At 62.5% G+C, this 56,654-nt stretch carries 50 protein-coding genes and 1 other RNA gene (2 of these 51 cut by a window edge); 16 read left to right on the top strand and 35 right to left on the bottom strand.

Going from position 1 to position 56,654, the window contains the following annotated elements; genetic code table 11:
- The 8 genes from ACOJCM_RS02940 to rraA all read right to left on the bottom strand — a co-directional run.
- Positions 1-637 carry the start of a tripartite tricarboxylate transporter permease gene (locus ACOJCM_RS02940; RefSeq protein ID WP_445210572.1) on the bottom strand. It extends 890 nt beyond the left edge of the window, so only the first 637 of its 1,527 coding nucleotides appear in the window; its start codon is at positions 635-637; its stop codon lies beyond the left edge, outside the window.
- A gap of 21 nt (positions 638-658) precedes the next feature.
- Positions 659-1,192 (bottom strand): tripartite tricarboxylate transporter TctB family protein, encoded by a 534-nt coding sequence (locus tag ACOJCM_RS02935; protein ID WP_445210571.1) that lies wholly within the window; start codon positions 1,190-1,192, stop codon positions 659-661.
- A gap of 51 nt (positions 1,193-1,243) precedes the next feature.
- Positions 1,244-2,221 (bottom strand): Bug family tripartite tricarboxylate transporter substrate binding protein, encoded by a 978-nt coding sequence (locus ACOJCM_RS02930; protein WP_445210570.1) that lies wholly within the window; start codon positions 2,219-2,221, stop codon positions 1,244-1,246.
- Positions 2,222-2,306: 85 nt separating this feature from the next.
- A complete protein-coding gene (gene otnC / locus ACOJCM_RS02925) occupies positions 2,307-2,945 on the bottom strand; it encodes a 3-oxo-tetronate 4-phosphate decarboxylase (RefSeq protein ID WP_445210569.1) in 639 nt (212 codons plus the stop codon).
- Positions 2,938-4,209, bottom strand: a complete 1,272-nt coding sequence (gene otnK, locus ACOJCM_RS02920; RefSeq protein WP_445210568.1) for a 3-oxo-tetronate kinase — start codon at positions 4,207-4,209, stop codon at positions 2,938-2,940. The genes otnC and otnK overlap by 8 nt, the downstream gene beginning before the upstream one ends.
- A 48-nt stretch (positions 4,210-4,257) precedes the next feature.
- The gene (locus ACOJCM_RS02915; protein ID WP_445210567.1) at positions 4,258-5,334 is read right to left on the bottom strand and encodes an isocitrate/isopropylmalate dehydrogenase family protein; all 1,077 of its coding nucleotides are present in this window, start codon (positions 5,332-5,334) and stop codon (positions 4,258-4,260) included.
- A gap of 544 nt (positions 5,335-5,878) precedes the next feature.
- Entirely contained in the window at positions 5,879-6,541 is a 663-nt protein-coding gene (locus ACOJCM_RS02910; protein ID WP_445210566.1) for an aspartate/glutamate racemase family protein, read from the bottom strand.
- Positions 6,542-6,565: 24 nt separating this feature from the next.
- Positions 6,566-7,042, bottom strand: coding sequence for a ribonuclease E activity regulator RraA (gene rraA, locus ACOJCM_RS02905; RefSeq protein WP_445210565.1), 477 nt, complete (start codon positions 7,040-7,042; stop codon positions 6,566-6,568).
- 514 nt (positions 7,043-7,556) lie between these two features.
- On the opposite strand from rraA, the gene ACOJCM_RS02900 reads away from it, so the two are divergent.
- Positions 7,557-8,420: a pirin family protein gene (locus tag ACOJCM_RS02900; protein ID WP_445210564.1), complete on the top strand. Its 864-nt coding sequence runs from the start codon at positions 7,557-7,559 to the stop codon at positions 8,418-8,420.
- Positions 8,421-8,464: 44 nt separating this feature from the next.
- On the opposite strand, the gene ACOJCM_RS02895 is transcribed toward ACOJCM_RS02900, so the two are convergent.
- From ACOJCM_RS02895 to ACOJCM_RS02870, 6 genes are all read right to left on the bottom strand, one after another.
- On the bottom strand, positions 8,465-8,995 hold the full coding sequence (locus ACOJCM_RS02895; RefSeq protein ID WP_445210563.1) for a TRAP transporter small permease: 531 nt from the start codon (positions 8,993-8,995) through the stop codon (positions 8,465-8,467).
- A gap of 10 nt (positions 8,996-9,005) precedes the next feature.
- Entirely contained in the window at positions 9,006-10,052 is a 1,047-nt protein-coding gene (locus ACOJCM_RS02890) for a TRAP transporter substrate-binding protein (RefSeq protein WP_445210562.1), read from the bottom strand.
- A gap of 79 nt (positions 10,053-10,131) precedes the next feature.
- Entirely contained in the window at positions 10,132-11,421 is a 1,290-nt protein-coding gene (locus tag ACOJCM_RS02885) for a TRAP transporter large permease (RefSeq protein WP_445210561.1), read from the bottom strand.
- A 10-nt stretch (positions 11,422-11,431) separates the two neighbouring features.
- Positions 11,432-12,649, bottom strand: coding sequence for a CaiB/BaiF CoA transferase family protein (locus tag ACOJCM_RS02880; RefSeq protein WP_445210560.1), 1,218 nt, complete (start codon positions 12,647-12,649; stop codon positions 11,432-11,434).
- Between the two features lie 29 nt (positions 12,650-12,678).
- A complete protein-coding gene (locus tag ACOJCM_RS02875; RefSeq protein WP_445210559.1) occupies positions 12,679-13,389 on the bottom strand; it encodes a GntR family transcriptional regulator in 711 nt (236 codons plus the stop codon).
- A 271-nt stretch (positions 13,390-13,660) separates the two neighbouring features.
- Positions 13,661-14,785: a DcaP family trimeric outer membrane transporter gene (locus tag ACOJCM_RS02870; protein ID WP_445210558.1), complete on the bottom strand. Its 1,125-nt coding sequence runs from the start codon at positions 14,783-14,785 to the stop codon at positions 13,661-13,663.
- A gap of 965 nt (positions 14,786-15,750) precedes the next feature.
- Between ACOJCM_RS02870 and ACOJCM_RS02865 the strand changes: the two genes are divergently transcribed.
- The gene (locus ACOJCM_RS02865; RefSeq protein ID WP_445210557.1) at positions 15,751-17,550 is read left to right on the top strand and encodes a putative bifunctional diguanylate cyclase/phosphodiesterase; all 1,800 of its coding nucleotides are present in this window, start codon (positions 15,751-15,753) and stop codon (positions 17,548-17,550) included.
- A gap of 117 nt (positions 17,551-17,667) precedes the next feature.
- The gene (locus ACOJCM_RS02860) at positions 17,668-18,093 is read left to right on the top strand and encodes a DUF3617 domain-containing protein (protein WP_445210556.1); all 426 of its coding nucleotides are present in this window, start codon (positions 17,668-17,670) and stop codon (positions 18,091-18,093) included.
- 262 nt (positions 18,094-18,355) lie between these two features.
- Here ACOJCM_RS02860 and ACOJCM_RS02855 read toward each other — a convergent pair whose 3' ends face one another.
- Positions 18,356-18,598: a glycoside hydrolase family 15 protein gene (locus tag ACOJCM_RS02855; RefSeq protein ID WP_445210555.1), complete on the bottom strand. Its 243-nt coding sequence runs from the start codon at positions 18,596-18,598 to the stop codon at positions 18,356-18,358.
- A complete protein-coding gene (locus ACOJCM_RS02850; RefSeq protein WP_445210554.1) occupies positions 18,525-20,222 on the bottom strand; it encodes a glycoside hydrolase family 15 protein in 1,698 nt (565 codons plus the stop codon). Before ACOJCM_RS02850 ends, ACOJCM_RS02855 begins: the two co-directional genes overlap by 74 nt.
- 109 nt (positions 20,223-20,331) lie before the next feature.
- On the opposite strand from ACOJCM_RS02850, the gene ACOJCM_RS02845 reads away from it, so the two are divergent.
- Together ACOJCM_RS02845 and ACOJCM_RS02840 are read left to right on the top strand one after the other, a co-directional pair.
- Positions 20,332-22,128: a thiamine pyrophosphate-requiring protein gene (locus ACOJCM_RS02845; protein WP_445210553.1), complete on the top strand. Its 1,797-nt coding sequence runs from the start codon at positions 20,332-20,334 to the stop codon at positions 22,126-22,128.
- A 128-nt stretch (positions 22,129-22,256) separates the two neighbouring features.
- Entirely contained in the window at positions 22,257-23,294 is a 1,038-nt protein-coding gene (locus tag ACOJCM_RS02840; protein WP_445210552.1) for an SDR family oxidoreductase, read from the top strand.
- A 35-nt stretch (positions 23,295-23,329) separates the two neighbouring features.
- On the opposite strand, the gene ACOJCM_RS02835 is transcribed toward ACOJCM_RS02840, so the two are convergent.
- Both ACOJCM_RS02835 and ACOJCM_RS02830 read right to left on the bottom strand, forming a co-directional pair.
- Positions 23,330-26,452, bottom strand: coding sequence for an efflux RND transporter permease subunit (locus ACOJCM_RS02835; RefSeq protein WP_445210551.1), 3,123 nt, complete (start codon positions 26,450-26,452; stop codon positions 23,330-23,332).
- On the bottom strand, positions 26,452-27,576 hold the full coding sequence (locus ACOJCM_RS02830; RefSeq protein WP_445210550.1) for an efflux RND transporter periplasmic adaptor subunit: 1,125 nt from the start codon (positions 27,574-27,576) through the stop codon (positions 26,452-26,454). Before ACOJCM_RS02830 ends, ACOJCM_RS02835 begins: the two co-directional genes overlap by 1 nt.
- 275 nt (positions 27,577-27,851) lie before the next feature.
- On the opposite strand from ACOJCM_RS02830, the gene ACOJCM_RS02825 reads away from it, so the two are divergent.
- A complete protein-coding gene (locus ACOJCM_RS02825) occupies positions 27,852-29,066 on the top strand; it encodes an NAD(P)/FAD-dependent oxidoreductase (RefSeq protein WP_445210549.1) in 1,215 nt (404 codons plus the stop codon).
- A 10-nt stretch (positions 29,067-29,076) separates the two neighbouring features.
- On the opposite strand, the gene ACOJCM_RS02820 is transcribed toward ACOJCM_RS02825, so the two are convergent.
- On the bottom strand, positions 29,077-30,045 hold the full coding sequence (locus tag ACOJCM_RS02820; protein ID WP_445210548.1) for a YihY/virulence factor BrkB family protein: 969 nt from the start codon (positions 30,043-30,045) through the stop codon (positions 29,077-29,079).
- A 232-nt stretch (positions 30,046-30,277) separates the two neighbouring features.
- Between ACOJCM_RS02820 and ACOJCM_RS02815 the strand changes: the two genes are divergently transcribed.
- Positions 30,278-30,931, top strand: coding sequence for a hypothetical protein (locus ACOJCM_RS02815; protein WP_445210547.1), 654 nt, complete (start codon positions 30,278-30,280; stop codon positions 30,929-30,931).
- Positions 30,932-30,997: 66 nt separating this feature from the next.
- Here the strand turns inward: ACOJCM_RS02815 and ACOJCM_RS02810 are convergent, their stop codons facing one another.
- The 4 genes from ACOJCM_RS02810 to ACOJCM_RS02795 form a co-directional block, all read right to left on the bottom strand.
- Positions 30,998-31,312, bottom strand: a complete 315-nt coding sequence (locus tag ACOJCM_RS02810; protein WP_445210546.1) for a YqjK-like family protein — start codon at positions 31,310-31,312, stop codon at positions 30,998-31,000.
- Entirely contained in the window at positions 31,293-31,694 is a 402-nt protein-coding gene (locus tag ACOJCM_RS02805; RefSeq protein ID WP_445210545.1) for a phage holin family protein, read from the bottom strand. The genes ACOJCM_RS02810 and ACOJCM_RS02805 overlap by 20 nt, the downstream gene beginning before the upstream one ends.
- Complete coding sequence (locus ACOJCM_RS02800; protein WP_445210544.1) at positions 31,694-32,026, bottom strand: DUF883 family protein; 333 nt, start codon at positions 32,024-32,026, stop codon at positions 31,694-31,696. Before ACOJCM_RS02800 ends, ACOJCM_RS02805 begins: the two co-directional genes overlap by 1 nt.
- Before the next feature lie 84 nt (positions 32,027-32,110).
- Complete coding sequence (locus tag ACOJCM_RS02795) at positions 32,111-33,172, bottom strand: phospholipase A (protein WP_445210543.1); 1,062 nt, start codon at positions 33,170-33,172, stop codon at positions 32,111-32,113.
- A gap of 292 nt (positions 33,173-33,464) precedes the next feature.
- On the opposite strand from ACOJCM_RS02795, the gene mscK reads away from it, so the two are divergent.
- On the top strand, positions 33,465-36,818 hold the full coding sequence (gene mscK, locus ACOJCM_RS02790) for a mechanosensitive channel MscK (RefSeq protein ID WP_445210630.1): 3,354 nt from the start codon (positions 33,465-33,467) through the stop codon (positions 36,816-36,818).
- 10 nt (positions 36,819-36,828) lie between these two features.
- Here the strand turns inward: mscK and ACOJCM_RS02785 are convergent, their stop codons facing one another.
- Positions 36,829-37,593, bottom strand: a complete 765-nt coding sequence (locus ACOJCM_RS02785) for a TlyA family RNA methyltransferase (protein WP_445210542.1) — start codon at positions 37,591-37,593, stop codon at positions 36,829-36,831.
- 63 nt (positions 37,594-37,656) lie between these two features.
- Here ACOJCM_RS02785 and ACOJCM_RS02780 point away from each other — a divergent pair, with 63 nt between their 5' ends.
- The gene (locus tag ACOJCM_RS02780) at positions 37,657-38,703 is read left to right on the top strand and encodes an AbrB family transcriptional regulator (protein ID WP_445210541.1); all 1,047 of its coding nucleotides are present in this window, start codon (positions 37,657-37,659) and stop codon (positions 38,701-38,703) included.
- On the opposite strand, the gene ACOJCM_RS02775 is transcribed toward ACOJCM_RS02780, so the two are convergent.
- Together ACOJCM_RS02775 and ACOJCM_RS02770 are read right to left on the bottom strand one after the other, a co-directional pair.
- Positions 38,688-40,727: a hypothetical protein gene (locus ACOJCM_RS02775; protein ID WP_445210629.1), complete on the bottom strand. Its 2,040-nt coding sequence runs from the start codon at positions 40,725-40,727 to the stop codon at positions 38,688-38,690. The two genes, ACOJCM_RS02780 and ACOJCM_RS02775, sit on opposite strands and share 16 nt — an antisense overlap.
- Before the next feature lie 62 nt (positions 40,728-40,789).
- On the bottom strand, positions 40,790-42,013 hold the full coding sequence (locus ACOJCM_RS02770) for an ATP-grasp domain-containing protein (RefSeq protein ID WP_445210540.1): 1,224 nt from the start codon (positions 42,011-42,013) through the stop codon (positions 40,790-40,792).
- Between the two features lie 210 nt (positions 42,014-42,223).
- Between ACOJCM_RS02770 and ffs the strand changes: the two genes are divergently transcribed.
- Positions 42,224-42,320, top strand: an RNA gene (ffs, locus tag ACOJCM_RS02765) — signal recognition particle sRNA small type.
- Between the two features lie 223 nt (positions 42,321-42,543).
- Positions 42,544-42,849, top strand: a complete 306-nt coding sequence (locus ACOJCM_RS02760; RefSeq protein WP_445210539.1) for a hypothetical protein — start codon at positions 42,544-42,546, stop codon at positions 42,847-42,849.
- Between the two features lie 106 nt (positions 42,850-42,955).
- Here the strand turns inward: ACOJCM_RS02760 and ACOJCM_RS02755 are convergent, their stop codons facing one another.
- The 9 genes from ACOJCM_RS02755 to ACOJCM_RS02715 all read right to left on the bottom strand — a co-directional run bounded on the left by ACOJCM_RS02755 (position 42,956) and on the right by ACOJCM_RS02715 (position 51,321).
- Positions 42,956-43,711, bottom strand: coding sequence for an amino acid ABC transporter ATP-binding protein (locus tag ACOJCM_RS02755; protein WP_445210538.1), 756 nt, complete (start codon positions 43,709-43,711; stop codon positions 42,956-42,958).
- A gap of 36 nt (positions 43,712-43,747) precedes the next feature.
- Positions 43,748-44,401: an amino acid ABC transporter permease gene (locus ACOJCM_RS02750; RefSeq protein ID WP_445210537.1), complete on the bottom strand. Its 654-nt coding sequence runs from the start codon at positions 44,399-44,401 to the stop codon at positions 43,748-43,750.
- A gap of 33 nt (positions 44,402-44,434) precedes the next feature.
- Positions 44,435-45,091 carry an amino acid ABC transporter permease gene (locus ACOJCM_RS02745; protein ID WP_445210536.1) on the bottom strand — a complete coding sequence of 219 codons (657 nt, stop codon included), beginning with the start codon at positions 45,089-45,091 and terminating at the stop codon, positions 44,435-44,437.
- A gap of 76 nt (positions 45,092-45,167) precedes the next feature.
- A complete protein-coding gene (locus tag ACOJCM_RS02740; protein ID WP_445210535.1) occupies positions 45,168-45,971 on the bottom strand; it encodes a transporter substrate-binding domain-containing protein in 804 nt (267 codons plus the stop codon).
- Between the two features lie 139 nt (positions 45,972-46,110).
- Positions 46,111-47,301, bottom strand: coding sequence for an acetyl-CoA C-acyltransferase (locus ACOJCM_RS02735; RefSeq protein ID WP_445210534.1), 1,191 nt, complete (start codon positions 47,299-47,301; stop codon positions 46,111-46,113).
- Positions 47,298-48,581: an ArgE/DapE family deacylase gene (locus ACOJCM_RS02730; RefSeq protein ID WP_445210533.1), complete on the bottom strand. Its 1,284-nt coding sequence runs from the start codon at positions 48,579-48,581 to the stop codon at positions 47,298-47,300. The genes ACOJCM_RS02735 and ACOJCM_RS02730 overlap by 4 nt, the downstream gene beginning before the upstream one ends.
- Positions 48,581-49,234: a 3-oxoacid CoA-transferase subunit B gene (locus ACOJCM_RS02725; RefSeq protein ID WP_445210532.1), complete on the bottom strand. Its 654-nt coding sequence runs from the start codon at positions 49,232-49,234 to the stop codon at positions 48,581-48,583. Before ACOJCM_RS02725 ends, ACOJCM_RS02730 begins: the two co-directional genes overlap by 1 nt.
- A complete protein-coding gene (locus tag ACOJCM_RS02720; protein ID WP_445210531.1) occupies positions 49,224-49,925 on the bottom strand; it encodes a CoA transferase subunit A in 702 nt (233 codons plus the stop codon). Before ACOJCM_RS02720 ends, ACOJCM_RS02725 begins: the two co-directional genes overlap by 11 nt.
- A gap of 10 nt (positions 49,926-49,935) precedes the next feature.
- Positions 49,936-51,321, bottom strand: coding sequence for an aminotransferase family protein (locus tag ACOJCM_RS02715; protein ID WP_445210530.1), 1,386 nt, complete (start codon positions 51,319-51,321; stop codon positions 49,936-49,938).
- Positions 51,322-51,431: 110 nt separating this feature from the next.
- Between ACOJCM_RS02715 and ACOJCM_RS02710 the strand changes: the two genes are divergently transcribed.
- The 5 genes from ACOJCM_RS02710 to rnd all read left to right on the top strand — a co-directional run.
- Positions 51,432-52,373 (top strand): LysR family transcriptional regulator, encoded by a 942-nt coding sequence (locus ACOJCM_RS02710; protein WP_445210529.1) that lies wholly within the window; start codon positions 51,432-51,434, stop codon positions 52,371-52,373.
- Positions 52,374-52,683: 310 nt separating this feature from the next.
- Positions 52,684-54,726, top strand: a complete 2,043-nt coding sequence (dnaX, locus tag ACOJCM_RS02705) for a DNA polymerase III subunit gamma/tau (protein ID WP_445210528.1) — start codon at positions 52,684-52,686, stop codon at positions 54,724-54,726.
- 38 nt (positions 54,727-54,764) lie between these two features.
- On the top strand, positions 54,765-55,091 hold the full coding sequence (locus ACOJCM_RS02700; protein WP_167118942.1) for a YbaB/EbfC family nucleoid-associated protein: 327 nt from the start codon (positions 54,765-54,767) through the stop codon (positions 55,089-55,091).
- Positions 55,092-55,144: 53 nt separating this feature from the next.
- Entirely contained in the window at positions 55,145-55,750 is a 606-nt protein-coding gene (recR, locus tag ACOJCM_RS02695; RefSeq protein WP_445210527.1) for a recombination mediator RecR, read from the top strand.
- Between the two features lie 33 nt (positions 55,751-55,783).
- On the top strand, positions 55,784-56,654 hold the 5' portion of the coding sequence (gene rnd / locus ACOJCM_RS02690) for a ribonuclease D (RefSeq protein ID WP_445210526.1). Its footprint extends 260 nt past the window's final position; 871 of the gene's 1,131 nt are visible here — the first part of the coding sequence; it begins with the start codon at positions 55,784-55,786; its stop codon lies off the right edge, out of view.

Genomic DNA, 56,654 nt, shown 5'->3' with positions numbered 1-56,654 from the left:
TGGCAACGGGAACAAAGTAGATGCCACCGATCAGTTCCGGGGAGCCGAAGGTAAAGCGCTGCGATCCGCTGATCACGTCGACACCGACCATGCCCACCGCGAAGCCGATCAGTGCCGAGATGATGCCATTGATCTTGTTTTCCCCCATGACGGTAGCCAGCAGCAGCAGGCCGAAGAGGATGATCAGAAAGAACTCGGATGGACCGAAGGAGGCTGCCAGCTTGGCAAGTGACGGGATCAGCGCGCAGATGAGGATGACGCCGGTGGTTCCACCCACAAAAGAGGCGATCGCCTGCATTACCAGGGCGGGCCCGGCGCGTCCCTGCTTGGCCAGCGGGTAGCCATCCAGCGTCGACGCCACAGTGGCGGATTCGCCTGGCGTGTTGATCAGTATCGAGGTGATGGTTCCTCCATACATGGCCCCGTAGTAGATACCCGCCAGCATGATGATAGCCGTTGTCGGGTCGAGTCCGAAGGTCAAGGGGAGCAGGATGGCGATGCCGGCGGCTGGTCCAAAGCCGGGAAACAGGCCGACGATCATTCCCACGAAGGCCCCGATCAACAAAAACAACAGGTTAAGGGGGGTTACGGCAACCGAGAGGCCCATGCCCAGGTTGCTGAATATATCTGCTATCATGTCAAAATTCTCCAACACAACCTAGTACGGGAAGATGCCGTCAGGGAGCCCCGCGCGAAGCCACACTTCGAAGAGAAGGTAGGTGCCCAATGGGAACAGCACGCTGTATATCGCATTGAACCTTGTCTTCCCGGGGTTGAACTTCCACAGCAAGATAAACATGAAGACAACCATCGAAAGTACAGCGCCAAGCGGCCTGAGCAAGGCAATAAATAGCGCAATGAAAGCTAACGCCCAGACCACATCCCTGGCATACGTCGTTCCCGCTTCATCAGCCTTGGTGTCTGCGTCTTTTACTTCGTCCTCTTCACTCTTGATGCTGGATGCTTGTTTTTCCAACAAGGAATGGTGCGTCTCCCTGGCAGCTGATTGGCGCTCCCTGAAGTCCTTATAGGTGTTGATGGCGGTGAAGGTGACCAGTCCGATACCCACAATTGCCGGAAAAAAACCTGGTCCAGGGCGGCCCGTAGAGGTGAACAGTGATAGCGTGTTGAGTCCATAGGCTAGGAAGAGTATGGAGAAGAAAAGCAGCGAAAGTGAGAACCAGATTCGCATGGGTATGCCTCAGGTATGATGGGGCAAGGGCGTGACCCCTTGCCCATATGTTTATTCAGCAGCCCCGATGTCCTTCAGGGTTTTCTCGAATTGCCCGCTGGTATCTTCAAGGTAGTCGGCGAACTCGTCACCCCAGATGGTGTTGCCGGAAAGGCCATTCTTCTCCAGATAGTCTATCCACTCCTGAGTCTCGACGACGTCCTTGAGGGTTTCGATCCACCACTCCTGTGTCTCCGCATCTACCCCGGCGGGAAGCACCACGCCGCGAGGCAGGGAGAAGGAGAAGTCATAACCCTCTTCCTTGAAAGTGGGCACGTCGGGGTAGATGTCACTCCGCTTGCCTTCGGAATAGGCGAGAGCCTTGAACTCACCCGCTTCAATCTGGCCCGACACCTCGGAGGGGTTCGAGATGATCGCATCGACACTCCCGGAGGTCAGCGACGTGATGACCTGGCCACCATCCGGCGAGGGAACGTATTCGAACTTGATGTCGGCCGACTCCATCAGCAGCCCGGCGACTACTCGGTCGGGACCTGCCGCGCCAATGCCCCCAACTGTCAACCTTTCGGATTTCGCAGCCTCGACGAAGTCATCGATGCTGTCATGGTCGGAATCCTCAGGCACCACGAGGAACATCGCATCGTTCGCCAGCAGTCCAACGGGGGTAAAGTCGGCGTAGTTCCAGTCTGTGTCCGAGACCAGGGGCGTTGCGATGAAGTTGCCACTCGTCGAGGTGACATGGTAGTTGTTGCCTTCATCGTTCTTGACGTGGCTCCAGCCCACGGCACCGCTTCCCCCTTCGCGGTTCTCGACGACGATGTCCTGGTCACCGTATAGGTCGTGTTTGTTGAGGATTTCGACCACGGTGCGCGACATCAGGTCATTGCCACCACCGGGACCGAAGGCGATGGTCCACTTGAGGGTATCCTGCGGGTAGTCGATGTCATCATGTTTATCGGCTACCGCCTGACTCGCGAAGGCCAGGGCAGCGATGGTGGCGACGGGTGTGATCAGCTTGGGCTTGTTCATGAGCTTGCTTCCTTTGTCATTATGACTTGGTCGTGTTCTGGCTCGTGTGCTCTGTCAATGATCTGTTTCGCTGAAGACCTCCTGTTTATGCTCGTATCGGAAATTTGTCTCTGAGATCAGCCAGCTGATCCGCAGAGAGGGTTCTGTATTGGTGGTGGTATACCGACAGGAAGAGCTTGGCAGTGGCCTCGAGCTCCTCGGTGGCATCCACGGCGGCACTCAAGGAACTGCCTGCGACGATAGGGCCATGATGGGCCAGCAGCATGGCGTGATGCTTGCCCGAGAACCGCTTCACTGCCTCCGCGAGCGCCTTGTCTCCAGGCGCGAAGTAAGGCACGAGTGGCAGCTTGCCGACGCGCATGGCGTAATAGGCTGTCAGGGGGGGGATCAGGTCTTCCTCATCCAGCCCTTTCAGCAGGGAAAGGGCAACGGAGCATGTCGAGTGCAAGTGCACGATGGCGTTGCTGGAAGCCCGTTGCTGATAGATTGCCAGATGCAGCGGGGCCTCCTTCGAGGGAGGGTCCCCGGAGATCAGGTTTCCTTCTCTGTCCAGCTTCGATATCTGCTCCGGTTCCAGCCTGCCCATGGACGAGCCGGTGGGGGTCACGAGCCAGCCATCACTGAGCTTGACGCTGATGTTCCCGGTGCTGCCATGGGTCAAGCCGCGATCGAAGAGGGACTTGGCGATAGCAGCTATCTCATGTCGTGCCTGGCGTTCATTCATGGCTAGACTCGATGACTTGAGTGAAGAAGCGCTCGTCCCCGAAGTTTCCCGATTTCAAGGCAAGCGACAGCGGCGGGCCGAAAGTCGATACCGTCCACGGCACCCCGGGGGCAACCTCGGGGCCGATCCTCAACGCCTTGACTTCCAGTGCCTGCAAGACGGCCCCCGAGGTCTCGCCACCGGCGATCACGTACTTATCGATGCCATGCTCATGAACCGCCCTGGCAATACGCGCCAGGGCCGACTCGACGAGCGTCCCGGCGGCCTCCGTGCCGAGGACGGCCTGAACTTGCTTTACGGCACCGGGATCCGCGCTCGCATAGATCAGCACGGATTGCCTGGGCAGATGGTCGAGTGCCCAGGCGATGGCGTCGTTGACCTGGGCATCGCCTTCCGCCAATGAGAGGGGGTCGAGCCGGTAGCCAGGCCGGCTCTCGAGCCAGTGTGCGACCTGCTTGTTGGTCATGGCCGAGCAGCTGCCCGCGAGGATCAGGGTATTGCCTTGGCTCAGAGCGATCCTGCTCGCATCATCGGGGGCCTGGAGCTTGCCCTGCTTGATGAAGTTCAGCGGCAAGCCGCGTGCGATGCCCGACCCCCCGGTGATGAGCCTCAAGTTCGCCGCCGCCTCACCGATGAGGTACAAGTGCTTGGCCGTGGTCGCATCCACGATGGCGTAGCCATCGACATTCCCGGAGAGTGACGTGAACCGTTCTCTCAGGCGGCTGGCTCCTTGGTCGACCATCTCCTGATGGCAGAGATAGACCTCGCGTGCCGTCTGCCTTCCTAGCACCCGCACCAGGTTGGCATCCCGCATCGGGGTGAGTGGATGATCTCGCATGCTGGAGTCGCTGAGCAGTGCGTCGCCGACGAACAGGTGCCCCTTGTAGACGGTTCGCTCGTTCTCGGGGAAAGCCGGACAGGCTATGGTGAACCGGATGTCGAGCGCGTCCATCAGGGCATCCGCGACGGGGCCGATATTGCCTCTGTCGGTGGAGTCGAAAGTGGAGCAGTACTTGTAGAAGAATTGCTCGCAGCCTGCCTCACGCAGGAAACTCAGTGCTTGCAATGACTCCTCGATGGCCCGAGCGCGATCACACGTCCTTGTCTTGAGGGCCACGACTACCGCATCCGCATCGGTATCGATCGGATCAGAGGGAACTCCCAGGCACTGGATAGTGCGCATCCCACCCTGGACCAAGGTGCTCGCCAGGTCGGTCCCTCCGGTGAAGTCATCGGCGATACAGCCCAATAGAGGCTTTTTCATTGCATTCTCCGTTCCACTGTCGGCGCTCCAGGAGTCACTCGCCCCGGTTTAGCGTTTTGCCTCCAACCGTTTCGCCACCTCTTCGGCGAAGCCCTGGCAACCCATGTCGCCCCCAAGATCTGCCGTGCGCGTTTGGGGATTCTCCAGCACCGCGTCAACGGCTCGGGTCATGGCCGCAGCGGCTTCGATCAGCTTGTCCTCCTCACGCTTCTCGCCGAGCCAGTGGATGAGCATGGCGACGGAGAGGATCATCGAGGTCGGGTTGGCCTTGTCCTTACCCTGGAGGTCGGGGGCCGAGCCATGTTGTGCCTGGGCGCAACAGGCGACGTCGCTTGCCATCATCGATCCCGCCAGACCGAGACTGCCGCTCAATTCGCTGGCCAGGTCGCTGATGATGTCCCCGTAGAAGTTGGTAGCCACGATCACGTCGAATTGCTCGGGATTGCGCACCAGGTGTGCGGTAGAGGCATCAATCAGCAGATCGTCGACCTCCACCTCGGGAAACTCCTTGGCGATATCTGCCACCGCTTCCAGGAACAGGCCATCGGTCATATGGAAGCTGTTGGCCTTGTGAATCGCCGTGACCTTTTTGCGGCGTTGCATGGCCAGCTCGAAGGCGCGTCGGGCGATACGCTCGCTGCAGTGGCGTGTGATCTTGCGCGTCGACAGGGCCATGTCTGGAGAAGGCATGACCTCACCCCAGCCCCGAGTCATGTTCCGATCGGGATAGAAACCCTCCGTCGCCTCGCGCATGATCACCAAATCCATGCTTTTGCCTGGCTTCATGTTGGACTCGAGGAAAGGGCGGGTGCGTGCAGGCCTCACGTTGGCATACAGGTCGAGGCCGATTCGAAATCCCGCCGACACATTGCGACCACCCTTTTCTGGAGCGGGGTAGTCGGCGTGTGACTGGGTGCCGAGGATGATTCCGTCGTATTTCCTGGCTTTTTCCAGAACCTCGTCGCGCAAGGTGATGCCATGTTTTTCGAGGCTGGAGAAACCTACATCGTCATAGTCGTATTCCAGGCCAAGAGAGAAGAGCGCGTCTGCCTTCTCCAGAACCGTCATCGATGCTTGGACGATTTCCGGACCAATTCCATCGCATGGCAGTACAAGAAGCTTCATTACAATTCATTCCTTTTTGTAAGGTTTACATGGATCCGTGACTTGTCGTGGATTCCATCAGGAGAGGGCTGGCCGCATTGTCTTTGTTAGTGTGTATGTACAATCCTGGGTGTGTCGCGGCTGTCTGTCAATGTACTTCTGATCAAAAAAGATCAATATATGACTATACTTTGGTCGCAGGCAGGGCGGGTTGTCACAACAGGAAATGCTTTCAACATCTTGTTTAGGGGGTATTTATCGAGACATGTTAAGGCGTGGTTAAGGTTAGAAAAAATGAATATAAAGGGCCGTGCCGTGCATGGCTCATCACATCACGTTAGCGGAGGCTCGGGCCGCATCTGGTCACCCTGCTTGTGCTCGGGTGCGCCGAAAGGCAACGGCGGAGGATGTCTCCGTTACCTATCCCTGGCGCAGCGGGCCGAGCAAGGGAGGGGCATGGGGGACGGTCAAGGTGAACGCATTATTTCTAGTGTGTGCTCGAGGATCGACTGGAGGGCCATGCAAGGTGGTCAGGCGGTATTGTGCCGACGTCGTCGACCTTTTTTCAGGCAGCTTGCGGGAATTGCTTTCGCAAGAAAACGACGGCACTTTCCGGGCTGGATAACACGCCCTTGTGGATGGCCTGTTCGACCAGGAGCTTGGCTGAGGCGGTGGAGAAGTGTGCCAGCATATAGACGTCGCACTCGGGCATTCTCGACGCCGCCTGGGCCACCAGCCGATCGTGTTGCTCGGTATCGCCCATATCCAGGGCCCGACGCCCTTTCTCGACCAGCGAGGTCTCTAGCACGGCATCCGCTCTGCCCAGCTGCCGTTTCATCGTCTCGAACTCTTCTACCATACCTTGCAGCGCCGGCTTGAAAGTGGCCACCATTCCGATCCTTGTGCCCTGTTCCAGGGCCAGGCGAAACATCGCCTCATTGGGCTTCAAGATTGGGATCCGATGCTTGCCGGCTACTTTTTCGATGGCTTGCCCGAAGGCCGAGCATGTGAACAGGATCCCGTCTGCATGACAGTCCATGACATAGCGAGAGAGTGAATCTATACGCCGGTCGAAAAAGGCCTCGTCATCGTGGATTCGGTTGCGATCCTTCGATAATGAGTCATCTAGAAGATTCATCAGCTCGGCATCTGGCCACATGTTGCCGAACGCACGATGGATCGGCTCGATGGCAAGGGGGGTAGCATGGATCAAGGCAATCTTTGTCATGGGGCTCTCGGGTAAAGAGTCGGGTCAGGATAATGCCGTTTCGCTTACCAAAATGCCGTCCTCGTCACTGTACAGATAGTGGCCGGGAACGAAGCAAACGTTACCGAAGGACACGGGGATATCCACCCAGCCTTCGCCCTTCTTGCTGGTCTTCTGTGGGTTGGTACCGAGTGCCTTGATCCCCAAGGGGATGCCCTGGATGGTCTTGGCATCACGGATGGCCCCGTTGATGACCACCCCCGACCAGCCGTGTTGATGGGCCAGCTTCGCGATGTTGTCGCCCATCACGGCGGCACCGAGATACCCCCCGGCATCGACGACCAGTACCTCGCCGTTGGCATCTTCCTGCAACGTTTGCTTGATCAACATGTTGTCATTGACGCAGCGCACCGTCCTGATGCGTCCCGCGAAGCTTGTTATCGCCCCGAACTGTTGGAATTGGAGCATGCAACTCGTGACATGGGCAGCATGCGTGTCATATAAATCGGCGGTAACGACCATTATTGTTTATTCCTATTGGAAAGTACAATAAGGAGCATACTTCTTAACTCCTATCGGCGCAAGACTACAGATATCTATGTTGCTTTGGGTGCCTGCTTAGTCGAATAGCGAAACCCTTTAGGCTTTAGCCTATTCGGTTACGAAGTCTGCCCAATCCTACATCATCGCTCGTCGCTTCTCGAACAGGTTGCCTCGGCGGTACGCGGCTTCCACAATGTTCTCGATGGTTTTGGGCCAGCGCCATTTCGGCTACGTCGCGAGAATAGCTGGTTACCTCGCCGGTCCAATCCCGAAAGCTCAAGCGGAAACCGTGGGGCACGAAGACACCGCGTTCGCCATCCAAGCCATAGCCCGTGCCGCGCATCAGCTGTCGCCTCGCGGCGCAATGGGCCCTGTCCCTGGTCATGCCTCCCGAGACCGACCACACTGGAGCCAACTGCTGCCAGTAGCGGTCGGCAGCCTCGCGCCTGGCCGCTGCGGCGGTTTTCCCCCTGTTTCAAGATCGGGAGGCCAGATGACTACTCGCTCCGTCGCCTCGGTTCACCCTGCGTATCGCGACGATATCGGCGACTTGCAGACTCGTCGGCCCTTGCCGGGTCCGGGCGTGTCGCAGGTCGATCCGTTCCTGTTCCTCAATCATCATGGCCCGCAGATCTACCCACCGAACAATGCCGGGCTGCCGTTCGGTCCGCATCCACACCGAGGGTTCGAAACGGTCACCTTCATTCTCGAGGGGAGCCTGGCGCACCATGACTCCGGCGGCCATACGAGCGTGATCGAGGCGGGCGGCGTTCAGTGGATGACGGCCGGTTCGGGGCTCGTGCATGCCGAGATTTCGCCCCACGAGTTCAAGAAGCGGGGCGGTGCACTGGAGATCCTGCAGCTGTGGGTCAACCTGCCAGCACGGCTGAAAATGGTGTCGCCGCGCTATGTGGGGGTGCAGCGCGATGCGATACCCAGGGTGAGCCTCGATGAGGGCCGAGGATCGCTCGAGCTGATTTCGGGAGAGTACGGCGGCGAGACGGGGCCGGTCGAATCGTTGACGGATGTGTTCATGTCGGTGGTTCGCCTGGAGCCCGGCGGATGTGCCGAGCTGCCGGCACCGGCGGGGCGCAGCGTCTTTCTTTATGCCGTAACCGGTCACGCACGCATGGCGGGCGAGAGGATAGCGCCGTGGCATCTGGTCGAGTTGAATGACGACGGCGAAACCATTCTCCTCGAGGCCGAGACGCCGTGCTGTTTTCTCTTTGGCCATGCCGAACCCATCGGCGAGCCGGTCGTCGCCCATGGCCCCTTCGTCATGAACACTCAGGCGGAAATCGCCCAGGCGGTACGCGACTATGAGGCTGGTAAGTTCGGCTCAGGGCTGACGCTGTAAACCTGTCGCTCTTCCACGAGGCGGTCGGTTGATGGCGGGGCAGGTCAGACATCGCTCTGGACCTCCGAGGTTTGTGGGGTCGATTCGGGGTGCAGGCAGCGCGTTCCCGCCTGCCAGGAGTCGAGCAGGAACTGTAGGCCCAGCAGGCCGAAGCCAATGGGAAGCATGGCGTAGGGGATGCCGGTCGGCGTGCCCAGCGCGCTGGAGACCCGCTCGCCGTACTCGAATGCTTGCCACGCCATGATGCCCCCACGCCATACCATGACGAAGCTGAAGGCAGCGCCAAGCAGGCCGGTGATTACGCCGACCAGCGCCTGCAGGCGCAGTGGCAGCTTGTCGGCGAAAAACTCGATACGGATGTGGGCCCCGTGCCGCTGGGCCTCGGCCGCACCCATCACGGCCAGGTAGACCAGCAGGAAAGAATTGATCTCGAGGCTCCAGCTGGTCGGCGCCGAAAATAGATGCCGCATCATGGCGTCGTAGCAGATGGTGAGCGTCATGAAGACGAGCACCAGGATCGAGGCGCCACGCAGGACGGCCATCAGGCCGTCCCAGGTGCGCATGGAAGTAGACATGACGTCCTCCTCAGGCTTCGCCGAGGGCCAGGGCGATGGCCTGCTCGCCGACCTCCTCCCCGACTTCGCTCTTCCAGTGTTCCCATACCGCCTCGGTAGTGTTGTTGAAGGCGGCCAGGTCCTCTTCGCTGGGTTCGATCACCTCGATGCCGGCTTCCTCCATCATCGGCCAGTACTCGTTGGGGTAGATGTCGTTGTTGCAATGCTCGATGAAGTTTTCGTCGTACCACTGTGCGGCGTCCTCGAGCGCGGCACGTACCTCGTCGTCGAGGCGGTCCCAGCGATCGCGCAGCATGAAGGGGGCGACCGTGAATCCTGTCACCGGCAGCCGATAGCAGGCGGAGAGCTGCTCGTGGAGGCTGCGGCCGACGATGGTGGAGATGTTGAAGATGCCGGCGTCCACGGTACCGCGCTGCAGTGCCTGGTACGTCTCCGACGAGGGAATGCGGGTGGCGCCGATATCGTACTCCTCCAGCGCGGTGGTGGCCTCGTAGCCGACTACGCGGATCTTCTTTCCGCGGAGGTCTTCAAGCGAGCGGATCGGGTTCTCCTCGGTGCTCCAGATGTATTCCGGCTCGAGGATGCCGCCGCCGGAGCAGAGCATGTAGAGATTGTCCTCGGCCAGCTGCTCGTTGATCAGCTCCATCAGCGGGCTGCCCAGCTTGAGGCGCTCGGGATGCTGGTACAGCTCGTCGACCACGCCGGGTAGCCCAGTGATGCCGAGGATGGGCAGCGAGCGGGTGATGTAGGAGAGCGTGTGGAACATGAAGTCGACGCTGCCGGCGCGCAGGGCCGGGAGCTGCTCGTCGGCGGTCACCAGCTGGCCGGAGTGGTGGTAGTCGAAGTCGATGACGTCGGCGTGCTTCTCGGCCAGCAACTTGACGAAGCCGTCGGAGCCGTAGCTCAGCGCCTTGTAGGAGGGCGTGATGTAATTCACCCCGGTCAGCGACGTCGCGGCCCGGGCGCGGGGCGCTAACAGGCTGTGCCCGCCGAGCAGGGTGGCGCCAGCGGTGGCGAAGGTGCCGTACTTGAGCAGTTGGCGGCGTGTAACGGTCATGGTGAGTCTCCCGATTGTTGTTGTATCGGCTCGCGTTGCGAGCGCTTGGCTTGCGGCCGGGGCCGCGTTCTTTATCGGTCTACATCAGCCCCGGCAACCACAGGCTGAGGCTGGGGAAGAACACGAACAGCATCAGCACGAGGAACTGTACGGCGACGAACGGCAGGGCACTGCGGATGATCTCTTCGATGGTCAGGCCCGGACACACGCCGCGCAGGGCATAGAGGTTCAGGCCCACCGGTGGGGTGACCACGGCGATCTCGAGGTTGAGCACCATGACGATGCCGAACCACAGCGGGTCGTAGCCCAGCGCCTCGACCAGCGGCAGCAGCACCGGCGTGGTGACCACGATCAGCGACACCGCATCGACCAGCATGCCGAGCAGGATCAGCAGCAGCATCACTGCGAGCAGAATGGCCCAGGCGGGCAGGCCGCTGGTGGTCAGGGTCTCGGTGAGTAGCTGCGGCACGCGTACCATGTTGAGGTAGTCGCCGAAGATCTTGGCGCAGCCCATGATCAGCAAGATGGCCCCGCTGATTCGCGCGGTGGTGCCGAGGATCTGGGTCAGCTTGGGCCAGGTCAGGCTGCGAAAGACCACCGCAGCGATGAAGAAAGCGCCCAGCGCCCCGACGCCCGCCGCCTCGCTGGGCGTGGCGAAGCCCGTGTAGATCGACCCGAGCACTGCCAGCACCAGCAGGGCGGCATGCCAGATCTGGCCCAGGCTCTGGAAGCGCTCGCGCCAGGTGAAGCGCTGCGTAGCGGCGGGAGCCTCCAGGGGGTTGAGGCTGACGCGCAGGAAGATATAGGCCGAGAGCGCCAGGGCCAGCACGATACCGGGCACGATGCCACCAATGAACAGGTCGGCCACCGAGACGCTGGAGACCGCACCATAGATGATGAACGGTACGCTGGGTGGGATCAGCATTGCCAAGGCGCCGGCAGTGACCACCGAGCCGGCGGCCAGGGTACGGCTGTATCCGCGCTCGAGCATCTGTGGTACGGCGATGGAGCCCACTGCAGCCACGCCCGCCAGACTCACTCCCGAGACGGCACCGAACATTGCCGAGGCGCCCACCGAGGAGATCGCCAGGCTACCCCGGAGCCAGTTGAGCCAACGCACCGCCGCCCGGAACAGGTTGGCGCCGACAGGCGTGGCACCGAGCAGGCTACCCATGAGGATGAAAAGCGGCAGCGCGACCATCTCGAACACGTTGAGCTGGCCGAATAGTGATGATGGGGCGAAGAAGAACGCCAGCGAACCGCGTGCCATGTACAGTCCGATCAGGCCCGCGACCCCCAGCGAGAGGAAGATCGGCACGCCCAGCCCGATCATGGCTATCAGCGCGAAAACCACCAGAACGGTCTGCATGAGCGCCCCCTTAAATCACCCGATCACGGCGCAACGCATCGAGCGCGGCGGTATCGTAGCCGAGCCAGTCCGACAGAATCGCCTCGGTATGTTCGCCGAGGGCCGGCCCCACGTGGCGCACTCGTCCGGGACTGCGAGACAGACGAGGAAAGACGTTCTGCATGGGCAGCGGCCGGCCGTGGCGGTCAGGCACCTCGATGATCGTCTCGCGGGCCTGGAAATGCGGATCCGCCAGCATGTCGGGGGCACGGTAAACCAGCCCTGCCGGCACGCCAGCCTCGGCCAGGATGTCGACGACCTGCTGGGCGTCGTGCTGTTGGGTCCAGGCGGCAATCAGATCGTCGATGGCCTGCTGGTGCTGGCCGCGGGCGCGGTGGGTGGCGTAGTCCGGATGATCGGCTAGGGTCGGTTGGCCCATGGCCTGGCACAGGCGGCGGAACACCGTGTCCTGGTTGGCACCGATGATCACGTCGCGACCGTCTCGGGCCGGGTAGGCGTTCGACGGGGCGATCTTGGGCAGGAAGCTGCCGCTGCGCTCGCGTATCTTGCCGGCGCGGGCGTACTCGGGAATCAGGCTTTCCATCATCGCCAGTACCGATTCGAAGATGCTGCTGTCGACGGTCTGGCCGCGGCCGGTGCGTTCACGCTGATGCAACGCCATCATGGTCCCCAGGGCGGCATGCAGGCCGGCCAGGGTATCGCCCAGCGAGATGCCGACGCGCACCGGGGGGCGGTCGGGGTAGCCGCTGACATAGCGCAACCCTCCCATGGCCTCGCAGACCGAGGCGAAGCCGGCGCGCGAGGCATAGGGGCCGTCCTGGCCGAAGCCGGTGACCCGAACCATGATCAGGCCGGGGTTGTCACGCGAGAGAGCTTCGTAGCCTAGTCCCCAGCGCTCCATGGTGCCGGGGCGAAAGTTCTCGATGACGACATCGGCCTGACGGGCCAGTTCGCGCAGGAGATCCTGCCCGCGTGGCTGGCGCAGGTCGAGCGTCAGCGACCGCTTGTTGCGCGCGATGACGTTCCACCACAGTGGCTCGTCGGTATCGCGGTCGGCCTCGCCCCATTGACGCATGGCGTCGCCCTTGCCAGGAGGTTCCACCTTGATCACCTGGGCACCGAAATCGGCCAGCACCTGACCGCAGTACGGACCGGCAATCAACTGTCCGAGTTCGAGCACCTTGATGTCATCGAGGGGTATCGGTGGCGTCTTGTCGTGTGTCGTCATTATTGTTGGGCTGCCTCTCTGGGGCTGGTTCAATCGAAGGCTGCTGGACCATCAGGCCTATCGGGAAAACGGACGTGCAGTGCCTGAGCGGCCAGCAGATGGGAGCGCATCACGTTCTCTGCCCACGTGGGGCTGCCGGCGGTGATCGCCTCGAGAATTTCGCGATGATGGCGCATGCTCCGGCGCAGGTTGGCCAGGTCGTAGTTACCGAAGTTGCGCCGGATTACCGAGGTTCGGACGACACTATCCAGCACCGCCACCAGACGCTGATTGTCGCTCGCGGCGATCAGTTCACGGTGAAACTCGTGGTTTAGCAGGGCGATTTCGTTACGTACCTCCGGCTCGCGTTCAATGCGCTCGACGAGGGCTTCCATACGGCTGGCGAGTCCCTCGAGGTGCGCCAGGCGAGTCGGGTTCATCCGCTCGCTGGCCAGCCTGACGGCCATGGGCTCGAGTACCAGGCGCAGGTCGAAGACTTCGCGCGCATCCTTCTCCGTCCAGGTCACGACTCTGGCGCCGTGGTGCGGGATCGCTTCCAACCAGCCTTCCGATACCAGTTCGCGCAGTGCCTCTCGCACCGGGGTGCGGCTCACGCCGAGTTCACGGGCGATGCTCGCCTCGCGTACATATTCCTGGGCTCGATAGTGGCCCTCGAGGATTCGCTGCTTGAGTACGTTATGCACCTCGGAAGTCGCGGTTCGCGCGATCCGGGGAGCTTCGGCTATGAAAGGGTCGGCCATCACTGTCTCGTAAATTGTATGCAATTATGACTATAGGTAGAGTAATTTGGCCCTATGAACTCGACATTGGTCGTATATTGCATGCAACTTGCGGGCTCGGGATAGCCTCCGGTTCAAGGTGGGGATGGGCAAAAAGCGAGGGGCAACGAAGCTCGGCTGCGTGGTATGAAAAAGCCCCGGCCAGTGGCCGAGGCAAGGATCGATAATACAGTATGCTTGTACTACTTTGGTAACCTATCGCGTTGATGCTAATTGGGTTTCACCCTTGGCATCAGAAGTCGTACTTGACCATGCCCTGCAGGCGGAGCGCATCGCCGTCACGGCCATCTACCACTTCACGCTTATGCCAGCTGGCCTCGATGCCGTAGCTGATGCGATTGCCCGGTGACCAGATGTAGTTCAGCCAAACATCGTCGTACTGGGTATCGGCATCCGCTGCGGCATTGCTCTCATCGAGATCGGGATCGATCAGCGTATAGGCGATGTTGATGGCACCCGGGCCGGCCTTGAGGCTGGCGCCAACCGTGCCGCCGGTGGCCTTGATGGTTTCCAGGTTGCCGTCGCCGTCCACATAGGCTGAAGCGGCTGGGTTGCCGTGTAGATAGCCACCGATACCATCACCGTGTGCAATGCCGCCGCGCAAGGTCAGTGCATCGCTCACTGCCAAGGAGGCATCGAAGCCCATGCCCCAACCGGTGGCGGTATCGTCGGCACCGCCAACTGTATCGTATTCGAGTTGGCGTAACAGACCGGAAACGGAGTAGTTGAAGTTACCCGCGCTGCCCTGGAAACGTGCGGTCAAGTCGGGGAGTTGAGTTTTAGCGTCCGCGCTTACTGGAAGCCCACCGATCTTGTCCGGGTCCTCGATTGCCACGGAGAAGCCCCCGGTGGTGTAGCGCAGCTGCGACTGACGATCCAGAGTGGCGCGGCCACCGATGCCGGTGAAGTCGATGGTGGGCGTGCCAGCCAGGAAGCTCGAGAAGTTGGTCCAGGTCTGGCCAGCGAGAATGCCGTTCCACTCACCGAAGGCGTGGCGCAGACGGAACGCCGGCGCGTTGGCGGTACCGCCGTAGAAGTCGCCTTCGATGGTTGTCTTGAGGGTGCTGCCCGAAACCGGCGTGGCGGTGGTAAAGCCGATACGGCTCTCGGCGGCGTGCATATTGGTATGGCCGTCGCTGGTTTCTTCGCCGTCGAGTGCAATATTGCTACGACCTACGCTCTTCTCGCCAAGATCGTTATCCACGTCGTAGATGACGTCCAGCTTGGCATAGCCATAGATCGTGACTGCGGTGTCCCCTGCTTCGAATTCGAAGGCGTTGGATGCACTCGCAACGGCGAGGGCGAGGGCGCTGGCGGAGAAGATGGCAGTCTTCTTGAGGTTTTTGTGGATTGTCACGTGCAGTTCCTTATTTTGCGTTGGTGCCCTTTAGCAGTCGCGCACCGGATTTCTTGTGTTGTAATGATGTAGCCTTTCTACCAAAGTCGTAATCTTTTGTTGCTAGAGTTTCTACATCGCCTCAGAAATTAACCAGATGTAACGTTGATGACAATTCGATGAATGTGGCTTACGACAAAAGGATGAGGCGCATTGGTTTCCTACTGTATGAATTCCCGTGCCGTACCTTTGAACGGAGATGTGCTTCGTCGATGCGACTGTTGTTGGCGCGTCGGCCCTCGTAAGATGCTTGTTCGTAGTAGTCGTCTCCCATATTGTTGGAAGCCAGAAACTCGTTCGGTGACGAACGTTGAGGTAGGAATCGCCGCTTGTTATGTAGGCCTTTGATTACAGATTTTGTCGGCAATTTCCTACAAAGCGGCGTATCCCATGTTAACTGGACTTTCCATGACTGGTGTCATGATTCACGTGGGCAGGAAGCCCGACAGGGAAGGCAGCGTCAGGACGACGCAGGATCCAAGGAGGCTCGGTCAGGATGACCGGGGATAGAAGCAAGGAAGCGAAGGTTTGCCCGGCCGCAAGGCCGGGCTCTTTCGTTCTGGGGGTGTGCCAGGCCAAGCCCTGAAAAGCCGGCTCCTTGTAGCGGAGTTTTTCCTTTTGACCGATGGCTACGCGCGGGATCATGCAGGCTCGGCCGTCATGGGAGCGGAGGAGGAAACGGCCGAAAGAGCAGTCGATGCCATGCCAAGCGTGAAGCGGTGCGAGCGGACGCTCGTGCGTTAACGGAAACGTTAGCATTCTCTGCTATAACTAGGCGGTTCCTTCCTACAGGTGACGGGATGTCCAACATGGATTGGCTGGCCAGGATGCGTTGCGCTGCCCTTGCCGCATGGGGGCTCGTGCTCCCCCCGAGTGCGCTCGCTGGCGCTGAGGGTGCGACCCTCGCTGCTGTCCTTGGAGACGGCATGGCCGCGTTGGTGTTGGCCCTGATCGGGATGGCGATCCTGATGCTGGTCGGGTGGGCCCGTCACCGACGGCTGCTAGGCGAGATCAGTGCGCTTCGCCTCCATCGCGAGGAACTCGAAACCATCCTCGACAGTGTCGATGCCTGTATCTACGTCAAGTCGAACGACTTCCGCTATCAGTACGCCAATCGCAAGGCGGGCGAGATCGCGGGGCTGTCTGTCGATTCGCTACTGGGTAAGACCGACAGCGATATTTTCGACCCCGGCACGGCAGCGGACCTGCGTTTCAACGATCGGCGTGTGCTCGAACATGGCGAGAAGATCGTAGCCGAGGAGGGCTATGTGCTGCGCCAGGACGAGAGTGTCTTCACCTTCCTCTCGATCAAACTGCCGTTGCGCAATCCGGATGGTTCGATACGAGCCTTGTGCGGTATCTCGACCGATGTCACCGAATATCGTGACATTCAGGAGAGCAAGTATCGCCTGACCTTCTATGATCCACTGACCGGGTTGCCCAACCGGCGCTTGTTGCTCGATCGACTGGAAATGGTCGTCAGGGGGACGCGGCGCAGCGAACGCTTCGCGGCGTTGCTGTTCATTGACCTGGATAACTTCAAGGTGGTCAACGAGGCCCAGGGGCTTCAGCACGGTGACCGGCTGCTGCGTCGGGTCGCCCAGGGGCTTGAGGAGGCGGTGCGCGAAAGCGATACCCTGGCGCGGTTGGGCGCCGATGAATTCGTCTTGCTCATCCACGATCTCGGCCTCGATGTGGAGCAGGCCGCCCATGCCACCGAGCGTGTGGCGGAAAAGCTGCTGGCAAGGATCATGAGCGTTCAGGCCGGCGACGACCCGCTCCTGACCCTGCCCATCACGGCCAGCATCGGCATCACGCTCTTCGCCAACGGTCAGGCCAATGTCGATAGTGCCATGCGCCAGGCGGACATCGCGCTGCAGCAGGCCAAGGCCGCGGGCGGCAACACCTTGCGTTTCTTCAATGCCGACATGCAGGCCGACGTGATGGAGCGGGTCCATCTCGAGGCCGACCTGCATCAGGCCCTGGTCCGTGACGAGCTGCGCCTGCACTATCAGGTGCAGCTGAATGGCGATGCGAAGGTGACCGGTGTCGAGGCCCTGATTCGTTGGGATCATCCTCGACGTGGCCTGGTGCCGCCCGGCCTGTTCATTCCCCTCGCCGAGAAGAACCGTCTGATACTGCCTATCGGCTATTGGGTACTCGAGACCGCCTGCCGCCAGCTGGCATCCTGGTCACGGCAGAACGACAGGCAGCATTTGACGATTGCCGTCAACGTCAGCTCGGTACAGTTTCACCAGGCAGACTTCGTGGCGCGAGTGCAGCATACCCTGGAGATGACCGGGGCCAACCCGGCTCGGCTTGTGCTGGAGGTGACCGAAAGCCTGCTCATGGAGGATCAGGAGCGCGTGCGCAACATCATGCTTCGCCTCAGCAAGCTTGGCATCCGTTTCGCCCTGGACGACTTCGGCACGGGCTTCTCGTCGTTGAACTACCTGAAAAGGCTGCCGCTGCACGGGTTGAAGATCGACAAGACGTTCGTCAGTGGCGTGCTCGAAGACCCCGTGGATGCCGCCATCGTCAACACCACCATCACCCTGGCCGGCAGCCTCGGTCTCGAAGTCACGGCGGAGGGAGTCGAAACCGAAGCCCAGCACCGCTGGCTCATGGCGCATGGCTGCGGGGCGTTTCAGGGCTATCTCTTCGGCCGCCCGCTCCCCCTGGAGGAGCTGCAGCTGAACGTTGACGGTTGCGTCGTTCCCTCCTGACGAAGGGAAAAACTCATGCGTCAGCTTCTCCTTTTCCCGCACACGCTGCGGTAAGCTGGTCGTGTCGTTAGAGGACCTGCTTCCTCTGCCATACTTCCCTAAAAAACGGAGAGTTTCATGTCCCTACGCCCCATGATGGTCGCTGCCGTGCTGATGTTCCCGCTGACGGTCCTGGCCGAAACCCCCAACATCGTGCCGGGTCAGTGGCAATTCGACAGCACGACTTCCGTGAAGGGTGACGTGCCGATTCCCGACCAGGCGGACAGCCATCAGGAATGCATCGCCCAGGGCGATCTCGACGATGCGGACTTTCAGTTCCTCGAGGTCGAGGAGGGCTGTGAACTGCTGGAGCATAACGTCTCGGCCGATGGTATCGACTATCGCATGGTTTGCCATGCCGAGGGCGGTGAGGCGAATATCGACGGTCGCATGGACTTCCTGGGCGAAAGCGTCGCGGGCAGCGTGAATATCGATACCGAGTCGCCCATGGGTCAGATGCGCCTGGAAACCACCATCGAGGGTGAGCGAATCGGTGACTGCTGAACGCATCGCTGACGCCATGGATCCCAAGGCCACCCGTCAGGGTGGCCTTGATCAGGGTAGAGATACCGCGTTGGGCGGGCAGGCGTGCGCTGACGCTTCCCGGGCACGCTTGATCTCGAACCGGGTCCCATCCATGTGCCTCTCCTTATCGCTTGGCTTGCCTAAGCCGCGGCACCATCGCAATCGATAGGCATGTTGGCGCCGTTTCGATCTCGACCATGTCGTCCCCCCACATCCGTGTCGCTCGTCGGGCAGCCTCGGCTCAACGCCCCTCGTCGCTGCGCTCCTGTGCGGGTCCCTTGTGGTCTGGCATATCCTTGCTGAGGTTATGGGCACTGTTGATCAGCCCTACGTGAGAGAAGGCCTGCGGGAAATTGCCCAACTGGCAACGCGCGATGGGGTGATATTCCTCAGCGAGAAGACCGAGATCATTACGTACGCTGAGCAGCTTGTCGAAGAGATCGCTCGCCTCGTCGTGCCGACCGAGCAGCTCGAGCGTATCCACCAGCCAGAAGCTGCAGACCAGAAAGGCCCCTTCGCCCTCCGTCAGGTAGGCGTTCCTCGTCGCCGTGGGAATAGCGGTAGACGAAACCGTCGTGCACCAGTTCGGCTTGTATGGCCTCGATCGTGCCGAGAATGCGCGGGTCCTCGATGGGAAGGAAGCCGACCTGTGGCAACAGCAACAGCGAGGCGTCCAACACATCCGCGCCATAGTACTGAACGAAACTGTTGCGCTTGCGATTGAAGCCGTGGGTGCAGACGTCGTCATGGATGCGCTGACGTAGCGCTCGCCAGCGCTGAACGTCGCCAGTGAGGCCGAAATGCTCGACACCCTTGATGACCCGGTCCACCGCGACCCAGGCCATGACCTTGGAGTGGGTATAGTGGCGTGCGGGCTCGCGACTCTCCCATAGACCGGCACCTTTCTCACTCCAATGCTGTTCGAGAAAATCGATCATCCTGCACTGGATGTCCCACATGTCATGGGAGGGCTCGATGTGGTGGACGCGAGCGAGGTGCAGGCCATCCATCACTTCGCCATACACATCGAGCTGGTTTTGTCGGAAGGCATCATTGCCGATGCGCACCGGTCGGCAGCCGTTGAAGCCCTCCAGCCATTCGATTTCATGCTCGTAGAGTCGCCGTTCTCCAGCCAGGCCGTACAGTGGCTGCAGCTTGCCAGGGTCGCCGGCCACCGCACGCAGCAGCCATTCCCTCCAGGCGCAAGCCTCATCCCGGTAGCCCGAGGAGAGCAGGGCGTAGAGGGTAAAGGTGGCGTCGCGCAGCCAGGTGTAGCGATAATCCCAATTGAGGCCGGCACCGGGCTGCTCGGGCAGGGAGGTGGTGACGGCCCCTACCATGCCGCCGGTTTCGATATGCGTAAGAGCCTTGAGTGTGATCAAGGACCTTATCACCGGCTCCCGATAGCGCTCGTCAACCCGACAGCGCGAACTCCATTCGCTCCACCAGCATTCGGTTTCTTCAAGCGTACGCAGCGCATCCCAGTGGCCGGGGGCATCGCGATAGGGGGGGTACCATGTCAGTACGAATGGCACGCTTTCACCCGCACGAATCTCGAAGGTTGCGGTGATGTCACTGCCTCGCGTTTCCAATTCGATGGGAGCATCCAGGCGCAGGCCATCCGGGCCGGCCACGGCGGATACGCTATTCGCCTCCTGGCTTAGCCAAGGCTGCAGTCGGCCATAACCGAAGCGAAAGGCCGCATGTGAGCACATCGTCACACAACCGCTGCGCCCCTCGACGATACGCATCACGCTCTCTTCGTTGTCGCTCTTGCTGGCTATCGGCATGAAATCGATCACGGCGACGCTGCCATGGGCCGTCTCGAAGAGTGTCTCCAGCACGAGCGTCTCGCCGCGGTAGCGACGCGAGCGGGCCTGAACCGTCCCGGTGGGGCGGATACCCCAGTGACCGTTGTCCTCGTTCCCGAGCAGCGCCGCGCAGCAGGCATCCGAATCGAACCGCGGCAGGCACAGCCAGCTCATCGAGGCATCGCGATCAATGAGGGCGGCCGTGCGCATGTTGCCGATGAACCCGTAATCCTCGATCTTCCGTGTCGTGTGTTCCACTTCGACCCCCTTCCATGCACTTCCTTGTCGTTCCGCCATGCCACATTGACCATCCTAATACAGCTGACTATAGCTCTAGTGATTTCCATGGAAAGCGTGTGCTTGGGGTATGTCATCCGAGCACTGAGATGCTAAGGGAGAGCCAAGCATGAGCGAACAAGTCGGCGATTTCATCATCAGGCGCCTGGGGGAATGGGGCGTCAAGCGCATCTACGGCTATCCGGGTGATGGCAGCAACGGCATCATGGGAGCCCTGAATCGGGCCGACGATCACTTCGAGTTCATCCAGACACGTCACGAGGAGATGGCGGCGCTCATGGCCTGTGCCCATGCCAAGTTCACCGGGGAAGTGGGGGTGTGCACCGCCACTTCGGGACCGGGCGCCATCCACCTGCTCAATGGACTCTACGACGCCAAGAAGGATCACCAGCCTGTCGTCGCTATCGTCGGTCAGCAGGCGCGGGCTGCCATGGGTGGCGAGTATCAACAGGAGGTGGATCTCGTCTCGCTGTTCAAGGATGTCGCTCACGAATTCGTCCACATGGCGACCAGCCCCGCTCAGGTCCGTCATTTGATCGACCGGGCGGTCCGTATCGCCCTCTCGGAACGCACCGTGACCGCCATCATCGTGCCCAACGACCTGCAGACGCAGCCGGTAGTGGAAACGCCGCCGCATGCCCATGGCACGATCCACTCCGGGGTCGGCTATGCGCGTCCGCGCGTAGTGCCCCACGAGGAGGAGTTGCGTCGGGCCGCCGCCGTGCTCAACGAGGGCGAACGTGTGGCGATCCTGGTGGGTGCCGGTGCGCTCGGCGCGACCGACGAGGTGATTCAAGTCGCCGAGCGACTCGGCGCCGGTGTGGCCAAAGCACTGCTCGGGCGTGCGGCGCTGCCCGACGACCTGCCTTTCGTCACCGGCTCGATCGGCCTGTTGGGCACCAATGCGAGCTGGGAGTTGATGAGCAACTGCGACACGCTGTTGATGATCGGCTCGGGGTTCCCTTACTCCGAATTCCTTCCCGAGGAGGGACAGGCGCGCGGGGTACAGATTGATATCGACCCGCGCATGCTCAGCATCCGCTATCCGATGGAAGTGAATCTGGTCGGTGACAGCGCAGGCACGCTGCAGGCGCTGTTGCCGCTGCTGGAGGAGAAGCGCGATCGCTCCTGGCGCGAGCACATCGAGAGCAGCGTTGCGCAGTGGTGGGACGTCCTCGAAGAGCGCGCCATGGCCGAGGCCGAGCCAATTAATCCCCAGCGTGCCTTCTGGGAGCTTTCTCCCCGCCTGCCGGATAACTGCATCCTGACCAGCGATTCCGGGTCGGCGGCCAACTGGTACGCCCGTGACCTCAAGCTCCGCCGCGGCATGATGGCGTCGCTATCCGGCGGTCTGGCGACCATGGGCAACGGTGTGCCTTATGCCATTGCCGCCAAGTTCGCCTATCCGGAACGTGTCGCCATCGCTTTGGTCGGTGACGGGGCCATGCAGATGAACGGTAGTGCGGAGCTGATCACCGTCGCCAAGTACTGGCAGCGCTGGAGTGACCCGCGGCTCGTGGTCATGGTGCTCAACAACCGGGACCTCAACCAGGTGACGTGGGAGATGCGCGTCATGGAGGGCGACCCCAAGTACGAAGCGTCGCAGGATCTGCCCGATTTCCCTTATGCCGAGTATGCCGAGCTGATCGGCTTGAGGGGCATACGGGTCACCGAGCCGGACGCACTGGCCGGTGCCTGGGATCGGGCGCTGAGCGCCGATCGCCCCGTGGTGCTGGAAGTCGTCTCCGACCCCGACGTGCCACCGATTCCGCCGCACATCAAACGTGAACAGGCCCAGGCCTACATGTCGGCGTTGATGCATGGCGACCCGGATGCGCTGGGTATCGTCAAGGCGTCGTTCAAGCAGTTCGCGCGGGAGTTCGTGCCCAAGGTACGCCGGCATTGAGGGGGACCACGAGTGGTCGGGGCCGTAGACGGTGCCCTGGCCGTGGACGGGTTTGGCGGCTTGGGGTTAGCAGCCGGGCCAGACGATACTCAGCGAATGCCGAGGCAGGCAAGGCAAAGGAGGTGCACATGCAAGACCGACAGGAAGTGGTCGTCGTGACCGGCGCGGGCGCCGGGCTGGGGCGTGCCGTCGCGCGTGAATTCGCTCGTCATGGAGCTGCACTGGGATTGATCTCGCGCAGTCCGGACCGGCTGGAGGCCGTGAGGAGCGAGATCGAGGCCCTCGGAGCACGCGCCGTGACGATGAGTGTCGACGTAGCCGATGCGACCCAGGTCGAACGTGCCGCCGAGCGCATCGAAGCCGAACTTGGTCCCATCGATATCTGGGTCAACGGTGTCATGACCACCGTGTTCTCGCCATTGCACGAAATGAGTCCGGACGAGTTTCGTCGCGTCACCGAGGTAACCTACCTGGGCTACGTGCATGGCACGATGGCAGCGCTCAAGCGCATGCGCCCGCGCAACCGCGGCACCATCGTACAGGTCGGCTCGGCCCTGGCCCATCGCTCGATACCGCTGCAAAGCGCCTACTGCGGCGCCAAGCACGCCATCAAGGGAATGACCGAGGCGCTGCGCTGTGAACTGATGCACGAGGGCAGCGCCGTCCATGTCACCCAGGTCGAAATGCCGGCGCTCAACACGCCCCAGTTCGACTGGTGTCGCAATCACTTGCCCCGGCGCGCCCGCCCCATGGCCCCCGTGTTTCAGCCCGAGGTGGGGGCACGAGCCGTCTACTGGGCCGCGCATCAGCGTCGGCGCGAGCTCCATGTCGGTTCGTCGACTGCTGTCACGATCTGGGCCAACCGTCTACTTCCCGCGTTCATGGATCGGTGGCTGGCGCGCTCTGCCGTCGACGGACAGCAGACAGCTGAATGGGAAGGCCCCGATCGCCCCGATAACCTGTGGCAGCCGGTCAAGGGCGACATGGGGGCTCGTGGCCGCTTCGGGCGCGAGTCGAAACATCAGAGCGGACAATTCTGGCTGACGACGCATCGCGATCAGGTTGGTTTGATCGCCGGCTCGCTGCTGTTGGCCGGGATGGCTTGGTGCGCGACCCGTCACTCGCAGCGAACACGACATCACGTGGCGGACCAGCGCAGGTCGTGAGCCGAAGAGCGCCCGCCACGACATGGCTTGTCAGCTCAACGCCTCGTCGAGCGAGGCGCGGGCTCGGCCATTTCCGCCTCCAGGCGCCGTCGGACGTCGCCGGGCGAGCCGGTGTGGCGCGCCAGCAGGTCATAGGCCACCGGCACCACGAACAGCGTGAAGAGCGTAGCAGCGGCCACCCCGGCGAGGATCACGGTGCCGATCACCATGCGCGATTCGGCGCCGGCCCCGGTGGAGACGATCAGGGGGATAGCGCCTGCCATGGTGGTTACGGCGGTCATCAGGATCGGCCGCAGACGCGTCACCGAGGCATCGAGCAGGGCGTCGCGAAAGGCCAGCCCCTCATCGCGCAGCTGGTTTGCGAACTCCACGATCAAGATGCCGTTCTTCGAGGCGAGTCCGATCAGCATCACAAGCCCCACCTGACTGTAGATGTTGAGCGACTGCCCGGTAATGAATAGCCCGAGCATGGCGCCGCTCATGGCCAGCGGCACGGTGAGCATGATAACGAAGGGGTGGATGAAGCTCTCGAACTGGGCCGCCAGCACCAGGAACACCACCAGGCCACCGAGTACGAGCAGGTAGGTTGTGGAGCCGCTGGCCTGTCGGAAGTCGCGCGAGGCACCGCTGACGTCGGTCTGCGCCTGGCCCGGCAGCACCTCGGCGGCAGCGTTTTCCAGATATTCCAGGGCTTCACCCAGCGAGTAATTATCGGCCAGGTTGGCCTCGATGGTGATGGCGCGCAGCCGGTTGAAGCGGTTGAGCGTGCTGGCTCCTGCCGCATCGGTGAAGCTCACCAGGCTGGCCAGCGGAATCAACTCTCCGGTACGCGCCGAGCGCACCTGAATGTTGTCCAGGGCACGCGGGCTTGTCTGGTTGGCGCGGTCGCCCTCGACAATGACGTCGTATTCCTGGCCGTTTTCCAGGTAACGGGTCACGTTGCGTCCCCCCAGCATCACTTCCAGAGTGCGGCCTATCTCCGAGACGGTGACACCCAGGTCGGCGGCACGTGCATAGTCGATCTCCACCCTCAGTTGCGGCTGGGTCTCCTTGTAATTGCTGTCCAGACCGATGAGCCGGGGATTGTCTTCGCGGATGTGTTCCATCAGGCGGTCGCGCCACTCGGCCAGTTCCTCGTAGGTACCGCCGCCCAGTACGAACTCCACGGGCTTGCTGATGCGCTGGCCGAAGCCTTGGCGCATCACCGGGAAGGCTTGCACGCCGGGAAGGCCGGCCAGTTCTTCGCGTACCTCGTTCATGATCGACCAGGCATCGCGGCGTTGGCCCCAGTCGGCCATGCTGATGATGGCGAAACCGTTATTGAAGTTCTCGATGTTGCCGAAGCCGCGCGGCGCCCGAACCACCACCCTCTCCAGTTCACCGCTATCGAGCAGCGACTCGAGGCGGGTTTCGATCTCATCCATGTAATCCATGATGTAGTCGAAGGTGGCCCCTTCCGGCCCGTTGACCAAGATGATAAAGCTGCCGCGATCCTCCTGCGGGGTGTACTCGCTGGGCAGGCGCTCGGCCAGCCAGGCGGTGGCGACGATCAACCCGACGAAGAGTGCCAGCACGACCAGGCGTGCCTTGAGCACCGCGGTCAACAGCGTACGGTAGACGCGCTGGGAGAATTCCAGCAGCCACTGCACGCCGTGGGCGAGGCGGCTGTCGTGCATGGTCGGCTTGAGAATCTTCGAGGCCATCATCGGTGTCAGTGACAGTGCCAACACGCTGGAGATGGCCACGGCAGCGGCCATGGTCAAGGCGAATTCGGAGAACAGCCGGCCGATATTGCCCTGCAGGAAGCCCAGCGGCACGAACACGGCGATCAGCACCAGGGTCGTGGCGATGACCGCGAAGGCGATCTGGCGAGTGCCGCGGAAGGCAGCGACCAACGGGGTCTCGCCGTAGTCGTGCATGCGCCGGTGAATGTTCTCCAACACCACGATGGCGTCGTCGACGATCAGACCGATGGCGAGTACCAGGGCGAGCAGGGTGAGGAGGTTGATCGAAAAGCCCATCAGCGCCAGGGCCATGAAGGCGCCAACAAGGGCAATCGGCACCGTGATTGCGGGTATCAGCGTGGTGCGCAGATTACCCAGGAACATGAAGATCACCACCACCACCAGTCCCAGGGCAATGAACAAGGTGAGCACAACCTGCTGGATGGCGCCCGAGACGAACACCGAAGCGTCGTAGTTGAGGCTCAGTGTCATGCCATCGGGCAGGCTCTCCTGTACCCGCTCGAGCTCGGCCTGGACACCCTGCGAGACCTCCAGCACGTTGGCCGTGGATTGCTTCATGATCCCCAGCCCCACCATTGGCACGCCGTTGGCACGAAAGATCGAGCGATCCTCCACCGAGCCGATCTCCACACGTGCCACATCGCCAAGCCGTACCAGGTAGCCGTCGTCACCCCGGGCCAGGGCCAGGCGTGCGAAGTCGTCCGGCTCGGCGAAGGCGCGTGGCAGCCGCACCACGAACTGTCGATCGCGCGACTCGATGGAGCCGGCCGGCAGCTCGACGTTCTCGGCACGCAGCGCACTCTCCACGTCGCCGACGGTGAGATTGCGCGCCGCCAGGGCGTTGCGGTCGATCCACACGCGCATGGCGTACTCGCGCCCGCCTCCCACTCGCACGCGGGCCACCCCGGGCTGCACGGAAAAGCCATCCACCAGGTAGCGCTCCGCATAGTCGGTCAGTTCGGGAATGGTGTAGCCGGCGCCGGAAAGCGATAGCCACAGCACCACTTCCTCACTCGAGTCGGCCTTCTGGACTTCCGGTGGGTCCGCCTCGTCGGGCAGGTTGCGCAGGGCGCCGGAAATGCGGTCGCGGACGTCGTTGGCCGCCGCGTCGATATCCATGTCGAGGCGGAACTCGATGTTGATGCGCGATTGGCCGTCCTCGCTGGTCGAGGTGATCAGTTCGATCCCTTCGACCCCGGCAATACGGTCCTCCAGCACTTGGGTGATGCGGGTTTCCACCACGCTGGCCGAGGCGCCGGGATAACGCGTCTCGATGCTGACCACCGGCGGGTCGATGGAGGGATACTCCTGCAAGGGCAGCCGCTGCAAGGCCAACAAGCCGAAGGCGACGATCAGCAGCGCCAGTACGATGGCGAGCACCGGTCGCTGTACGGAGAGGTCGGATAGCCGCATCAGGCGTCGTCCCCGCTGCGCTGGGCCTCGAGGATCTCCCGGATCGAGGTGCTGTCATCGGCGATGCCCAGAAGCTGCACGCGATCGCCTTCGTGGGCGCGCTGCAGACCGTGGCTCACCACCAGCTCGCCGTCGGCCAGCCCCTCCAGGATCTCTGCCTGGCCGGTACGTCTCTCGCCGACCTTCACCTGACGACGCACCAGGCGATTGTCATCGGCCTCGTCGATCACCAGCACGAACTGCTTGTCGCCGCTGGGGATCAGCACCGCTTCGGGCACCACCACTGCCTGGCGCGGGCTGCGCTGCAGCACGACCTCCATGAGCATGCCGGGGCGCAGGCTCAGATCGGGATTCTCCAGCTCGGCACGCACTGTGATGCTGCGGCTCACCGGGTCGACCCGTGAGCCGACACTGCTCACCTCGCCTTCGAATGCCTCGTCGGGAAAGGCGGCGCTTCGAGCGGAGAGGGGCAGACCCGGCTCCAGAATCGACAGGTACGACTCCGGCACGCTGAAATCGAGCTTCATGAGGTCGAGTTTGTCGAGGGTCACGAGCTCGGTGCCCGGCGTGACCAAGCTGCCCACGCTGATGTTGCGAAAACCGACACGCCCGTCGAAGGGTGCCCGTACCCGGTAGTTGGTCAGACGTGCCTCCAGCGCCTGGATCTCCGCCTGCACCTGGCGCAGCCGCGCCTGGCTGTCTTCCACATCGGCGCGTGGCGCCATGTTGCGGCTCTGCAGCTGGGTCAAGCGCTCCACGGCGCTGCGGCGTTCGTCGCGCAGTGCCTGGGCGGCGCGCAGCTGGGCCTGCTCCTCGCCATCCTCCAGCCGGACGAGGAGCTGGCCGGCTTCCACCACCTCGCCATCGCGGAAGTTCAGCTCGGCGACGATCTCGGTCACTGTGGCCGATAGCGTCACGCTCTCGTCGGCGCGCAGCGTGCCGAGCGCCTCCAGCGGATCGGACCAGGCCTGCTCGATGGCACGGGCGCCGATCACGGCTGGGCGATCCTGGGCCACGACGGGCAGGGCGAAAGCGAGGCACAGGCTGATGCAAAGGCATAGCCGGCCGATCAGCGGCACCAGCCAGCGTGATGACGCAAGGGAGAGGGGGCGCGATGTCATCATGAGAGCTCTTGTTAGGGACAGTAGTCGCGAGAGACGTCGCATCCCTGGACGCTTTGCTTATCAGGCTACCCATATTAACCGGTGCCAATGTGTCAACAAATGCGCAACATTGGCTCTACAAATTCCATTTTCTTGTGGAATAAGTGTACAAGAAGCGCCTTGTCGTGTCAGTCGACCATCCGAGGGATCGCCGGATAAACCGAAGCCGTCGCGTTCTTGGCGGGATAAGGGCAGGTTCTGCTAGAATTCCTCCCCTTTTCGCCATCGGAATCGTCATGCCGTCATCAAAAATCGATGTCGTGATCATCGGTGCAGGGGCCGCCGGTCTGATGTGCGCCCTCACGGCGGGCTATGCCGGGCGGCGCGTGTTGGTGCTCGATCACGCCAACAAGCCCGGCAAGAAGATCCTGATGTCCGGAGGAGGGCGTTGCAATTTCACCAACCTGGCAACGGGGCCGGCCAACTTCTTCTCGTCAAATCCGCACTTCTGTATTTCCGCGTTGAAGCGCTACCGCCCGGAGCATTTCGTCGAGCTGGTGGAACGCCACGGCGTCGATTACGTGGAGAAGGCCCCGGGACAGCTTTTCTGTGCGCATTCCGCCAAGGAGCTGCTTGGCGTGTTGCTGACCGAATGCGAGTGGGCCGGAGTCGAGCTGCGCCTGAATACTGCAGTCGAACGTATCGAGCGGCTTGGCGAAGGCATGCGGCTCGATACCTCGTCAGGTCGTATCGAGGCCGGTACCGTGGTGATTGCCACCGGTGGGCTCTCGATTCCCACCATGGGGGCGAGCGGGTTCGGCTACGAGGTTGCCCGGCAGTTCGGCCTGGAAGTGACCGAGACACGCCCGGCGCTGGTGCCTTTTACCCTGACTTCCCAATGGAAGGCGAGAGCGGCTGATCTGGCTGGGGTGGCCTGCGATGTGGCCGTCAGTGCCGTGCGCGACGGCCGGCGGTTGGGACCGGGTCCCGAGCGGCGCTACTGTGAACCGATGCTGTTCACCCACCGCGGCCTGTCCGGCCCGGGCATGCTTCAGATCTCCAGCTACTGGCAACCCGGCGACGAACTCGAAATCGATCTTTTCCCCGGGCTGGATCTTGCTGCGGCACTTGCCGAGGCACGCCAGGCGACACCGCGCCGCCAGCTCACGACCTGGCTTGGCGATCGGCTCCCGCGACGCCTGGCCCAGGCGCTGACCGAGTGGCATGGCGAGGATCCCATCCTGGCCGAGTTCTCCAATGCGCGAATCGAGACATGGTGTTCGCGTCTTGGCCAATGGCGCCTGAAGCCGGCCGGTACCGAGGGCTGGCGCACCGCTGAGGTAACACAGGGCGGGGTCGATACCCGTTCGATCTCGTCGCGTGACTTCAGTGTCGCAGGGCTGCCTCAGTTGCGCTTCATCGGCGAGGTGCTCGATGTCACCGGCGAGCTCGGCGGACACAACTTCCAGTGGGCATGGGCGTCCGGTGTGGCGTGCGGCAGCGCGCTCTAGCGTCGTTGGCTCATTGCCTGCCTTTGCCTACGGTATCCGCCACGTGTGCGTCTCGCTGGCCCATGGGGTTAGGGTCTCCAGCCGTCGTGTCCTGCTTTGTCTGATGTTCCATTTCGCTGTTCAGTTCCGCCCCCATGAGTACGATGAACGCGGAAAGCCAGAACCACATCAGCAAAATGATGACGGCGCCCAATGAACCGTAGGTTTCGTTGTAACTCCCGAAATTGCTGACATAAAGGGAAAAACCGATCGACCCTGCAATCCATAGCAGGACGGCCATGACAGAACCGGGGCTGATCCACTGCCAGCGGGGCTCATCGCGGTCGGGGGCGTATCGGTACAGAACGGTGATAGCCAACATGGTAACCAGCATCAAGAGGGGCCAGCGTGCCAGGTTCACCAGGGTACCGATGAGATCGGGCAGTCCCATCATCTCGACAATGGCCGGAATAGCGGTGATGGTGCCAAGGGTCACGAGGGTCATGATGATAAGGCCTAGCGTCAACACCAGCTTGATAGCGGTTCTTTTGATGAAACCCCGGCTCTCTTCCTCTTCGTAGACGATATTCAAGCCTTCCATGAAAACGTCGACGCCTCGAGAGGCGCTGTAAATCGCCAACAGTACACCACCGATGGCCGCCAGGCTGATACCGGCACCTGCGTCCCGGCTGGCCTCTTCCGCCTGGCTTTGAACGAGGTCGGCGGCTTCCTGGGGAAGGAGATGGCTGATATTCGCGATTTGCTGATTGATCTGCTGTGGGTCGAACAGCAGGGCCCATATCGAAATCGTCGCCACTATGGCAGGAACCATGGCCAGCAGGAGATAGAACGCAACCCCTGCGGCCAGGGTCGATACGTGATCGCGCCTCATCTCCTCCTTGGTACGCTTGAGGATGTCTTTCCAGCCGGCTTTTGGAATCTCGCTGGGTCGAACTGCCTGTCGACCACGTTGGGCCGCTGCTACGTTCCGATTTGCCATGGATGATCTCGATTAGGTCAAGCCAGCCAGGGTTTCAGAAGAACCCCGTCGAATTCTAAATTGAAAGTAGATAAGACGATCGGGGCCCTCAATGAGCAAAGTATGACGCTATGTAGTGAAGTGTTCGCACGGCGCATACCGGCCATGTAGACAAAGCGCATTGTGATGCGCCGAGGCAGTCCAATCCGGTCTATGCTGCATGACAGAACCACGTCGTAAGCAGAGGCCCGCCATGACCATGATCGCGATTCAGGACTCCTCGAAAACCGAAGCGTCTGCGTTTGCCGAGCGTATCGTCGACGAGGCCGTACGTCAGGCCGAGGAGCGGGGCTGGCAGGCGGTTCGGCTCTCCGAAGTCGCCCGCAGCCTCGATCTGCCGATGACCGTGGTGTTGGAGCGCTTTCGCGACATGGACGACGTGGCCAACGCCTGGTTCCAGCGTGGCTGGCGCGCCATGCTGGCCAGCAAGCCCGATACCTTCGACGACTGGCCGGAGCGGGTGCGCATCGAGCATTGCCTGCAGGCCTGGTTCGATGCCTTCTCCGCTCACCGACAGGTGACGGTACAGATGCTGAAGACCAAGGCGCACCTGCCGCATCTCCACACCTGGGTGCCGATGGTCTTCGACCTGTCACGCACGGTCCAGTGGCTGCGCGAAGCGGCTCGGCTTGAGGCACGCTACGGTACCCCGCGCGCTCAGGTGGAAGAGCTGGCCCTGACCAGCCTGTTCGTGGGGGCGTTGTCGGTATGGTCGACCGATACCAGCGAAAGCCAGCGCCGTACCCGGCGTTTCATCGACAAGAGCCTGAGAAGCGGCGAGAGCTGCATGCGATGGATGCCGGGAGCCGGCCGTCGGCGGCATCGTCATGCCGAGGCGCAACTATAGGGGTTCACCCGGGGCAGGCGGGCAATGGGCATGGCTCTATAGGTCAAGGCAGCCGGTATAGCCGGCTCAGAGCTGCTGCAGTAGTCTTCGAGCCCGATTGAGCAGCAGGCCCCCGGTCGTCAGCCGCTTGGCGACCCGAATCAGCGACGCGGGATGACGGGCACTGACGACCAGCATCGCCCCACCGAGCAAGATCGCCGGCCCCCGATAGCGCCGCAGCTGTTGCCAGCCCGCACCGAGCGATGCACAGGCGTGCTGCCAGCGTTCCGCTTCGACCAGGATATCGATGCGTTGCTGCTCGATCGCTGCCAACAGTTCCGCCTTGCGCTCGGCGCGCGTCGGTCGGGCAGAAGGCGTGGGATCAGCGGTGCGACGTGTCACGATGCTCCTCCACCAGGTGACGGTCCAGCGCGAGCTGGGCCAGTGTCTCCTTCAACAGCGTATGGCGTCGGGCCTGGCGCAGGCCCAGCAGGGCTATGACGATACCGCCGCCCAGCAGCACCAGGGCGCTGGTGGCGATGGCAGCGAGCCGATGGGTATCCCAGAACATCACTACCGCCAACAGCGTAAGCATGCCCAGGCCCAGCAACAACATTACCAGACTCAAACCCAGCAGCAGCAGCAGGGTGGCAAGACGAGCGCGCTCCTCTTCGAGTTCCAGTACGGCGAGACGCAGACGCGTCTCGCCGGTGGCCATCAGGTTCGCCAACAGGCGCTTGCCGATGGTAAACAGCCGTTGCACCGGTCCTTCACCGGATGCCATCAGCGACGCCCGATGAGCATGCCGATGACCACGCCGACCACGGCGCCGATGCCAATGCTGGTCCAGGGGTGGTCGTGTACATAGCGATCGCAGGCATCGGCCTGTTGGTGAATCGAGTCGCGAGCCTCACCGTAGAGGCGCTCGCCGCGCGCTTCCAGGCGCTGGCGAGTTTCCTTGAGCCGCTTCTCGGCGCGATCCCTCAGTTCCTTGACGTTGCTGCGGGAATCGTCAGCCGTCGCGCTGACCAGTTCCTCGATGGTCTGGGACAGGTGCTGGAGATCTTCCTTCAACTGACGAGTGGTTTCGTCCACGTGCGGTGTGCGTGAGGCCATGGCAGTCTTTCCTTTGACAGTGAATGACTCATTTAGCATAACAGCCGATACTGCGACTTCAACGCCACTTGCCATGGGGCGCCATCAGTCCGGTATCAGGGAACTGCTGCCAGAGAAGATGGGGTTGAGGCTGAAGCCGATGCCGATGCGCTGGGTACGATGGTCGTAGTCGATCATGCTGTCGCCGTACCCGTAGAAGTACTGCACGTGTCCGCGGATGTTGCCATGCAGCGGCCAGGAGTAGTCCACGCGTGTTCCCATGTTGCCCGCGCTGGGATTACCGTGCCACTGGACGGCCACCTCGTTGTCGCCCATGCGGTGGGCGACCGTGATCTCGCCATAACCCAGGAAGCGCTCGATATCCGGGTTGTCGTCGTCGCCCGCCGACTCCGGTACGCGCCAATGGGGGGCCACGCTGATCAACCAGTCGTTCTTGAGGAAGGAGGACTCGAGAATGACGCGATTCCAGCTGCGCGACATGTCGCCCGAGCGACCGTTGGATTGGTGATTGAAGCTCAAGCGGTTGTTGACATTGGTCCAGCCCAGCAGCGACCAGCGATTCTCGAAATCGATGAAGAACTCGGGCTCGTAGTTGGTTTCGCGAAAGGGCGACGATGAGTCGGCATTGTAGGCTTGCCACCAACTGCGCTGGGTATAGGCGAAATAGAGGTCGCCGCCGTAGTCGCCGAAAAGCCGCTCGATCAGGTTGAACTTGGCGCTGAACTGAAATTTGACTTCGGCGCGGTCGGGGGTTCCATCCCGGTCGACGTTGCCAAACACCTCTTCATTGGGGCGGCGATCATAATTCAACGGCAGCAGATAGTTGCGTCGGTGTGCCGTGATCGAGAAGGGGTTGCGCATGGATTCGCGCTCCAGCTGGCGACGCTCCTCGACCGGCTCCAACTCCTGCTCCGAGGCGATGGTCAGTATTTCGTCCAGGCCCAGACGTTGGGCTTCGGGTTCGAGCCGATCCGCTGCGAGCTGGTTGCGCAGGGTGTCCAGCTCCTCGCTCAGGGTCTCGATGCGTGCCTCGATGAGGGCACGCTCTTGGGGCGTGAGCCGGTCTTCCTGGGCCATGGCGGTGCTGATGGTCCCGCTCAGGATCAGGGCGAGAAGAGCCTTTGGGATGGAGCAGGGATTCATCATGGTGACAGGACCGAGAGGAGGGTGGCTATGAACGCCGTTTCTACCACGACGGTGAGCCAAGTCAACCAAGTTTCTCGTACGGATGATCCCGAGGGAGCGCCAAACGTGAAGAAAGGGGGGAATCTCCTTCGTGCCCCATTGCCTTGTGAACCGTCGCCATCGAGAATCGGAGCGAGGCCGAAGGCCACTCCAACCGAGAGCCAGAGTGAACGAATTGTCGTACCTGAACCTTAGCTGCCTAAGCCGCCCGGGACAGTGGTCCCGACGCGTTCCCGTAGGGTTTTTCCTCCTTCTGCTGTTGTGGCTCATTTGCGGCCACGCCGTGGCCGAAGACGGGCTGCCCGATCGCCAGGCCGTGGAGGCGCGCCTGGCAGAGCTGCAGCCGGAGGAGGGCGTGAGCCTGAGCGACATCGAGCAGCGCGATATCGATGCGCTCGAGGCCACCCTGACGGCGCTGGAGCAACTGCAGGGTGTCGAGGAGCGGCTGACTGCGCTGGAACAGCGACTGGAGGAAGCTCCTGCCGAGTTGCTGCGCCTGGAGCGGGAGCTGAGTCAGGAGGAGGAAGCGACGCTCTCACGTTCGATAGCCGAGCTCGACGACATTCCCCTGGACGAGCTGGAGTACCGCCAGCAGGAAGCCGTCTTCGAGCTACAGCAGCTGCAGGATCGCCTGGCCGACGTCAACGCCCAGTTGCTCTCTGCCCAGACCCTGCCGGAGCGAGCCCAGCAGGCGATTGCCGAGGCCATGCAGACCGCCGAGCGTACACGCCGTTCGCTGGATACGTTGGAGACGCAGGGCGCCAGCGAGGATTCCCCCCGGCTCTGGCAGCTGAAGGTCGAGCGGCGCCTGGCCGAGCGGACGCTGAGGCTGCGTCAACGCGAGCTGAGCAGCAACACGCGTCTGCGCGAGCTGGCGCAGCAGCGCCGCGATCTGCTGACACAACAGATCGCGCGCCAGGAAACCGAGCTCTCGATGTTGCAGAGCGTGATCGACCGGCAGCGACGCATGGCTTCGGAGCAGGCCATCGCCGACGCCGCGCGTGACGACCCGCTGCTGGAGGCCGGGCATCCGGTGCTCGAGCGCGCCCAGAAGGTCAACCGCGAGCTCAGCCTGGAACTGCTGCGCGCCAATGATCGTCACAATGGCCTGGTGCGCGAAAGCCTGGCCGCTCGTAGCCAGCTCGACCATGTACGCCAGCTGCAGCGCAGCCTGAACGAACAGATCGAAGCCATTCGCGGCAGCCTGTTGCTGTCGCGCATCCTGCGAGAGCAGCGCCGCTCCCTGCCCCAGGTCGACGCCAGGCGCAATCTACAGGACGAGATCGCCGACCTGCGCCTGCGCCAGTTCGACCTCGTGCGTCAGCGCGATGCCCTGCGTCAGAGCGAGCGCCTGGCCAACCAGCGACTCGAGGAGGCCGGTGTCGAGGTCAGCCAAGGGTTGGTCGACTCGCTCCAGGGGCTATACCACTCACGCCGGCAACTCGTGGACCAGCTCGAGCAGACCTACAGTAGCCTCTTGAGCGCGGCCATCGAACTGCAGCTCAACCAGCAGCAACTGCTCGAAACCTCGCTGGAGCTTCGCACCACCATCGACGAGCAGCTGTTCTGGATCGCCAATACCCGGCCGCTGGATCTGGCCTGGTTCCGCCATCTTCCCGCCAACCTGGTCGACGAGTGGCGGCAGGGTGAATGGCGTCAGGTGTTGCCGGTGCACTGGCGCACACCCGGTGGCGAAGCGTTGACAGGGCTGCCGCTCTTGCTGTTATCAACGTTGCTGCTGGGATTGCGTCGCCGCATCCAGCGTCGCCTGGCTGTGATTCACGAACAGATCGGGCGCCTGCGCAGCGATTCCCAGGCGCACACGCCTCTGGCGGTTGGCCTCAATGCGTTGCTGGCCCTGCCCGGCCCGCTGGCGTTGGCCGGTATCGGGGGTTCACTCAACGCCATCGAGGCAGGTATCGCCTCGGGACTGGGACAGGCCTTCCTGCATCTGGCGCTGGCCTGGGCTTTCATCGCCTGGTCGCGTCGTCTTCTGGTCCGCGATGGGGTGGCCACCAAGCACTTCTATTGGCCCTCGGGCTATGTCTCGCGACTGCGCTGGCTGCTCGGCTGGCTCGGCGTGGCCCTGGTGCCGGTGCTGCTGATTTCCTCCCTCGCCCGTGATGGCGAGATCAGCCTGACGACCCGGCCCATTGCGCTGTCGCTGCTGCTGGCAGGCCTGGTCGCCATGAGCATGCTGCTGGCTCGATTGATCCTGGCGCATACGCCATTCTTTGGCGTCAAGCTGTTTCGCCTGTTACTGGGCCTGATCATGGCTGCGGTGCCGCTGGTGCTGGTCGGGCTGATCGTGTCCGGTTACGAGTACACCGCGTTGAGCCTGATCGGACGTTTCGTCATCACGCTCTATCTGCTGGCGATGTGGATCCTGGTCGAGGCATCGGTGGTGCGCGGCCTGGCCGTGGCGGCGCGTCGACTGGCATTCAAGCGCGCGTTGATGCGGCGCCGTGCCCAGGCTCAGGAAGGCGCCGAGGGCGGCCTCGAGGTCGTCGAAGAGCCACCGCTGGACATGGAGCAGATCAATCAGCAGTCGCTGCGTCTCTCAAAGTTGATCCTGCTGATCGGCTTCGCCCTTCTACTCTACCTGGTGTGGTCGGACCTGCTCACGGTGCTGGGCTATCTCAACGACGTGGCGATCTGGGAGGCAAGCGAAGGCGTCGGGGCCGAACTCGTCACCAGTGCGCTATCGGTGGCCGACATTTTCGCCGCATTGCTGATCTTCATTCTTACGCTGGTGATGGCGCGCAATCTGCCGGGCCTGCTCGAGGTCATGGTGCTGTCGCGGCTGGAGCTGAAGCAGGGCAGCGCCTATGCCATTTCAGCGCTGCTCTCCTACACCATCGTCGGTACCGGGCTGGTGGTGGCGCTGGCCACCCTGGGCGTGGCCTGGAGCCAGCTGCAGTGGCTGGTGGCGGCTCTCGGCGTCGGCCTGGGTTTCGGCTTGCAGGAGATCTTCGCCAACTTCGTCTCGGGCCTGATCATCCTGTTCGAGCGCCCCATGCGCATCGGCGACACCATCACGCTGGGCAATCTCACCGGCACGGTGAGCAAGATACGCATCCGCGCCACCACGGTGACCGACTTCGACCGCAAGGAGATCATCATCCCCAACAAGACCTTCGTTACCGACCAACTGATCAACTGGTCGCTGTCGGATACCGTCACCCGGGTAGTGCTCAGCTTCGGCGTGGCTTACGGCTCGGACCTGCGCCTGGTGCATCGCCTGCTGCGCCAGGTTGCGGACGAGAACCCGCGGGTACTGGGTGACCCCGAGCCGCAGGTTTTCTTCATGAGCTACGGCGAGAGCACGCTCAACTTCGAGCTGCGTATCTTCGTCAACTCTCTGGGCGACCGACTCTTTGCCACCGATGAAATCAATTGCCGGGTGGGGGAGTTGTTTGCCGAGCACGGCATCGACATTGCCTTCAATCAGTTGGATGTCTGGCTGCATCGTGCCGACGGCGAGGCGAAAAAGGTGCAGAGCTTGACGCCAAGCCAGGGCCCACTTCATCCCCCGCCGGGGACGCGTGGTGATCCCGGAGAAATCGAGATCGGTGATGGCGGTAGCGATGGAGATGGCGGCCGCTGAGGCGGCATGTTTACTGCCTGACGGCGTGCAGCAGGAACTCCCGGTTGCCGTCGCTGCCGGCGATCGGGCTCTGCTGCCAGTGGTCGATGGCCAGGTCATGGACGGTACAGCAGCGGCGAATTGCGGCTTCCACTTCGGCGTGGCGGCGGGGGTCGGTCACGATGCCGCGTGAATTGACGCCGCCCGGTCCGACTTCGAACTGGGGCTTCACCAGGCTCAGCAACTCCCCACCGGGGCGTAGCAGCGCGGCAATCTCCGGCAGGATCAGGGTCTGCGAGATGAAGGAGACATCCATCACGGCCAGATCGGGCGCCGTGACCCCTTGAACGATGAGTGCCTCGCGCAGGCGTGGCTCGCTGGCCATGCTGCGTGCGTTCATGCCTTCCAGACACGTTATGCGGGGGTCGCCGCGCAGCTCGGGGTCGAGCTGGCCATGTCCCACCTCGACGCCGATGACATGGCGAGCCCCGAAGCTCAGGACACAATCGCTGAAACCTCCAGTGGACTGTCCCACGTCGAGCACCAGTTTCTCTTTCAGGTCGAGCTTCAGCGCTTCAACCAACGCCTCCAGTTTCAGTCCGGCCCGCGAGACATAGCGCTCCTCGGCATCCTCCGCTACCGCCAGGTTCGTTTCAGCCGGCAGTTTCTCGCCCGGCTTGCTCAAGATCCGCCCCGTATCGGCCAGGCTGACCCGGCCATGACGAATCAGCCGTTGAGCGCGCGTGCGCGAACGGGCCAGGCCCAGGGAGACGAGCAGTTGATCGAGACGGGGCATGGGGGTCTCCGACAGCCGTAAACGAGGCGGGTATTATGGCATAATCAGGTAGTTAGCAGGTTAATGGAGACGCACGTGAACCCAGACATGAGCAGGGCGCTGGCGAGGTCGTTGGCCATCGGTGCATTGGGTGGGGCCGTGTTCCAGCTCATCGGCATGCCGCTGGCGTGGATGCTGGGACCATTGACAGCCAACCTGATCGTGTCGGCGCGAGGCGTCGAGGTGCGAGTGCCCGAACCGTTACGCGAGGGATTTCTCGGTGTCCTCGGCCTGGTGCTGGGCAGCCAGGTGACGCCGCAGCTGGCCGAGCGCGTGTTGGACTGGCCGCTCTCCGCTGCGCTGCTGCTGCTTGGCGTGGCCGGCTCGACGGCGGCAGCGGCAGCCTGGTACCGGCGTTGTGGCTTCGATGCCGTAAGCGCCTGGTTCGCTTCGGCCCCCGGCGCCATGACGGCGATGATCCTGATGGGGGAGAAGTGCGGAGGCGACCCGCGGCGCATTGCCATCGCACAGTCACTGCGCGTGGTGCTGGTGGTGATGATCCTGCCGCCGCTATTCTGGTTCTACGAAGGCGCCAGCGGTGCCGAAGTGGCCGCCGCCGCGGACAGCGAATTCTCGTCACCCTGGCTGCTCCTGGCCCTGCCGCTGCTTTTCCGGCTGGGGCGGCGCCTGCGGCTTCCTACCCCCACGTTGCTTACGCCATTGCTCTTCGCCGGGTTACTTTCCGGCTTCGGCATGGCCAGCCTGAGCCTGCCGGAGTGGGGCATGAACCTGATGCTATGGGTGCTGGGCTGTGCCATCGGCTCGCGATTTCGTGGTCTCTCCTCGGCGCGCCTGGGCCGCTACCTCTTCGAGGCGCTCATTGCTACCCTGGTGGCGCTGGTGGTGCTGGCCGGTTTCGCCGAGTTGATCCATCGCCTGGTGGGCGTGCCGCGCGACGTGGCCCTGCTGGCGCTGGCACCGGGTGGCATCGGCGAGATGGCGATCCTGGCGGTAGCGCTGGACCTGGATCCGGTATTCGTGGCGTTCCACCACCTGCTGCGCATGGTGGCCCTGATGCTCCTCGCCCCATTCTGGGCGCGCTGGCTATTGCGCCGTCATCCGTCCTCTTGACCGGGCCGTGGCCCTCCCTCCGCCTGCAGTTCTGCCGCGGGCACACGGTCGGCTCCCCAGCTGCGATAGAGGTATTCGGTGACGCGGTCGAGCTCTCCCTGATCGATCTGGGCCAGCTCGCCGCGCTCCAGCGGATCGTAGTGGAAGATATATAGGCGCGAGGCGAACTGCTCGAAGGGCAGGGAGGCCTCGCCGAAGCGCTCGCCATTCCCCTCGGTGCTGACTTGTACGCCGTCGCCCCAGTCCTGCCCGCTGTCGTTATTGGGGTTGAAGAAATAAACCCGCATCACCTCCGTCGGATCCAGCGACACTCGCAGGATGGTGATGGCATGCCAGCCGATGAAGCGCGCTGCGCTGTCGGTCACGGCGATGCCGGCCGGCTGCGGGTGAATCAGTGGCTGGTTGCCGTTGTAGTAGGGGTGGTAGCTGGCGTAGAAGTGGCGCAGGAACTCGTCAAGGTCCTGTAACTGACCGGTGGCGACATCGACATTGATACGAAAGCCGCGGCCCGACCACCAGCCGTGAAACTCAGGATTGACCCAGCGATGCGGATCGCCCTCGCGGTCGATGCAGCGTCGACCCATCTCCGCGTAGATACGATCGAGGTGAGGGACCACGATCAGTGAGACCGGATCGAGATCCATGGGCAGGGTGTGGGCCACACCGCTGAGGCTCTCCATTGAGGAGATGGGCTGTCCCTCGAAATGCATGACGATCTCGTCGTCGCGGGCCGCCCAGGCCACCATTTGCAGCAGATAGTCCGGGTCGTTGTAGGCCCACATGGAGAGCGCTCGTGCCGACTGGCAGGTAGGGTTGTTGCCTTGCCCCACGCCCAGCGGCTGCCCCAGCATGCACAGCACGCCTTCGAGCAGGCGGGCCCGGGGCGACACTGCCTCGCCGAATGCCAGGTTGAGGCGCGCCCGGGACCACTCGGAGAGCGACAGCCCCAACTGACGCCACATGGCAGGGGCGACGGGGGGCTGGTAGAGAATCCCTCGCTCCAGCATCAGCGCCAGACCGTAGACGGCCTGAGGCGTGGCAGGGTGGATCGCGCTTCGAATCAGGGCGTGGGCAAGCTCGCGATAGCACAACAGGCAATCGCGCCCGGTCGACGAAAGGCCCAGGGCCTCGGCCAACAGGTGGTCGTTGTGTTCCAGCAAGTGGCGCAGCAGCACCGGATGGTAAGCGGACACCAGGCCGGTGTCGTGCATGGCACGGGCGAAACCGGTGGCCTCGCCCTGCAGGGCGGCATTATCCATGCTCGCCAGTCGTTCGCGATAGATCTCGATGCCCGGATCTTCGCGACTGGCCCGGGTGGGGCTGAACAGCGAGCTGACTAGACGGTCGGCCCCCTGGCCACTGGCACCCAGGTCGATGTCGGGGTCGGCCTGGCAGATGGCGATCTGGGTGATCATCTGCTTGATACTATCGACCTGGATCGGACGCTGCTGAAGAATACGCCAGATCTCTTCGATCAGTTTGTCGATGATGTGCTCGTAGCCGATACGCTCGGCCAGATGGCGGAACAAAAATCGGGGAATCTGGGCCAGCCGACCCTGGGTTTCACGTTCCGCCTCACTAGGGGCGCTGAAGAGCAGCCAAAGGTTGAGCGCCATCACCTGGGCCAGGTAGTGGTGGGCCTGCTCGGCGGAAACCTGGGGATGGGCATAGACGCCCTTGGCCACCGCCAGCAGGCGCAGTTCGCTCAGCGCCTCTATCACCACGGTGTTGGCATTCGGGCTCTTGAGCGAATAGGTGGTCAGGTAGGGCAGCAGGTACTGCGGCGTGGCCCAGTCCGAGCCGAGGAATACGCCCGCCTCCTCCAAGGCCCTGGCGCGGGACTCCAGTGCGGCAACACCACCGGGTTGCAGCAGCACCCGACGTGCCGTATCCAGCACGCGGGTGAGCTTGCCCGGTTTGGCGAAATCGCGAGCCTCACCGAGCAGGGCGGTCGCCTCGTCGAGGTTGGTCAGCAGGTTTCTGAGCTTATCGTCGCTTCCCGTGGGCTGCTCGCTACCCTGCATGTATCCGTTGGTGACCACGCCGACTCCTTGCTGAATGACCTTTCGTGCTCATCACGCCTGCGTCAGACGTAGAAATCAAGCTCTTCCTGACGCTTGAGCAGATCACGCAGCCGATGCGGGTCGTCGCCCTTGAAGTAGATCAAACCCCAGTGAGTGCCGAAGGCAGTGCGCTTGGTCACGGTCTCCTCCATGGGAGAAGTGAGTTCGTGGGATTCGAAATACGGGTCGTCCTCGACTTCTTCGGGGATTTCCAGTCGGCTGACTACGCGACGACGGGGATAGACGCCGAAACAGCCGGCATAGCACTTCGCGTCCTCCACTTCTCTTGGGAAGAATGCCTTGACCTCCTCGGCGGTGCTCTTGGGGTCGAAAACCAGCATGCTGGCCTGGTAGGCGTTGAAGCCGTACACCCGTTCGAGCAGCTCGAAAACCTTGAACCCCGGCGGACGGTAGGCGACTTCACCGAAGTACATCTCGCCGTCACTGGTGACGAAGTACTCGGGATGGATCAGGCCGAACTCGATATCGAACGCCTTGATCAGCTTCTCGATCTGGGCGGTGATCTGGGGACGGTACTGCTCAAGCTCAGGTGAGGCGGGAACGAATACCGAATAACCCAGAGTGACGTATTCCGAAATGTTGAGGAAGGCGATCTTGCCGTCATGGATCCACGCCTCCACGGCGAACTCCCAGCCATCCAGGTGCGACTCCATCAGCACCGGAAACTCCTCGTCGGGGATGGTATCGACCTCGTCCGGCGTGCGGATCACCCGGTGCCCGAGGCAGCCGGCCTTGTCGAAGGCCTTGAGGTGGATCGGGTCGTTGGGGTCGCCGTCGAGTTTGAGCAGAGTCTGATTGACCCGCTTGAGGAACCGGATCACGTCGCCCTTGTCGTGGGCCTCCTCGAAAATGCCCACACGAATGCCGCCGAGTTGCGCGCGCCGTTTCATCAGCGCCTTGTCGCGCAGCAGGAGCGACTGGCCGTAGAGACGGGGGCTGTCGAGAAGCACCGAATTGATGGCGCCTGCCCATTCGACGGTCTCCTCGAATAGCGGAATCGCCACGTCTACGCCACGCTCCTTGAGTGTTTCCGCAATCTCCAGAGAGCGGTCGTTGAGTCGCTCGAAGTTCCACGGCACGTAGGGTATGTCATGTTTCTGGCAGTACTCTTCCGCCCATTCGGGCGCGACGACCAGATAGCGACGATCGAAGTTTTCGGCGGCCTCGATAGCATTCAGGCTCCAGCCGAGCAGTGCGATATAGCCCTTGTCGGGATTCTTGTCCATGGGGCGCCTCCTCAGTTGCGGTAGCTTTCTCCTCGTTCCCGTGCTCTTTCTACCCTAGTCGATTTGATGCGCCCTCACAGGTAGGAAATGGCTCAGCCAGCGGTCCTTGCCCGCTCCCGGTACCGCTGGTATAGTGCACGCGCACTCGGCAAGCCATTGATGCTGGCCGGGTTCGAGGCCTGTCACCCAGGCATCGTATCGTGGTGGCCCCGTCGGTCCTCCCGCAACGCTAAACCGCAAACCCCGCCAGGCCCGGAAGGGAGCAACGGTAGTGGTGGCCGCGTGTGCCGGGATGTGGCTGTCGGGGCCGCCTCCATTTCCGCTCTTCGCTATTCTGTTTTTTTCATTCTGACCCTCGCGGCGTAAGGCTGACGGGTAGGGCTCGCTTGCGTGATTGCCAGGGCCAAACGGCTTCTCAACGGGCGTTGCCAAAGGTGCGATGCGCCTCATGCTTACGCATTAGACCTTGGTAGGATTAGACTTTGGTGTTAATATGCACTGCAGCAAAGCTCATGCGAGAGGAAGTGCAGATGCAGACCGACACCACATCCAACGCCGCAATTCAGCGCAGCCTGCGCCAGTGCCTGTCGAATGCCGCCTTCCTGCTCTACCAGCAGGGGCACGTGCTGGAAACCATCACCATTCCTTTCCGTGGACTCGATAGCCGCGCTCTGCGCCAATTACGCGAAGCCTCTCAAGAGTGGCGGGCTTGCGAGCGCGTGCTCGAGAGCAGCGAGGCGGCCGTTTTCAATGAGTATGGCCGACTGGTACTGACCGCCATGGGGCGCGAGCTGTTGTTCGATATGTTCGGGGAGGGGGCGGCTGATTGCGCCTGAGCGATGCCGCTCGGATAGACAAGAGGGGAGGCCATCGGCCTCCCTTTGTTTTTCATACCATTTCGATAGAAGGCACCCGATTCTTCACTACCCGCATGTTCAGCGGCTATGCCTGGCTCCCGAGGTGCTTGCGAAGGAAATGGCATGTCCGTTCCTGATCGGGTTGAGTGAATAATCGTTCAGGCGTGTTTGCTTCCACCACGACGCCGCCATCCATGAACATGGCCCAGTCGGATACATCGCGTGCAAAAGCCATTTCGTGCGTGACGATGAGCATGGTCATCTGTTCCTCCGCGAGGCGCTTCATGACCTGGTTCACTTCCTCCACCAGCTCGGGATCCAAGGCCGAGGTCGCTTCGTCGAACAGCATGACTTTGGGCTGCATGGCCAAGGCGCGGGCAATGGCGACGCGCTGCTTCTGTCCCCCCGACAAGGCGCTGGGAAAAGTCGATGCCTTGTCCGCCAGTCCGACTCGCTCCAGCAGCTCCATGCCGAGTTCTCGAGCACTGCCGGCATTCAAGCCCTTCAATTTTTTTGGTGCCAGTGTCACGTTATCCAGCGTCGAGAGATGAGGAAAAAGATTGAAATGCTGGAACACCATGCCCATGTTCTGGCGTATATCGTTGATATGCCTTTCGAAAGCAAGCCCTTTCAGGTCGGGTCGGTTGACCTGGGTACCGTCCAGGAGAATGCAACCTTCGTCGATGACTTCCAGGTTATTGATGGATCGAAGCAGGGTGCTTTTCCCCGACCCCGATGGCCCGATGATAGATATGATCTTGCCTCGGTCAACCTTGAGGTCGATTCCCTTGAGTACCTCGAGGTCGCCGAATCGTTTCTTGACTCCCTTGAGCTCTACCATCGGGTTGGCAACTTGTGGTGTCATTATCTGTCCCCTTTAACGGCGCATGGCAGCGCGGCGCTCTACCCAGGATTGGCCGGCTTCCATCAAGATGTTGATTATGTAATAAATAATAGCGATCGTAATATAGAACTCGAAGGGTCGAAACGTCACGCTGATGGCATATTGAGAGAGATAGACTAGTTCGGCGATGCCAATGGCGGAGAGCACCGAAATATCCTTGACCATGATGATCATGTTGTTGCCGAGCTGGGGGATGGCGCGATAGAACGCTTGGGGCAATACGATGTAAAAAATAGTGGCCAGATGGCCAAAGCCCAGCGAGCGGGAGGCTTCATATTGCCCCTTCGATACCGACTTGAGGGTGGCAATGAAAATATCTGCATTATAGGCCATGTAATGGAACCCTAGGCCCATCACGCCGACCACGATGGCCGGTAACAGTATCCATTGGCCAATGCCAAAGTAAAGAAAGTAGAGCTGGAGCAACAGTGGTGTCGTCATGAACAGCCAGATGAAAAAGCGCAGCGGCCAATTCACGGCTTTTCTCGTGTAGAGGGAAATGACGGCAACGATCTGGCCGCCGATAATCGACATGACGGCGACTGCCAACCCGATGAGCAGCGTGGCCCCTACCCCTTTGAGAAGCGTTGGGAAGTAGGTGAAGACGGAGCTGAAGTCGAATTCCATGAAAGCTTACCTATTTATTATATGTCTTGGGCTCTACAGATAGGTATATCGCGTGGCGCGACGATATAGAAACTCAACGATACCCATGATCGCGTAGATGATAACGATGTACATCAGGGCGCTTAGAGTGAAGACTTCCAGTGGCTTGTAGGTGGATCCGGTGAGGCGCTGAGCCTGGTAGGTCAGTTCGACGACCGAAATGATCGAGACAAGCGAAGAGTTCTTGACCAGAATGATGGCCAGCACCCCAATGGAACGAATCATCAAGCCGGCCGCCTGGGGCAGGACAATATGCTGGAGCGTGGCGAAGCGTCCGAACCCCAGCGATCGTGATGCCTCGTTCTGCCCGCTCTCGACCGATTCGATGGCGCCGCGAATCGCCTCGCTCATGTAAGCGCCAATATTGAAGGCCCCGACGAACACGCCGCAGGTGAATGGGTCCATGCGCAGACCGATGGCAGGCCCTCCATAGAACACCAGCAGCAACTGGACGAAATAGGGGGTTCCACGGACCACGCTGATATAGGAGCGAGCCAGCCAGCGAATGGGTGGGTTTCGTGACGTTCGCAGCGCCACTAGCGCAGAGGCGATGAAGAAACCGAAGAACAGGGCACGAGCCGATATATCGATGGTTATCCCGGCCGCCTTCACCAGCAGCGGTAATATTTCGATCATCAGGTTGATGTCCATGAGCTTCTTTACCCTGTTGTTGTGATGCGATGAAGATCGGAAGCAGCAGGGCTGTACCTGCTGCCTCAAGATCGAGTTAGTGGAACTCGACGCCTTCGCCTATCCACTTGTCGACGATCTCCTGATAGGTGCCATCCTCCTTGATCTCAGCTAATGCCTCGTTGAGAGCTTCCTTGAGCTCTGGCTTGTTCTTCTGAATGGCAATGGCCGCCGGCCAGCTGGGTAGCTCGCCCACGTCGATTTGCTTGATATTGATATCCTCGTCGTTTAGCGCCACGTAGACAGGTACGTCGTCAGCGATCATGACGTCGATTCGTCCGGTGGTGAGTGCATTCAGCATATCGGGCAAACCCTGGAAGGTCTGGTTGCGCCATTTTCCTTCTCCGTTTTCGGAGGCCCACTGGTTGCCTGTCTCGCCGAGCGTGGAACCGACAGTCTTGCCTTCGAAATCTTCAATGCCGTTGACGTCATCGGTGCCTTCCTGGACCCATACGGAGAGTCCCGAACTGTAATAGCTATCGGTGAAATCCACGGCCTGTTCGCGCTCTTCGGTCACGCTCATGCTGCAGATGCAGGCATCGAAGCGTCCGCCGGCCAGAGCGGCAACGATGCCATTCCAGGGAGAAGTCTGGATGTTGGCCTCGACTCCCATCCTGTCTGCCAGAGCGTTAGCGATGTCCACATCGAAGCCGACCAGATTGCCCGAAGTGTCGACATAGCTGAAGGGAGGATAGGCACCCGAGTTGGCTACCTGAAAGACGTCGCCCTGAATATCGGAAAAGTCGCGTGCCTGGGCTGAAAAACTTGCCAGCACTACCGTGCTGAGTAAAGTCACGGCCCCGTACAGGGGGCGCTGGAAACGGTTTTTATGTGCTTTCATGTCGATTCCTGCTCTTTGTTGGGTTGTTTTTGCGGATTCCTGCCTCACGTATCAAATCAGTCTGAAGCGACAGCGTTTCTCACCTCCTGTTATATTGGTAAACACGAATATTCGAGACTAGCAAGTCTTGTCTTTGCGGTCATATGCGCTCGAGGATCACGGCGATTCCCTGGCCACCGCCCACGCAGGCCGTGGCGCAACCGAAGCGTCCACCGCGGCTCGCCAGAATACGTGCCAGGGTCCCGGCCAGGCGCACACCAGTGGCCCCCAGCGGATGCCCTAACGCCAGGGCACCGCCCCATACGTTGACCCGCGCAGGGTCGAGCCTGAGCTGGCGCATGGCATGCAACGGCACGACGGCAAACGCCTCATTGATTTCCCAGGCCTCGATTTGGGAGGCATCCAGGCCTGCTCGCGACAGCGCCTGTTCTGCGGCTTTCGCGGCACCGGCACCCATGCCCTCGGGGGCAACGCCCACATCGGCGAAAGCAACAACGCGGGCCAGCGGCCTGGCCGCGTAGCGGTCAAGGGCGGCGGGCGACATCAGCACTGCCGCCGCCGCGCCGGAGGTCAGCGGAGAGCTGTTGCCTGCCGTCACCCGGCCCCCTTCGAGGAATACCGGGTCGAGCCCGGCCAACCGCTCGCGGTTGGTGTCAGGGCGGATGTTGGCGTCGAGCCTGACGACCTCACCCGACGGGTTGGTCAGGACCAGGCGCTCACCCTCGAAGCGGCCCTCGGCCTCGGCCTGGGCGGCGCGGCGGTGGGACTGGAGCGCAAATTCGTCCATATCGTCGCGTTCGATCCCGGACGCCTGCGCCAGTCGCTCGGCGGTCATACCCATGTTCAGCGCCGGCTCGATTTCGAGCCAAGGCGCGTCCTGCAAGACCCCCGGCACGGTCAGGACACCCTCCTTGAACAGGGCGGGCCCCATCGGTACCCGGGTCATGTGCTCGAAGCCGCCGGCCAGGGCCACGTCAACGGCACCGGCTTGTATCTCCCGGGCAGCGCTGCGCAGGGCGGCGAGCCCGGAGCCGCACTGCTGGTCGATCTGACGTGTAGCGCATTCACGGCCTCCCGGACCGAGGTGTCGCGACTGCCACAACGGGTAGCGTCCACCGAAGCCCCACTGCTCCTTGACGGGCAGCGCGCAACCGATGCTGAGATCCTCCACATGCCCGGGGTCGACACCGCCGCGGTCGAGCAGGGCGTCGAGTACCCGGGCCAGCAAGGCGTCGCCGCGGGTTTCGGCCCATCCGTCCAATTCCGGCTTGCGCGGATGGGCACGGGTGAATGCACTGCGGGCATAGTCGACGAGGTACACGTCCTTCATGTGCGGCCTCCTGTGCTGTCTGCCAGCTGCGCCCAGCGATACAGGAACAGTGCATAGGTGGTCAGCACATGGCGGATGGAGTCGATCTCGACGCATTCGTCGACGCCGTGGATGCGCTCGGCCACCGGCCCGTAACAGGAGCCGGCGATCCCGCCGCTGACATTAAAGGCGCGCAGGTCGGTGGTGCACGTGGAGAGGTAGGTCCCCGGTGGCTCACCCAGCAGATCCTCATGGCAACGCGAAAGCAGAGCGATGCCCGGCGCTTTCATGTCGACCAGGTGCCCCTCCGAGCGGAAGCCGTGGAATTCGACGCGCGGGGCAGGTGAAGGGGTGTCGAGTTCGGCGTGGCGCGCCTCGATGGCATGACGAACAAGATGCATGACCTCGTCGGAGGTCATGCCCGGCGGGAAGCCGACACGGCCTTCGAGAGTGGCATGGGCGGGCACGCTGGAGGCCCAGTTACCGCCTTCTATCTTGCCGATGCTCAGGTTGAAGGGATGTTCGAGGCCGTCATAGGGGGCCTGGCGCGGCAGGGCATTGATATCGGCCTCCAGCGCCTTGAACGCCGGCAGGTAGTCGAGGATCGCCTCGATGGCGTTGCTGCCAGCGCGGGTGTCGAGCACATGCGCGGGCACGCCATCGAGGCGCATGCGAAACCACAGCACGCCGACCTGGCCGGCATAGATCCGGGCGCCGAAGGGCTCGGGAATCAGCACGAAGTCGCCGCTGTAGCCTTGGTGCAGGCAGGCCAGGGCGCCGTTGCCGGTGCACTCTTCTTCGATCACGGTCTGCAGAGTCAGCGGAAAGTCGATGGGCACGTCGGCCTCGCGCACCGCTTGTACGGCCATGACCATGGCGGCGATGCCGGCCTTCATGTCGCCGGCGCCGCGCCCGTAGAGCCAGCCGTCCTGCTCCCAGGGCTCCCACGGTGGGCGGGCCCACATGTCGGCGGGCTCGGCGGGCACCACGTCGAGGTGGCCATTGAATACCAGGTGTGGCCCCGGGGCTCCGGCGTTGAGCTGGGCTACCAGGTTGTACCGGCCCTGGCACTCCCACTCGGTAGGCGCGCGATGGGGATGTGCGTCGAAGCCGGGGGCGTCCAGCGGCACCCGGGTGGTGGGCAGGTCGAGACGTTCAAACCAGCGTTCCATGGTTTCCAGCGCGCCATGCTCCTGGCCCAGCACGCTGTAGCCGCGCACCAAATCGCAAGTCAGCGCCAGGGTTTCTTCCATCAACGCCTCGCAGCGTTCGACGATGCGGTTCTCGGTGTCAGTTAACATCAGAATCTCCCCAGCCGACGCTCGTCGACGATCAGCGTGGCCTCGGTGGCCTCGCGCAGCTCGGCAACGCTCAGACCCTCGGCCATGTCCACCACGACTAGCCCCTCTTGCGTCACGTCCATCACCGCCTTGTCCGTGATGATGCGCGACACGCAGCGCTCGGCGGTCAAGGGCAGGCGGCAGCGCGTAAGGATCTTGGCATTGCCGTGCTTGTCGTTATGCGAGCACAGGATCACCAGGCGCTTGACCTTCTGTGCCAATTCCATGGCGCCGCCGATACCCGGCGAAAACTTGCCCGGTATCTTCCAGTTGGCGAGGTTGCCCAGCGCATCGACTTCAAAGGCACCCATGAAGGTGATGTCCACTCGGCTGCGGCGGATCATGGCGAACGACATGGCGCTGTCGAACACGCTGGCGCCCGGACGGGTGGCGATATAAGCGCCGCCCGAATCGATCATGTCGTAGTCCGGCGCCTCGCCTGCGGTGCGTGGACGGCAGCCCAGCACGCCGTTTTCCGAGTGCACCAGGACCTCCATTTCCGCCGGCAGGTAGTGGAACAGCTGCGTGGGCAGCCCGATTCCCAGGTTGACGATTTGCCCCGGGACTATTTCTTGGGCGGCGCGGGCAAGAATGCGCTGCTGGTCAGCCGACATGGGCGCGTCTCCCCTGTTCGCTGGTTTCCAGGGCGACCGCCACCACCTGGCTGACGAAGGCGCAGGGGGTGTGGATCGCCTCGGGCATCATGCTGCCGGGTTCGTCGACCCGGTAGGCCTGGGCGATGACGGTATCGGCGGCCATCGCCATCAGTGGGTTGAAGTTGCTGGCGGTCGCGCGGTAGATCAGGTTGCCGTACCGGTCGGCGCGTTCGGCGTGGACCAGGGCGAAGTCGGCGCAGAGCGCCGGCTCGATGCCCAGGGTGCGACCGTCCAGTTCGATCTCGCGGCGACCGGCCGCTATTTCGGTGCCCTGGCCGATATCGGTGAGAAAGCCGTGGTGACCGGCCCCGGCGCTGCGGATCTTCTCGGCCAGAATCCCCTGGGGGAAGAGCTCGACGATGAGCTCGCCGTGGTTCATCGCTGCGATGGCGTCGCGGTTGAGACCAATATGCGAGGTGATCAGGCGGCGCACACGGCCGGCCTCGATCAGCTTGCCGACGCCGATGCCCGGCTCGTTGGCATCGTTCTTGATCACGGTGAGGTCGCGCTGCCCCTGGGCCAGCAGTTCGTCGATCAGGGCGAAGGGCGTACCCGGGGAGCCGAAGCCGCCTACCATGATCGAGGCGCCATGGGGAATGGTGGCGATGGCCTCGTCTATGGCGCGATATTTGTCGGTCAGTAGTGTCATGCCAACTTCCTTAGGTCGTGGGTCGGAAGCAGCGGCCAGGGGCGTTGCCCAGGGCTTCCCTGTACACCGGCTGCCGGCCGAGCTCGGCGTCGAAGCGGCACATGGCGCGTTCGAGACGGCTCAGCAGTTCCGCGGTATCGGCGGCATTGATGGTGAGGGGCGGAGTGACCAGGAAATGATCGCCGGCCTGGCCGTTGAGGGTGCGCCGCGGGTAGATCAGCAACCCCTCGTCCTTGGCCAGGGCGGTAATCAGGGCGAAGCAGTTCTGCCCCGCGGGAAAGGGTGTCTTGGTCACAGCGTCGGCGACCAGTTCCACCCCCCATAGCAGCCCCAGGCCGCGTACGTCGCCGACCCAGGAGAAGCGCTTCTTGAGCGATAGCAGGCCCTCTTTCAACTCGCGGCCACGCGCGGCCACGTTGTCGAGCACGCGCTCGCGCTGCATGGCCTCGATCACGGCGAGCCCCGTGGCACAGGCCAGCGGATTGCCGGCGTAGGTATGGCCGTGCTGAAAGCCGCCCGACGCCATCACCGTTTCGACGATATCGGCACGAGCGAGCAGCGCCCCCACCGGGTAGTAGCCGGCACCGAGCCCCTTGGCGGTGGCGAGCAGATCGGGCGCCACGCCGTAGTGCTGATAGGCAAACCAGGCCCCGGTGCGGCCGATACCGGTCAAGACCTCGTCGAGGATGAGCAGGCAGCCGAATTCATCACACAGGCCGCGTACGCCTTCCAGATAGCGTCGGTCGAGCATGCGTGCGCCGGTGCTGGCGCCACCCACCGGCTCGAGCACGAAGGCGATGATCGTCTCGGGGTCGGCGGCCTCGAAGACGGCACGTGTGTCGCTCAGCACGCGCTCCACGTGGCGGACATCGTCGGCGTCGCGGTGCCGGTAGAAGTCGGGCCCGGCGACCTTGAGCGAGCTATGGGCAATGTCGGCGAAGGGAGCTTCGAGCGGCTCGTAGCCGGTCACGCCCAGTGCGCCCAGCGTGCTGCCGTGGTAGGAAGGGCGCAGCGAGATGAAGCGACGTCGCTGTGGCTCACCCAGGGCTACGAAGTACTGCCGTGCCAGCTTGAGCGCGGACTCCACGGCTTCCGAGCCGCTGGAAACGAAGAACACCTTCTCCAGTTGTTGATGGGTCAGGGCGACCAGCGTCTCGGCCAGGGCCACCGCGGGGCCATTCTCGAACTGAGTGCGGTAGGTGAAGGCAACCCGTTCTAGCTGGGCGAGCATGGCGTCGCGAATGTCGTCGCGCCCGTGCCCTAGGTTGCAGGCGATGGCGCCCGAGCAGCCGTCGAGGTACTCGGCGCCGGTCGTGTCCCACATATAGGCGCCTTTGGCGTGGCTGATCTCGGGCAGCGCTGGGCCAGCCTGATAAAAAAGCGGTGATGGTTCCATGTGAACGCTCGTTATCGTTATGTCTTTGTATACGCTTGCAAGCAGTCTAAGTAGCGATCACTGGGTATTTCAATATATGATCTTTTTTCCGAATACTATGAGTTTTTATCATGGGTGATGTGAACATCCATTCGTTAAAGGCGTTGGCAATTTTCAAGACGCTGTTCGAGGCAGGCACCGCGTCGCAGGCGGCGCGCACGCTGGGCATCACTCAGTCGGGGGTGAGTCGTTCGCTGGCGCAGCTCGAGGAGAACCTGGGAATCCAGCTGTTCCTGCGCGAGAAAAACCGCCTGGTAGCGACACCCGAGGCGCGCGAACTTTATGAAGAAATCCTGCGCTTGATGGGTAACCTCGAGGAACTGCGCCACAGCGTGCTAGCGCTCAAGGAGTTCGGGACATCACGGCTGCGCATCGCCGCGGTGCCGGGGCTATCGTTCGGTTTCATCCCGCGATTGGTGGCGGCGTTGCTGGAGGAGAACCGACAGTTCAGTGTCAGCCTCGACATGATGTCGAGTCACGAGGTGCAGCTTGCCGTGGAGTCGGGTCATGCCGATATCGGTTTCGTCACTCTGCCCATCACTTCACGGGTGCTCCGGGTGGAGCCCTGGTTCACTACCGAAGCGGTGTGCCTGGTACCGCATGAGCATGCGCTGGCCGCACAGGACCACGTCGAGGTGCAGGACCTCAGCGGCCAGCATCTGGTGATCAGCAACCAGCCGAGTATCAGCACCAACCCGCTGCTGGAGTTGACCAGCCAGCATCGGGTGCAGATCGCCGGCAAGACAGAGGCCAACATCGGCACTATCACCGCTCTGGTAGCCAGTCACGTGGGCATCACGGTCATGAACCCGATCACCGCCCAGGACCAGCTCGCCCCGCAAGATGGGGTGGAACTGCGGCGCTTCTCGCCAGTCATGGAGTTCAGCTTCGGCCTGGTTTATCGCGACAACTGGAAGCAAGCCAAGGTGCTTGAGTTCCTGCGCGAGCGGGGCAGGGCACTGCTGGCAGATTACCCCGCCATAGCGGTCGTCGAAGCGCCCGGCCAATGCTAGGGCCGGCTTTCATGCAACGTATTCGCTGGGCATCGCGGAGTACCGACGGGCTGGCTTTCATGCCACCTTCGCGCAATCGTTTTCGTCGCGACTCATTGAGCATCGTCGCCTCGGCCTGGCCATCGGCACGGTTCGAAGCGCCAGGCAAGCGACACTTGGCGGTCGCAAAGGTGCGCGCTTTGCGCCTCCGCTGTCAGCCGGTAGAATGGAGTTTTCGCGTTCGGCTCGTCACCGGACTTCTCGCCGGGGCGAAGCAGGCCCTGCTCCGACCGGCTGCCCGCCAGCCCCGCTGCAAGGAATTCGTGCTGCAATGAGCTATCAGGTTCTGGCCCGCAAATGGCGCCCGCGTACGTTTCATGAACTGGTCGGCCAGGAGCACGTCCAGCGGGCGCTGGTCAATGCACTCGACCAGGGCCGCCTGCACCATGCCTACCTGTTTACCGGCACGCGCGGGGTCGGCAAGACCACGCTGGCGAGAATACTGGCCAAATGCCTCAACTGTACCGCCAAGGGTCATGGCGACGACGGCGTCACCTCCCTGCCTTGCGGTGAGTGCGACAGCTGCCGTGCCATCGACGAGGGCCGCTTCGTCGACCTGATCGAAGTCGACGCCGCTTCACGCACCAAGGTGGAAGATACCCGAGAGCTACTCGACAACGTGCAGTATGCCCCCACCCAGGGGCGCTACAAGGTGTACCTGATCGACGAGGTGCACATGCTCTCTACCAGCAGCTTCAACGCGCTGCTCAAGACGCTCGAGGAGCCGCCGCCTCACGTCAAGTTCCTGCTCGCCACCACCGATCCGCAGAAGTTGCCGGCCACGGTACTGTCGCGGTGCCTTCAATTTACCCTGAAGAACATGCCGCCGGAGCGCATCGTCACGCACCTGGCCAAGGTGCTCGAGGTCGAGGGGGTCGGTTTCGAGGAGAGTGCCCTGTGGCTGCTGGGCCGGGCCGCCGATGGCTCCATGCGCGATGCCATGAGCCTGACCGACCAGGCCATCGCATTCGGCCAAGGCCGGATTCACCATGCCGATGTCGCTGCCATGCTGGGTACCCTGGATCACCGCCATGTGCTGGCGCTGGTCGAGGCGCTGGCCGACGTCGATGCGCCGCGGTTGCTATCAGAAGTCGCGCAGCTGGCCGAGCAGGGGCCCGATTTCGCCGCCGTGCTCGACGATATCACGGCGGTGCTGCATCGCCTGGCAGTGGCCCAGATGGTGCCGGATGCCGTGGACAACGGCCATGGCGACAGAGAGACGGTATTGGTCCTGGCCTCGCGCTTCACAGCCGAGGATATTCAACTCTACTACCAGATTGGCATCCAGGGTCGTGGCGACATGACCCACGCCCCCGACCTGCGCACGGCATTGGAGATGACCCTGCTGCGTATGCTGGCCTTTCGCCCCCAGGGTGTGCCTCAGCCGGCGAAGACGCCGCTGCCGCTGCGCGGGACTGGCAGTGACGGTCCTGACGCGGCGACTGCCGACGGCGTGGACGGGGCGACGCCGGCAGCTCGGCGTCCCGACAGCTCGCCAGCCGTGCCGCCGCAGCCCGAGACTCCGGCGGCACCGGCTCCCGCCCCGAGCCTGCCGGAGCCTGATGGTGCCACGCAGTCAGGGCCCGAGCCGCCCCCGCCTTGGGAGGAACCGGAGCCAATGGGGCAGGCGGCGCCGCCGCTGGGAGAGCCCCCCGAGCCGCCGACTACGCCCTCCGAACCCGAGCCTGCCCCGGAACCCGAACCGGGCGCGCCTGCTGCCTCGCGGACCGAAGCGCCTTTATCGGGAGCCGGCGAGCCGGAGCAACGACCCGCTACCAGGCTGGCGATGTCGCCGGACGCGGCAGAGGACGATATCGCCGTGCTCGAGGCTCCGGAGCCGGCCGTCGAGGTGCCACCCGCCAGCACTCGTGCATCGCAGAACACGACGGAGCCTGTCGTACAGGACGAGCGGCTCGGCCATGCTCGTTGGCTGGAGTGCTTCGATTCCCTGGGCCTGGGCGGGCTGACACGCAACCTCGCGGCCCACTGCGTGGTCGAAGACGATGACGGCTCGCGTCTGACGCTGCGCCTGGATCCTTCGCAGGAAGCCATGAACGCCGAGATCCATGTGCGTCGCGTGCAGGATGCGCTGTCCGGCATCGGCATTACGCGACAATTGACGATACAGCCTGGGCCGCTGCCGACCGACGTGGAAACGCCCCGGCAGCGCGCCGACCGAATCGCCGCGGAGCGCCACGCCGCGGCCGTGGCGGCCCTTCAGCGCGACCCGCACGTCAGGCAACTGCAGGATACTTTCGGGGCGCGCCTGATCGAATCGACCGTCAAGCCGGCGGAGTCGGCACCCCGGGCCTGACCCGCTACGCTCACATTTGCCAAGCGAGAGGAACGACCATGATGAAAGGTGGAATGGGCAACCTGATGAAGCAGGCCCAGGAGATGCAGCAGAAAATGCAGCGCGTGCAGGAAGAGGTCGCCAAGGCCGAGGTCACCGGTGAAGCCGGGGCCGGCATGGTCAAGGTCACCATGAACGGTCGTCACGACGTGAGCAAGGTCGACATCGACCCCAGCGTCATGGAGGAGGACAAGGAACTGCTAGAGGACTTGCTGGCCGCCGCGGTCAACGATGCCGTGCGCAAGGTGGAGGCCAGCTCGCGGGAGAAGATGGAAGAAGCTACGGCGGGGCTGAACCTCCCCCCCGGCTTCAAGATGCCTTTCTGACGCGACTGCCACCGGCGGCGCTCGAGTTTCAGTGAGTCAGCCAGAGACTATTTATGAGCTTTTCCCCCCTCGTCGAGAGGCTGATGGAGTCGCTGCGCGTGCTGCCTGGGGTAGGTCCCAAGACGGCGCAGCGCATGGCAATGCACCTGCTCGAGCGCGACCGCGATGGCGGGCGTCGTCTTGCCGGCGTGCTCGACCAGGCCCTGGAGCAGGTCGGTTACTGTCGTCGCTGCCGGACCCTCACGGAGGAAGAGGTGTGCACGCTTTGCACCAGCAACCGGCGCGATGATGCCGTGCTATGCGTGGTAGAATCGCCCGCCGACCAGTTGGCCATCGAAGAGGCCGGAGGCTTTCGTGGCCGCTACTTCGTGCTCCACGGCCATCTCTCGCCCCTGGATGGCATCGGTCCCGAGGACATCGGCCTCGACCAGCTCGAGGCGCGCATCGCCGAGGGCGGGGTCGGCGAGGTGATCCTGGCCACCAACCCGACGGTGGAAGGTGAGGCCACGGCGCACTACATAGCGACCCAGCTCTCGCCTCATGGCGTCACGCTCTCGCGGCTGGCCTATGGCGTGCCCATGGGCGGTGAGCTCGAGTACGTCGACGGTGGTACCCTCAGCCGTGCCTTCAATGGCCGCCTGCCATTTCGTGGCGAATGAACGCCGCCGCCTGACTCTTTACCGGATGACCGCATGACCCTGACCCCAGAGATTCGATGGATCGATACGCCCGAGGCGCTGGATGCCGCCTGCGCGGAAGTGGCCCAAGCCGAGGTGCTCGCGCTGGATACCGAGTTCTTTCGCGAGAAGACCTTTCACCCGGTACCGGCCTTGATCCAGTTCTCCGCCGGCGGGCCTGCCTGGTTGGTCGATCCCCTGGTGGTCGACTGTACCGAGGCCTTTCGCCAACTATTGGGCAAGGGGCCGTTGAAACTCCTGCATGCCAGCAGCGAGGACCTCGAAGTGCTGGCGCACTGGGCCGACGTATCGGTGGCCCCGCTGGTCGATACCCAGCTCGCCCAGGGCCTGCTGGGTGAGGACCCGGCGATGGGGTACCAGCGCCTGGTCCAGCACTGGACCGGTGAGACGCTGCCCAAGGACGAGACACGCTCTGACTGGTTGCAGCGTCCGCTGAGCGACTCCCAGCAGCTATATGCGGCGCTCGACGTAGTCTTTCTGCTCAAGGTCTGGGAGCACCAGCATGAAGCCCTTGAGCGGCTGGGGCGACGCGAATGGCTCGAAGAGGACTGCCGGGAACTCATGGCCCAGGCCCTGCGCAGCGACGAGGCGGATGGCCAGTGGTACCGCCGTCATCGGCAGCTCTGGCGGCTGGCGCCTCGCCAGACCGAGGCCTATCGACTCTTGACGACCTGGCGAGAGGGCGAGGCCCGGCGTCGCAACCTGCCGCGGGGCTGGCTGGTCAACGACCGGGTTCTCTACGGCATCGCCGAACGCATGCCCGAGAACCGCTACCAGCTCGCTGAGGTCGAGGATATCAAGCCAAGCCTGATCAAGCGCGACGGCGACACGCTGCTGGCGCTGGTCAGGCAGGCTCGCCAGTGCG

Source organism: Billgrantia hypersalina (assembly GCF_052584175.1).
This window is presented reverse-complemented; position numbering and strand designations above follow the sequence as displayed.

Excerpts from the sequence above, each read along its gene's own strand:
- ACOJCM_RS02800 (WP_445210544.1), bottom strand. The coding sequence starts at position 32,026 with ATGGCCTCACGCACACCGCACGTGGACGAAACCACTCGTCAGTTGAAG.
- ACOJCM_RS02710 (WP_445210529.1), top strand. The coding sequence starts at position 51,432 with ATGGGTGATGTGAACATCCATTCGTTAAAGGCGTTGGCAATTTTCAAG.
- ACOJCM_RS02785 (WP_445210542.1), bottom strand. The coding sequence starts at position 37,593 with ATGCCCCGTCTCGATCAACTGCTCGTCTCCCTGGGCCTGGCCCGTTCG.
- ACOJCM_RS02840 (WP_445210552.1), top strand. The coding sequence starts at position 22,257 with ATGCAAGACCGACAGGAAGTGGTCGTCGTGACCGGCGCGGGCGCCGGG.
- rraA (WP_445210565.1), bottom strand. The coding sequence starts at position 7,042 with ATGGTCGTTACCGCCGATTTATATGACACGCATGCTGCCCATGTCACG.
- ACOJCM_RS02890 (WP_445210562.1), bottom strand. The coding sequence starts at position 10,052 with ATGACCGTTACACGCCGCCAACTGCTCAAGTACGGCACCTTCGCCACC.
- ACOJCM_RS02915 (WP_445210567.1), bottom strand. The coding sequence starts at position 5,334 with ATGAAGCTTCTTGTACTGCCATGCGATGGAATTGGTCCGGAAATCGTC.
- otnK (WP_445210568.1), bottom strand. The coding sequence starts at position 4,209 with ATGAAAAAGCCTCTATTGGGCTGTATCGCCGATGACTTCACCGGAGGG.
- ACOJCM_RS02885 (WP_445210561.1), bottom strand. The coding sequence starts at position 11,421 with ATGCAGACCGTTCTGGTGGTTTTCGCGCTGATAGCCATGATCGGGCTG.
- ACOJCM_RS02815 (WP_445210547.1), top strand. The coding sequence starts at position 30,278 with ATGACCATGATCGCGATTCAGGACTCCTCGAAAACCGAAGCGTCTGCG.
- ACOJCM_RS02740 (WP_445210535.1), bottom strand. The coding sequence starts at position 45,971 with ATGAAAGCACATAAAAACCGTTTCCAGCGCCCCCTGTACGGGGCCGTG.
- otnC (WP_445210569.1), bottom strand. The coding sequence starts at position 2,945 with ATGAATGAACGCCAGGCACGACATGAGATAGCTGCTATCGCCAAGTCC.
- ACOJCM_RS02795 (WP_445210543.1), bottom strand. The coding sequence starts at position 33,172 with ATGATGAATCCCTGCTCCATCCCAAAGGCTCTTCTCGCCCTGATCCTG.
- ACOJCM_RS02910 (WP_445210566.1), bottom strand. The coding sequence starts at position 6,541 with ATGACAAAGATTGCCTTGATCCATGCTACCCCCCTTGCCATCGAGCCG.
- ACOJCM_RS02715 (WP_445210530.1), bottom strand. The coding sequence starts at position 51,321 with ATGGAACCATCACCGCTTTTTTATCAGGCTGGCCCAGCGCTGCCCGAG.
- ACOJCM_RS02780 (WP_445210541.1), top strand. The coding sequence starts at position 37,657 with ATGGAGACGCACGTGAACCCAGACATGAGCAGGGCGCTGGCGAGGTCG.
- ACOJCM_RS02730 (WP_445210533.1), bottom strand. The coding sequence starts at position 48,581 with ATGTTAACTGACACCGAGAACCGCATCGTCGAACGCTGCGAGGCGTTG.
- ACOJCM_RS02835 (WP_445210551.1), bottom strand. The coding sequence starts at position 26,452 with ATGCGGCTATCCGACCTCTCCGTACAGCGACCGGTGCTCGCCATCGTA.
- ACOJCM_RS02850 (WP_445210554.1), bottom strand. The coding sequence starts at position 20,222 with ATGGCGGAACGACAAGGAAGTGCATGGAAGGGGGTCGAAGTGGAACAC.
- ACOJCM_RS02820 (WP_445210548.1), bottom strand. The coding sequence starts at position 30,045 with ATGGCAAATCGGAACGTAGCAGCGGCCCAACGTGGTCGACAGGCAGTT.
- ACOJCM_RS02895 (WP_445210563.1), bottom strand. The coding sequence starts at position 8,995 with ATGTCTACTTCCATGCGCACCTGGGACGGCCTGATGGCCGTCCTGCGT.
- ACOJCM_RS02930 (WP_445210570.1), bottom strand. The coding sequence starts at position 2,221 with ATGAACAAGCCCAAGCTGATCACACCCGTCGCCACCATCGCTGCCCTG.
- ACOJCM_RS02830 (WP_445210550.1), bottom strand. The coding sequence starts at position 27,576 with ATGATGACATCGCGCCCCCTCTCCCTTGCGTCATCACGCTGGCTGGTG.
- ACOJCM_RS02775 (WP_445210629.1), bottom strand. The coding sequence starts at position 40,727 with ATGCAGGGTAGCGAGCAGCCCACGGGAAGCGACGATAAGCTCAGAAAC.
- ACOJCM_RS02735 (WP_445210534.1), bottom strand. The coding sequence starts at position 47,301 with ATGAAGGACGTGTACCTCGTCGACTATGCCCGCAGTGCATTCACCCGT.
- ACOJCM_RS02760 (WP_445210539.1), top strand. The coding sequence starts at position 42,544 with ATGCAGACCGACACCACATCCAACGCCGCAATTCAGCGCAGCCTGCGC.
- ACOJCM_RS02875 (WP_445210559.1), bottom strand. The coding sequence starts at position 13,389 with ATGGCCGACCCTTTCATAGCCGAAGCTCCCCGGATCGCGCGAACCGCG.
- ACOJCM_RS02935 (WP_445210571.1), bottom strand. The coding sequence starts at position 1,192 with ATGCGAATCTGGTTCTCACTTTCGCTGCTTTTCTTCTCCATACTCTTC.
- ACOJCM_RS02805 (WP_445210545.1), bottom strand. The coding sequence starts at position 31,694 with ATGGCATCCGGTGAAGGACCGGTGCAACGGCTGTTTACCATCGGCAAG.
- ACOJCM_RS02825 (WP_445210549.1), top strand. The coding sequence starts at position 27,852 with ATGCCGTCATCAAAAATCGATGTCGTGATCATCGGTGCAGGGGCCGCC.
- ACOJCM_RS02755 (WP_445210538.1), bottom strand. The coding sequence starts at position 43,711 with ATGGTAGAGCTCAAGGGAGTCAAGAAACGATTCGGCGACCTCGAGGTA.
- ACOJCM_RS02860 (WP_445210556.1), top strand. The coding sequence starts at position 17,668 with ATGTCCCTACGCCCCATGATGGTCGCTGCCGTGCTGATGTTCCCGCTG.
- ACOJCM_RS02750 (WP_445210537.1), bottom strand. The coding sequence starts at position 44,401 with ATGGAATTCGACTTCAGCTCCGTCTTCACCTACTTCCCAACGCTTCTC.
- ACOJCM_RS02745 (WP_445210536.1), bottom strand. The coding sequence starts at position 45,091 with ATGGACATCAACCTGATGATCGAAATATTACCGCTGCTGGTGAAGGCG.
- ACOJCM_RS02880 (WP_445210560.1), bottom strand. The coding sequence starts at position 12,649 with ATGACGACACACGACAAGACGCCACCGATACCCCTCGATGACATCAAG.
- ACOJCM_RS02720 (WP_445210531.1), bottom strand. The coding sequence starts at position 49,925 with ATGACACTACTGACCGACAAATATCGCGCCATAGACGAGGCCATCGCC.
- ACOJCM_RS02845 (WP_445210553.1), top strand. The coding sequence starts at position 20,332 with ATGAGCGAACAAGTCGGCGATTTCATCATCAGGCGCCTGGGGGAATGG.
- ACOJCM_RS02770 (WP_445210540.1), bottom strand. The coding sequence starts at position 42,013 with ATGGACAAGAATCCCGACAAGGGCTATATCGCACTGCTCGGCTGGAGC.
- ACOJCM_RS02865 (WP_445210557.1), top strand. The coding sequence starts at position 15,751 with ATGGCCGCGTTGGTGTTGGCCCTGATCGGGATGGCGATCCTGATGCTG.
- ACOJCM_RS02700 (WP_167118942.1), top strand. The coding sequence starts at position 54,765 with ATGATGAAAGGTGGAATGGGCAACCTGATGAAGCAGGCCCAGGAGATG.
- ACOJCM_RS02900 (WP_445210564.1), top strand. The coding sequence starts at position 7,557 with ATGACTACTCGCTCCGTCGCCTCGGTTCACCCTGCGTATCGCGACGAT.
- dnaX (WP_445210528.1), top strand. The coding sequence starts at position 52,684 with ATGAGCTATCAGGTTCTGGCCCGCAAATGGCGCCCGCGTACGTTTCAT.
- recR (WP_445210527.1), top strand. The coding sequence starts at position 55,145 with ATGAGCTTTTCCCCCCTCGTCGAGAGGCTGATGGAGTCGCTGCGCGTG.
- ACOJCM_RS02725 (WP_445210532.1), bottom strand. The coding sequence starts at position 49,234 with ATGTCGGCTGACCAGCAGCGCATTCTTGCCCGCGCCGCCCAAGAAATA.